The organism is Glycomyces sp. L485 (assembly GCF_022548875.1).
GTDB lineage: Bacteria > Actinomycetota > Actinomycetes > Mycobacteriales > Micromonosporaceae > Glycomyces.
The window spans coordinates 1-55892 of record NZ_JAKZEW010000031.1; the positions used below are offsets into that span (position 1 = coordinate 1).

Sequence of the window (55892 nt, forward strand, 5' to 3'; positions counted from 1 at the left end):
CCGCACCGACCCGTTCGCCATCGTCCCCGCCATCACACACCTCCTCCGTCACCGCCAGATCTTCGAACAATCTCCCTGATTCCGACTGTTCGTCCTATACTTCAATGATACGGGCCTGACCAGCAGAAATCATCACCCGACAGGGGGAGAAACCCCTCATGTTCGACCCCGGACCGCCTGCCGCCCAACACAACACGAGCAAAACTCACCCACCAACGCCGCCACACGCGCACCCGGCCACCGCAGCGAACCCCGGGAAACCCTCCACCTCCCCGTCGCCGCCGCCCTTGGCGCAGATCGACCACCCACGAGAATGAAGCCGCCAGCGCCCCCGCGACCATTTCCGGCCTCCCCGGGCGCCGCAAGGTCCATCCGCCACCGGCGTCTCGCGTTCACCAACCGACGGCCCCGTGCAGTGAGCTACCCCCCGCGCGTTCGGGTGTAGACCCCGTCCAGGAGCGCGGCCTGCGACTCCCACGTCCACTCGTGAAGCGGAACGACGTCGCTGTAGACCTTGCGGTACCGGTCTATGTCGCCGAGGACCTGCCCGACCGCGCGCGCGAAGTCGTCGGTGTCCTCGGCCCGGAAGACCTCGCCCTGGCCGGTCTCGCGGACCTTCGCGGCCATCGTCTTCACGTCCGAGACGACGATCGGCAGCTTGGCGTGCGAGTACTCGAAGAACTTCGTGATGAGCGCGATCTCGTGGTTGAGCCAGTGGTGGATCGGGATGACCCCGATGTCGGCAGCCGACAGGAACGGCACGATCTGCCAGTGCGGCACGTACGGCAGGATGTGGATCCGGTCGGTCACGCCCAGCTCCTCGGCGCGTTCGCCGAGGGCGACCACGTCCGTCCATTCCGGTCTGGACACGATGAACGCCGCATGTACATCCTCAAGAGACGGCAACGCCTCGACCATCGTCATCAGGCCGCGCCGGGCCATCGGCGCGCCGCTGTAGACCATGAGCGGGGTGTCGGGGCCGATCCCGCACAGCTCGCGCAGGTCCGGCACCGGGCCGTCGTCGTCGGGCCGATCGCCGAGGTCGGGCACGTTCATCACCACGTCCGGTCGCTCGGTGAGCCCGTGGCGCTCGATGAGCATGTCCGCCAGCGTCTCCGAGACGGTGACGACCGCGTCGGCGTAGCGCGCGTACTCGTTCTCGTGGGCGATCTGGGCCGGCTTCCACGCCGGGTGGTCGATCCATGACTTGATGCCCGGCAGGTACTCGTGGACGTCCCACACCAGCTTCACGTCGCGTCCGGCGGCGCGGGCCCTGACTGCGGCCCGGGCTCCGACGCCGAGCATCTGGAAGTCGTTGGCGTGGATCAGGTGCGGCTTCAGCTCGTCGATGACGGGCCCGAAGGCGAGTTCGAGGTCCCACAGGTTCGGGTCGAGTCGGCGCCAGGCGCGGTCGCCCATGGCGGTCTTCCAGAACCAGATGGCGAGGCGGTCGACCGGACCGGTCATGGTCTTGCGGCGTCTCCGGAGCCGCTCGGTGTGGGCGCTGCGGACCTGCGCCCACTTCCCGACGAGCTTCACGGCGACGCGCCTGGGCAGCAACGCGAGCTTCCGGGCGAAGGTGACGGCCCGACTCTGGTGGCGGGCGTCGATCGCCTGACGGGCCTTGAGGTGTCCGATCTCGGCGCGCCACGCCTGGAGCTGGCGCTTGCGGTAGGCCTCGAACGGCCCGAACGGGTAGGCGATCGGGTCGCGGAGCCAGTGGGTGCGCAGTTCGTGGCGGCGCCGACCGAGTCCCTTACGGACCTGGATGAGGCGGACCTCTGCGTCTCCGAGACGCCAGGAATGGGCCTCGCCGTCGGGCGAGCGTCCGACTAGGACTACGTTCCAGCCGGCCGCAGCGGCGGACTCCGCCTGCTTCTGGACGCGGGAGTCGCCGTTGACCCCGTTCTGCACCAGCATGACCACCGTGCCGCGATGCTGCGCTGAGCCCATGTCGGAATGGCCTCTCCTTCTCGGGTTGTCGCCTCCGAACCAACGCACTGACGCTACTCAGGCTCAGTGAATTCGCGGCGAACACCTGTCCATCGCCGCGTTAACCCGAGGAACGTCTGCAGTCTCTCGGCACTCCATCGGCCATCATGGACCATCCTGGCGAACTGGAGCGATTCGGAACCGAGCCGACGGGTGCCCGCGGGGTCGCCGATCAGCATCTCCAGTCGCTCCGAGAGCGTATCGGGCTCGATACCGACAACCGGTGGCACCACGCTCATCCGCTCGACATTGGAAGGGTGCATGTACGCCATGACGGGCTTGCCCGCGGCCATCGCTTCACAGGCGAAGGCGCTGTATGTGCCGATGCCGATCTGCTCGACGACGATGTCGGCGTCGTGGATGGATCGACGCATCTGGTCACTCGGCACGCCCTCTACGAGTCGGAACTCGATCACCCTGCGTTCATGGAGCCGCTCAAGGACAGGAACTATGTGGGCCGAGCCCTTCGTCCAGCGTTTCGAGGGCGCATGGACGACAACCGGGCGGCGCCGTTCCATGACCGGACGGTCGCAGTACCAGTAATCCACGTCGACCGTGAGCGGGAGCCACTTCGCGCCCGGCAGATCGTCCAGCAGATCGGGAGTCGTCACGAACAACGGCAGCTCGGCTTCGGCGGCGACGGCCCGGTTGCGGGCCGACTTGCGTCTCAGGATGGCCGCGACATCGTCGGGGACATAGCGGTACAGCGAGAATTCGTACTTGTCGAGATGACCGTCGGCGTCGCGGACCTCGCTGCCGTGTCCGAGCAGCGCGATCCGTAGCCCATCGCGCTTGCCGGCTCGACGTGCCGCCTTGCGGATTCGTTGCGCGCCTTCCTCGTCGGAGCAGACGACCGCCGCCGCCGCGTCGAGTTCCCGCAGTGCGGTCAGTAGCGCTGTCAGGTCGCATCGGCGCCGATCCGCCAGAACAGCCAGCAGCGGTGTATCAGCGGGCACGCCGCAGCGCCGCGGCGCTGACACCGGCCACCGCCTGCTCGCGGCGGAGCGACCGCCGAAATCGAAGAGACCCACTCGAACCTCTGCCACAATCGCAGTTCAAACGGAGAACATCGTCAACTCTGCCCGTCAAGCAGACGGCGGTAGACGCTGTGCAGCCGGTCGGCCTGGGCGCGCCAAGTCCACTCGTCGAGCAGGCCCGCCTCGTAGACCGAGCGGTATGCCTTGGGATCCCCCAGGATCGCTTTGGCGGCGCGCGCCAGATCCTCGGGATCCTCGGCCCGGCACACCTCACCCTGCCTGGTCGCGCGGACCATCCCGCCCATGGCCTCGACGTCGGTGACCACGATCGGCAGCCGTGCATGGGAGTACTCGAAGAACTTCGTGATGAGCGCGATCTCATGGTTCATATAGTGGTGCAGCGGGATCACTCCGATGTCCGCGCTCGACAGGAACGGCACCACCTGCCCGTGCGGCACGTAGGGAATCACGTGCAGACGGTCGGCGACGCCCAGTTCCTGAGCCTGGGCGACCAGTTCCTTCGGGAACTTGGACTCGGGCTTGCCGACCACGAGCGCGCAATGCACCCCGTCGAGGTAGGGAAGCGCGGCGACCATGTCGGCCAGACCACGCTGCGGGGCCGCGGCGCCGCTGTAGACCATGAGCGGCACCTCGGGCGACAAACCGCAGCTCGCCCGCAGATCGGGCACGTTCTCCTCCTCCCCTTGACAACCGTCGGCATCGGGTACGTTCATCACGACGGTCGGGAGCTCGGCGAGGCCGTGCCGCTCCCGCAGGAGTTCGGCAACCGATTCAGAGACCGTGGTCACCGCATCGGCGTAAGAGGCGTACTCCAACTCATGAGCGACCTGAGCCGGATGCCATCGGGGATTCTTGACCCACGGCTTCATCCCGGGCAGATACTCATGGGCATCCCACACGAGCTTGACGTTCCGGCCCCGAGCACGCTGCCGCATCACGGCCCGGGCTCCCACCCCGAGCATCTGGAAGTCGTTGGCGTGGATCAAGTCCGGTTCCAGAGCGTCGATGACCTTGCCGAAGGCGATCTCGAGCTCCCACAGTCCCGGGTCGAAACGCCGCCAAACTCGGTGGCCCATCGTTCGCGCCCAGAACCGGTTGGTGAACCGGTCGAGGACCGAGTCCATCTCGCTACGACCGTCCCTGAGCCGGTCGCTTTGGCGAATCCGCAGTCGAATCCACTTGCCGGCGATCTTGACCGCGACTCTCCTCGGCAGGAGCGCGAGCTTGCGAACGGCGCGGGCCAGCGCATTCTGATCACGACCCTCAAGTGCCTGTCGAGCCTTGATCTCCGCGATCGAGGCGTGCCAAGCGCGGCGCTGGCGCTCGCGTTGGTTCCGGCGCGGCCCTGGCGAGTACGCGAGCGGGGCGCGCAGCCACCCGCCGCGGACCTCGTACGGCTGGCGCGTCGCCTTCACCGGCAACAGCCGCACCTGTGCTCCGCCGAGCGCCCATCGCTCCTCGCCGCGGCGTCGGGAGCGTCCGAGCAGGACCACGTCCCATCCGGCGTCGGCTGCCGACTCGGCCTGCTTCTGGACCCGGGAGTCGCCGACCACTCCGTTCTGGACCAACATGACTATGCGTTCGCCGCGTCGCCCCCGTGCCATCTGCCCACGGCCCCTACGCGCCGATGACGATGTGTCGGCGCCCGGCCCAGGCCTCCGGCCTGGTGACGCGTCGGCCGTCGAGGAGAACCCTGACGTCGGGCAGGTCGGCGGGGCCGAGGCTCCGGTACTCGTCGTGGTCGGCCTGGACGATGGCGGCGGTGACGGTCTCGCCTCGGTGGGGCCTGAACCCTTCGGCTTGGAGTTCGGCGGCGGTGTACATGGGGTCGGCCACGTACGGGTTGGCGCCCTTGGCCCTGAGCGAATCGACGAGCCCGAAGACGCCGGAGAAGGCGGTCTCCTTGACGCCGCCGCGGTAGGCGGCGCCGAGGACGAGGACGTTCGCGCCGTCCAGGTCGCCGTAGGCGGCGGCGAGGACGTCGACGGCGTAGGCGGGCATCTCGGCGTTGGCCTCTCGGGCGGTGCGCACGATGGAGGCTTCGGGGTCGTTCCACAGGTACATCTGCGGGTAGATCGGGATGCAGTGGCCGCCGACTGCGATGCCGGGCCGGTGGATGTGACTGTACGGCTGGGTGTTGCAGGCCTCGATGACCTTCATGACGTCGATGCCCTTGGCGTCGGCGAAGCGCGCGAACTGGTTGGCGAGGCCGATGTTGACGTCGCGGTAGGTGGTCTCGGCGAGCTTGGCGAGTTCGGCGGCCTCGGCGGATCCGAGGTCCCATACGCCGTTGGGCCGGTCGAGGTCGTCGCGGTCGTCGAAGTCGAGGACCGCTGAGTAGAAGCGGACGCCGGCCTCCGCCGATGCCCGGTCGACGCCGCCGACGAGCTTGGGGTAGCGGCGCAGGTCGGCGAAGACGCGGCCGGTGAGGACGCGTTCGGGGCTGAAGACGAGGTGGAAGTCCTCGCCGACGGTGAGTCCGGAACCCTGTTCGAGCATGGGCGCCCAGCGTTCGCGGGTGGCGCCGACCGGGAGGGTCGTCTCGTAGGAGACGACCGTGCCCGGCCGGAGGCCGGCGGCGATGGATTCGGTGGCGTCGTCCATCCAGCCGAAGTCGGGGACGCCTTCGGCGTCCACGAACAGGGGCACGACGACGACTACGGCCTCGGATTCGCGCACGGCGGCGGCGGTGTCGGTGGTGGCCCGCAGGCGCCGGGCCGTGACGGCGTCTTTGAGCCGCTCGGCCAGGAGGTGCTCGCCGGGGAAGGGTTCGGCGCCGTCGTTGACGGCGTCGACGACGCGCTTGTTGACGTCGGCGCCGATGACTTCGTGGCCTTTGGAGGCGAACTGGACGGCGAGCGGCAGCCCGATCTTGCCCAGTGCGACGACACAGACTCTCATTGCATTCTCTCTCTACCGATTGGGACGGCAAGGATGTTCATCGCCGCATTCACTTCTTGCGCGACGGGCGGAGCAGTCGCGCGAGTCCGCGCCGGGTGGCCCTCTCACTCACGCGGACGGCGAGCGCCCGCTTGTCGCCCCATTCGACGGACACGCCGCGGGGGAGGCCCTGTCGCTGGACGCGGTCGTGCGGGGATTTGAGCGGCAGGTCGTAGACGAAGTCGCCGAGCTCGATGTAGCCGCGCAGCGACCACCGGCCCGGCGCCTTCGCGGCGAGCTCCGCGCATGGCATGCGCGCGATGACCACGGTCTCGTCTCCGGCGGGCTCGCACACCACATCGGCCTCGATCTGCGGGCCGGCGCCCTCGTCGGCAGGCCGGGCGGTGCGTTTGCGGGGGCTCTTGTCGCCCTTGAGGCGGACGAGGCCGACCTTGACCGCTTCGGCGTCGATGCCTTCGACGGGGAGGCTGAAGGAGTACTCGATGGCGTACTCGTCGCGTCCTGCGCCGGTCCACACGAAGCGGCGGGGCTCCACGCCGCGGGCGAAGCGGACGGTGACCTTGTCGCCCAGCAGCTCGAAGGTCTCGTCGTCGAGTTTGGCGGCGTCGTCGCGGAAGCCGGGGTAGCGGGCGAAGGCGCGGCCGGACTCGACGGTGAACCCGACGGGCTCGACGAACTCGATGGCCTCGATCAGCCGCGGGATGTCGCGGGCCTGGGCGAGGGCGAGGCGGACCCGCTTCTGGACCGGGAGGCGGCGGCGCATCTCGTCGGTGAGGTGGGCGTCGGCCAGGTCGGCGACGCCGTCGCAGATCTCGCGCCGTCCGGCCCCGTCGAGCACGACGAAGCCCTCCTGGAGGAGAATCCACTGCTCGTAGGCGAAGGTGCGGTACAGCAGAGCATCCCTTTCGGGACCCGGCTCGTACAGGCGGCAGATCGTGTCGACGATGCGCCTGATGGCGAACAGCCGCTCGCTCAGCTTGGAGCTGTAGGTGACGTTGAGGGCGTTCTCTCGCTCGACGGTGTAGTAGTACTCGTAGTCGGCGAGGTTGGAGACCTTGCGGGCGTTCGCCATCGCCTCGATGGTGAACGGCACGTCGCTGTAGACCGAGACGTCCTCGCAGAAACGCAGGTTCAGGCGTTCGACCAGGTCGCGACGGAACAGCTTCGTGTTCGACAGCGCCCACACGAGTTTCGAGCGCGGGAACGGCACGTCGGTGCCGGGCTGCTCGAACGCGGTCTTGGGGGCGCGGCGGCCGCCGACGCCCACCATGAGGCCCATGACGACATCCGAGGAGTGCTCGTCGGCGCAGTTCACCATGCGCTCCAAGGCCTCGGGGCCGAGGTGGTCGTCGGAGCCGAGGAAGAACACGTAGCGGCCGGTGGCGAGTTCGAGAGCGACGTTGCTGGGGTTGGCCGGGCCGCCGGAGTTGACCTGGTGAACGACCTTGACCGTCTCGGGGTGGGCCTCGGCGAAGCGGTCGAGTTCGGCGCCGCTGGTGTCGGTGGAGCCGTCGTCGACGGCGATGAGCTCGATCCGGTCGACCCCGAGCGTCTGTTCCAGGACCGATTCGACACAGCGGGTGACGTACGGCATCGTGTTGTAGACGGCGGTGACGACCGTGACGTCGGGCGCGTTCATGAGAGTGCTCCGGCGCCGTCGAGCTCGACGGTCTCACCGCGTTCGGCCGACCGCAGCATCATCTCCGAGATCTCGACCGTGGCACGTCCCTGGGCGAGGTCGACGATGTCGCTGTCGAGGCCGAGCATCGCGTCGCGGAATTGCTCGTGCTCGACCTGGAGGGGCTCGCGCTTGCGGATCGCGTACCGAATCATGTCCCCTTCGGACACGCCTCGGAACGCGCGCAGGGCCTCCCACTCGGTGTTCTCGACGCCGTTGGCGTAGAAGGTGAGGTCGGCGGTGAGGGTGTCGGCGATGAAGCAGCCGCGGTCGCCGGTGACGACGGCGGTGCGCTCCTTGAACGGACTCAACCAGTTCACCGAGTGGTTCGCGATCGCCCCGCCGGTGAGGCTCCCGACCGCCGAGAGCAGGTCCTCGTGGATGCGGCCCGAACGCGAGACTGTGCGAGCGGTGATCGACCGGTACGACTGGCCGGTGACCCAGCAGGTCAGGTCGATGTCGTGGGTGGCGAGGTCCTTGACGACGCCGACGTCGGCGATGCGGTGCGGGAACGGTCCCTGACGCCGCGTCACGACCTGGAGGATCTCCCCGAGCTCCCCCGCTTCGAGGCGGGAGCGGAGATTCGTGATGGCGGGGTTGAACCGTTCGATGTGGCCGACGCCGGCTACCAGGCCGCGGGAGGCGAAGGCCTCGGCGAGGCGGCGGGCGGCCCCGGAAGTGTGTGCCAGCGGCTTCTCGATGAGCGCGGAGACTCCCGCCTCGGCCAGCGCCAGGCCGACCGTCTCGTGCTCGGCGGTGGGGCAGGCGACGACCGCGTAGTCGAGCTCGAGCTCGACGAGCTGCTCGATGGTGTCGACCAGGGGGACGTCCGCTGGGACGGCCCGCTTGTCGGCGACGGGGTCGACGACCCCGACCAGTTCGACGCCGTCGAGGCCGTGGAGGACCCGGGCGTGGTTGCGGCCCATGGCTCCCAGGCCGATCAGGCCGACGCGCAACTGCTGTCGGTTCACGGCATCTGCTCCAGAGAGTTGACCGCGTCGGCGACGCGGTCGATTTCGTCGGCGGTCAGCGAGGGATGCACGGGCAGCGAGAGGACTTCGGAGGCGGCGCGGTCGGTCTCGGGCAGGTCGGCCCCGGAGCCAGCGTAGGGGGCGAGGCGGTGGATCGGCGTCGGGTAATACACGGCGGTGCCGATCCCGGCGGCTCGCAGCCGTTCTTGGGCGCGGTCGCGGTCGGGGAGGCGGACCGTGTACTGGTGGTAGACGTGGTGGGCGCCAGGCGCGACCGGCGGGGTGGCGGCGGCGGTGATCGCCTTGTCGAGGCGGGCGGCGTTGGCGCGGCGCTGCTCGGTCCATTCGCCGAGGCGGGCGAGTTGGACGCGGCCGATGGCGGCGGCGACGTCGGTCATGCGCATGTTGGCGCCGACGATCTCGTTGGCGTAGCGCTGCTCCATGCCCTGGTTGCGCAGCAGCCGGAGGGTGCGGGCCAGCTGGGCGTCGTCGGTGGAGATCATGCCGCCTTCGAGGGAGTGCATGTTCTTGGTCGGGTAGAAGCTGAAGGCGCCGACCGCGCCGAAGGAACCGACGCGCCTGCCGTCGAGCTCGGCGCCGTGGGCTTGGCAGGCGTCCTCGACGATCGCGAGGGAGTGGCGCTCGGCGAGCGGCGCGAGCCGGTGCATGTCGGCGGGGTGGCCGTACAGGTGGACGGGCATGACCGCGGCGGTGCGCGGCCCGACGAGGGCGGCGACGGCGTCGGGGTCGAGGCAGAAGCTGCCGTGTTCGATGTCGGCGAAGACCGGTTCGGCGCCGACCAGGCGGACCGCGTTCGCCGAGGCCGCGAACGAGAACGAGGGGAGGATGACCTCGTCGCCCGGCCCGATGCCGAGCGCCAGGAGCGCGAGTTGGAGTGCGGAGGTGCCGGAGTTGACGGCCACGCAGTTCGCTGTGCGCGACACCTTGCAGAACTCGTCTTCGAAGGCGGCGACTTCGGGCCCCTGGACGACCCTGCCGCCGCGGAGCACTCGAACGGCCGCCTCGATCTCCGCCTCGCCGATGTGCGGCTTGGCGGGTGGAATGAGTTCCCGCTGTTCGCCCACCGTCCGTCCCCCGAATCGGTCGTGTTTCCGCTGCAATGCGTCCTTGCCGCTATGGAAGCGAGCATAAGTTAATTTTCGGATAACACGGGCGGAAGCGACAATGATGCGAGGGCGAATCGATGAGGAGGTCGTGATGGGAGCCGGGTTCAGGCTTGGATGTCCGAGTCGAGCGAGTCGCGGGCGAACTTCAGCGACTCGGCGAGGTCGGCTGCGCGGCGGGTCCGGTTGCCGGACTTGCGGGTCGAGACCTCTACCGTGATCGAGCCGTCCCAGCCGGAGGCGGCGAGCTTGCCGAGCAGTTCGGCGCAAGGCTGCGTGCCCCGTCCGGGGACCATGTGGGCGTCGCTGCCCGGGGCGGTGCCGTCGCACAGGTGGATGTGCCGCAGCCCGTCCCCCATCCGCTCGGCCATCGCGAGGGCGTCGGCGCCCGAGGCGGCGCAGTGCGACAGGTCGAGTGTGTAGGCGTCGTAGCCGTGCCTGGTCGGGTCCCAGTGCGGGCTGTACGGGACGAGCTTCCGATTGCCGAGCTTGAGCGGGAACATGTTCTCGACGGCGATCGTGATGTCCGGATAGCGGGCCTTGAGGCTCTCGAGCACCGAGGAGAACTTGCGGGCGTAGTCGCGCTGCCAGGAGAACGGCGGGTGGATGACCACCGTGGGCGAGCCGAGGTACTCCGCTGCCTGCACGGAGCGGCGCAACCGCGTCCAGGGATCGGAACTCCAGACCCGTTGTGTCACCAGCAGGCAGGGAGCGTGGATGGCGCCGATCTTGACACCGTAGTGGCGCGAGAGGCCTGCGGCGGCCGACGGGTCTTGGGATATCCGGTCGGTGAACACCATGAGCTCGACGCCGTCGTAGCCGAGCTCGGCGGCAAGCTCGAAGCCCACCGCGGTGGGCTCCGGATAGACGGACGTAGTCGACAGCAGGACCGGGACGGACTGGGTCACACCCTTCAGGGTACGCCGGGCCGATTTCACGGCTCGCGCGCTTCGCCGGCGGTGCGCGTCCCGAGCCGCTCGCGCAGTCGCGGGTACGGTGGATTGATGACCGACGAGGTGGCGCCGAACTTCGACCGCGAATGGGTGGAGTTCTTCGATCCAGACGACCCTGAGACGCTGGTCCGGGCGGACCTGACGTGGCTGCTGTCGCGCTGGGGCTGCATCTTCGGAAAGGCGCCCGAGGCGGGCGGCTGCCCCGGCATCGACCACGACCGGCCCGCGGACGGGTGCTGCCTGCACGGCGCCTTCTACACCGACGCGGCGGACGTTCGGCGCACGCGCCAGGCCGCGGCGAAGCTCACGCCCGAGACGTGGCAGTTGCACCGGCGGTGGAAGGACACGATCGTCGACGACACGCTCGAGAACGAGGAGGGCGTCGAGGAGCCGGCGAAGAAGACCGCCGTGGTGGACGGGGCATGCGTGTTCCACAACCGCGACGGCTTCCCGACCGGGAGCGGCTGCGCGCTGCACCAGCAGGCGATGCGCGACGGGGTCCACCCGATGGCGTACAAGCCCGAGGTGTGCTGGCAGTTGCCGGTGAAGCGGGACTTCAAGACCGAGCACCGGGCCGACGGGACCGCGGTAGAGGTGACACTCATCACCGAGTTCGACCGGGCGTCGTGGGGACCGGGCGGGCATGACTTCGACTGGTGGTGCACGGGTTCACCGCTGGCGCACACGGCCGCCGAACCGGTGTACGCCTCCTACGAGACCGAGCTGACCGAGCTGCTGGGGAAGGCGGCGTACGACCGGCTGCGCGAGCTGTGCGCTGAGCGTGAGAAGCGCGGCCAGATCGCCCCCCACCCGGCGAGCGCGAGGACGCAGGAACACCTGGACGCTCCGCGTCGGCGCTGAGACCGGCCCGAATCGCGACTGCGCGCACGTAGCGAACACGAGATATCACGTGGTAATGTGACGCAACTCATTCCACACGGAGCGATTCCGTCGCCCGTGCGGATGGCCCCACCCGCCCGACCCAGCCACCCGGCCGATCGTTCCGATGCACCTCGGCACGTCCCCAGCAGCGCGTGACCGAGGCCCCGCTCCGACTAGTCGCACCCAGCCCGCTCGCCGGCCGTCGGCCGCGGGGCACGGATCGGCGCCCGGTGGACCCCGAACCGAGAGTCAGACCGATGCTCAGAGAACTCCTGCGGCGTGCGCGCCCGCGAAAGGTCTTGCCCGACGCGCTCCCGGTGCTGTGCCATGCCCTGCTCCTGTACGGCCCTGCGCCCGCGTGGCGGGCCGCGGGCCTGGCCCTCGTCGCTGCCACGCTGGCACTCCTCCTGTTCGACCCGAAGTCCGGACAGCCAGGGCGTCACGCGGTGGGGAGGGCGCTGCTCGCGCTCACTCCCTTCACCGCTGCCTTGGCCGCGGGTATCGAGGTGAGCGCGGCCTGGGGGCTCGCGGCGCTCGGCGCGGCCGGTCTGGTCGCGATCGAGCGACCGCTCGGCAGGTTCGTCTCGGCGAGCGGCGTGGCCGCGGCGAACCTCCGATCGAACATGTCCGTAGGCGACTCGACGACGCGCCGGACCCTCTTGATCCGCCTGTCGACGGTCGCGGTCCTGGCGGTGCAGGTGCCGATCGCGGTTCCAGGTGCGGCCTCGGCGGTGCCGTACGCGGTGGTCCTGGCGGCGCTGCCGGCGGCGGCACTCGCGACGGCGAGGGCCTGCGGGCTCTCCCGTCTCGTCCTGCCCTCCTCGGAGGACATCGCCTGGACGGCCGCGAACGCCCTGGACCGGCTGGACCCGGCGTTCATGGTCTACTTCGCCGGGCCTCCCGGCGGCGCCTACCAGTTGGCGACATGGCTGCCCTACCTCGAAGCCGTCGACGGCGGGTTCTTCATCATGACCAGGGAACCGCACCACCTCGCCGAACTGGCGGGCGCCACCGGTCGCCCGGTCGTGTACGTGGAGGACCAACGACGGATCGACGCGATCATCCCGGAGTCGGTGAGCACGGTCTTCTACGTCAACAACGACATGAAGAACACCAACATGGTCCGCAACGCCGACTTGCTGCACATTCAGCTGCTCCACGGCGACTCGGACAAGCCCTCCGGCGCCGACCCGGCAGCGGCCATGTACGACCGGATCTTCGTCGCCGGACAAGCCGGCGTCGACCGCTACGCGGACCGGGGCGTCGGCCTCCGGTCGGACCGGTTCGACGTCGTCGGACGCCCCCAGGTGTCGGGGCTCGACATTCCCCGGACCGAGATCAGCGACGTCAAGGTTCCGACGGTGCTGTACGCGCCGACGTGGACCGGCATCTACGTGGACGCGGACCACTGCTCGCTGCCGCTGGGGCCACAGCTGGTGCGGACACTGCTGGACCGCGGCGCGACCGTCCTCTTCCGCCCGCATCCTCGCACCGATCGCGACGACCGGGCGCGGCGAGCGCGCATCGAAGTCGAACGACTGCTGCGCGCCGACGCGGCGACGACCGGGCGCGCTCACGTCTGGGGCGCGAAGGCCCGGGAGGAGATGACCCTGTACGACTGCTTCGACGCCGCCGACGCCCTCGTGTGCGATGTCAGCTCGGTCGCGACGGACTGGCTCTACACCGAGAAGCCGTTCGCGGTCGTCGACGCCCGAAACGAGGGCCCGGACTTCCCGGAGACGTTCGGGCTCGCGCGGGTGTCCTACCGGATCGACAGCACCGGGGCGAACCTCGATCCCGTGCTCGACGAGCTGCTCAAGACCGATCCTCTGCGATTCGAACGGGCCAGGGCGAAGGTGTACCACCTCGGCGACTTCCCAGCCGAGAACTACGAGCGGGCCTTCGTCGACGTGGCGCAGAAGTACATCGACGTCGGCGTCCTCGACTGAACGGCGCCCCGGAGGTGAGAGGGGCCCTGCCGCGGTGCGGCAGGGCCCCTCCCGGGTTCGATACGGCTAGCCGGCGAGCGCCGACAGGGCCGACTCCCCCGTGGCCTCCTTGTGGACGGGATTCGCGTAGGTCGCCTTGACCTGGTCGACGAAAACACCGACGAGGTCTTCGGGGGCGATGTCGCCTAGGTAGTACTCGCGGATCTCGGCGCGGACCGAGGCCTTGGAGTCGGTCAGGAGCAACTCGTCGAGGACCTGTTCGATGTTGTGCGCCTCGGGTTCGAGCAGATAGGCGGCCTTCGCCAGCGGGAACTCCCCGAGGTAGGCGTCGCCGAAGCCCTTCGGGTCGGTCATCGCGAACGGCCGCCCGCAGTACAGCCAGTCTGAGGCGGTGCCGCTGATGTCGGAGACGGCGACGTCGGCGGCGTTGATGCAGTCGCTCAAGGTCACCTCGGACTCGGCCTGGTCGCCCCACAGGTGCGCACGCCCGGTCTCGGCCGCATCGGCCGCGATCATCGCTTTGATCTCCTCGGCGAGGGCGAGGTAGGCGGCGTTCGTGCGCGTGTAGGGATGGGTGCGGAAGATGACCGTCACGTCGCGCCGCAGGAGCGCTTCGACGATCCGCTTGCCCTGCTTGAGGGAGGAGTAGTTGACGTCTTCGGTCAGACCGGTCCACGTCGGCGTGTAGAGCACGACCTGGCGGTCGGTCTCCAGCTTCTCCCGTTGCCCCACGCGGATGTCGTGGAGCTGCGGGCGGCCGACCTTCTTGAACTTGTAGTTCGGGATGTCGACGCCGTGGCGGTGGTAGCGGTCGACTCCGGCCTGCCCGGCGACGAACACGCGGTCGTACATGAGCGAGACCGGGCTGCGGCTGATGGCCTTGTCCGAGTCGCCGTGCATGAGCTGCACGTGAATATACTTGTCCAGCTTGATGAGTTGGGCGTTCTTGACCGCGTGGTTGACGTAGAAGACCGAGCGGACGCTCTCGGGCAACAGCTTGTCGAGCACCGACTGCGCCGGGACGACCACGATCGGCGTCTCGGTGCGAGCGGCGATGCCGGCCACCAGGTAGCGGTCACGGACGATGATCATGTACGGGTCGCCGACCTGCTCGAAGTACGGCAGCCACATCGCGAGCTGGTACTCCGATTCGCGTGAGCCGGCGAAGTGGATGACGAACTGCGGCTCCAGCCGCTCGATCGCAGCCATGACCTGTGAGTCGACCGGGTGGGATTCACGGCGGCGGCGCATGTATCCCTCGGCCATCGCCGCCGTGGTCCAGCCGAACACGGCGACCGCGGCGATGAGGAGGACGATGTCGGTCGCGGCCCGGACCGGCGCGTCGGGGACGGCGGCGGCCAGGACGTATGCGATGGCCAGGCAGTTCGCGAGCATCGCAATGACCGGGGGCAGCTCCCAGCGGCGGCGACGGGAGCGTTCGACGTCGAGGTTCACGGTCTCGAGATAGCCGATGCGGAGCGCCTTGGCGACGACGTCCGCGTAGGCGCAGAAGAGGGTGAGGGCGACGCCCGCCGCGAGCAGCCCGAGCCGCTCGGTGCCGCCGGAGTACCAGACCTCGATGAGGACGGCGAGTGCGGCCAGGGTGCGGGCGATGCGCATGGAGGAGACGGCCTTGCGGCTGCGCCAGGCGTTGATGCCGAAGACGGCGAACGCGAGCGCGAGTGTGAGCAGGGGTATCCCGCGCAGCGCCACCGCGGCGATGACCGCGGCGACCGCCAGCAGGTTGAGCCTGATCGACCAGGAAGTGAGCAGTTTCTTCATCGAAGTGGTGCGAGCCCTACGTTAGGTGGTGCTACCTGTGATTGTGCGCCGACGTCGGCTGCTTGCCGCGTCGCTTACTTGAAATGCTGGTTGACGCTGTTGAGGTCCTCGGCGAAGTCGACCTCGATGACGTTGTGCTGCGAGATGTCGACCGCCTCGAACTTGAGGCCGTCCTTCTCGATGGCGGCCTCGATGCCGCCCTCGAAGTACTCCTGGTCGTCGACCTCGGCGAGCCGCTTGGCGACGATGGCTCGATCGTCGGCGGAGACGAAGTTGATGCCGACGGCCTCGCCGAGGGCTCCGTCGGAGACCTTCTTGGAGAGCTTGTTGATGTAGCCGTCCGCGCCGAGGGTGTACTTGACCTCTTCGTCGGAGACCTTGGCGGTGTTGACGGAGATGAAGGAGCGGTCCATGGCGATGTGCGGCAGCAGCACGTCGAGCACCTGCGGGTCGAAGACGACGTCGCCGTTGAGCCACAGCACGCCGCCGGGGCCGAGGATGTTGAAGGCCTTGAGGAGGCTCTTGGAGGTGTTGGTGTCGCCGTAGGCCTGGTTGTAGATGAAGCCGACGTCGGGCACCTCCTCCATGATCATCTCCTTCTTGAAGCCGACGACGAGGTGGATGGAGTGGCGACTGAATCGCGAGGTGAGCAGGCGCAGCGAGCGTCCCAGGATCGTCTCGCCCGTGTTGAGGGGGGTCAGCGGCTTCGGGTGCGGCTTGCCGAGCCGCGAGCCGACGCCGGCCGCCAGGATCACGATGTTCGTGGACATTGGTGCCACCTCGATTGGTTAGGGTGCAAGATCAGTGCAGTTTACCTAGTTGAACAGGCAATTGAGCAGAGACCAACGACCGGCGGCAGCGGCGGTCACACCCGCGTTCGGCGGTATTCTTCCGCTCAGGTCGCACCCGTCCGCCCAGTTCCCAGGAGTGCCGTCGTGCCAGGAAGCGAAACCGCCGCACCGTACGCTGCCGTCTGGCCGACCGTGGCGGTGGTCCTGGCCGGAGGCACCGGCGCCCGGATGGGCGCGCCGGTCCCGAAGCAGCTGCTCGACGTGGGCGGCAAGCCGGTGATCCGCCACACACTGGAGGCGTTCGAGGCCGCACCGGAGGTCGACGAGATCCTCGTGGTGATGGCCGACGGCTACGCCGACCGGGTCCGCGCCATCGCCGACGACGCGCGCGTCGCGAAGCTGGCCGGCGTCGTCACCGGAGGCTCCACCAGGAGCGATTCGTCGATGGCGGCCGTGGCCTGGGCGAGTTCCCGGTTCGGTCCGGGCGCGGAGTGCAAGCTGCTGCTGCACGACGCTGCCCGGATGCTCGTCTCGGGACGGATCATCGCCGAGGTGGCGTCCGCGCTCGACCACTGCAGCGCGGTCGGTGTGGCGGTGGCCTCCTCGGACACGGTGATCGAGGTCGAGACCTCCGGCGGGGAGGCGTTCATCGCCTCGGTGCCCGACAGGGCTCGGCTGCGCCGGATGCAGACCCCGCAGGGCTTTCACCTGTCGGCGATCCGGGCCGCCTACGCGGCGGCCGAGGCCGATCCCGATTTCAGGGCGACCGACGACTGCTCGGTGGTGCTGCGGTTCCTGCCGCATGTGAGGGTGCGGATCGTCGAAGGCGAGGAGCGGAACCTGAAGGTTACCGAGCCGATCGACCTGGTCGTGGCCGAAGCGCTGCTCAAGCGATGACCGGTGCCGTCACGGCCGGGCTTTGAGCAGGCGCTCGAAGAGCGCCACGTGCTGGCCGACGACCTGATCGGGCTCGAAGCGGGCGGCGGTCCGGCGCCCGGCCTCGGCGATCTTGCGGCGCAGTTCGGGGTCGCTCATGAGACGCGCGAGGGCCTCGCCCAGCTCGGCGGGGTTCTTCGGCTTGACGAGCAGGCCGTTGACCTCGTTCTCGATGATCTCCAGCGGGCCGTGCTTGACGGCGGCGCAGACCACCGGGAGCCCGGCGGCCATCGCCTCGACGATGACGAGCCCGAACGGTTCGAAGCGGGAGGGGATGGCGGCGATGGCGGCCTTGCGCCACTCGCCGTCGAGCGGGGTGACCGGGCCCATGAGCTTGACGCGGGCGCGCAGTCCGTACTCGCCGATGAGCCGCTGGAGCTTCTTGCGGTCGCGGCCGCGGCCGTAGATGTGGACCTTCCATTCGGGGAAGCGGTCGGCGATCTCGCCGAAGGCCTCGACGAGGATGTCGAAGCCCTTCATGCCGGTGAGGCGCCCGGCGGTCATGATGACCGGCTCGGTGAGGTCGGAAGGCTCGTTCGGGTTCTGCGGGATCGAGTTGGGGACGCATTCGACGAGATGGGCGTGTTCGGGCATGGCCTTGCGGTAGATCTCGGCGTCGGCCTCGGTGATGGTGACGATGGCGTCGAACCTGCCGTAGTTGTCCAGGATCCTGCGGCGCACTTCGGGCGGGTAGTTGTCGAGGTACAGGTGTTCCTGGGCGACCTTGACGCAGCCGGGCCTTCCGTACCGGGCGACATAGAGGTTGAGGCTCACCTGGGTGCTGACCAGGACGTCGGTGTCGACGTCGTGGAGGAACCGCTTCACCTTCTTATCGAGGAGCCTCGATGACTCCCCCATGTTGTTCACTTTGTCGGCATCGAGAAACGAAGGAACTCTCTTGTTCACCTTGTCTACAAGCGACAGTGTTTCGCCACCCTGCGAGGCGTTGCGGACGTCCCATAGGTTGACGACTTCGATGCGCGGGTCGATCACGAAGTCGGCGTTGTCCTTGTGGCGCACGCAGGACGCGATGGTGACGTCGTGGCCGAGCTCGACCAGGGCTTCGGCCGTGTTCAAGGTGGTCTTGATGGTGCCGCCGATACCCCAGATGTTCCGAACCAGAAACGTGATGCGCATGAGTTCGTAACCCGCTCTCCAAGAATTGTTGCGTGTTCCACATAAGACGGTCGATGCTCGACATCGAACGCCAACCCACAATTCTCTGACGCGACAGTACACCTCAAGGTTGCCTCCACGCAGAGAAAATCCATCTAGACTCCCTAAATACGCGAAGGGAAAGCCGATCGGTTGCACACCGATCGGCTTCAGGAATGTCGAACGGGCCACACGCTCAGGAGGGCCCGGGCCTCACTCGGTCCTCTTCGCCGCCCGTTTGGCGGTCTTCTTGGCGGCCTTCTTCGCCGTGGTCTTCTTGGCGGCCTTCTTCGCCGTGGTCTTCTTCGCCGTCTTCTTGGCCGCGGTCTTCTTCGCGGCGGTCTTCTTCGCCGCCTTCTTCGCGGCCTTCTTCACGCCGCCGCCCGCGGCGACCTTCTCGCGGCGCTCGGCGAGCAGCTCGGCGGCGCGGTCGACGGTCATCGCCTCGACCGTGTCGGTCCTGCGGATGCTCGCATTCGTCTCCCCGTCGGTGACGTACGGGCCGAAGCGACCGTCCTTGAGGGTGACCTCCTTGCCTGTCACCGGGTCGGGGCCGAGCTCCTTGAGCAGGGTCTGCGCGCGCTGCCTCCCGCGCGTCTTAGGCTGGGCGAGCAGCTTCTCGGCCTCTTCGAGCGTGAGCGTGAACAACTGGTCCTCGCTCTCCAGGGACCGGTAGTCGCGCTTCTTGACGACATAAGGGCCGTGCGGGCCGAGCCCGGTGCGGATCTCCTCGCCCTCGGCGTCCTTGCCGACGAGCCTGGGCAGCGTCAGCAGCTTGACCGCGTCGTCGAGCGTGATCTCCGAGAGCTTCTGGCCGGTCAGCAGCGACGAGGACTTCTCGCCGGAGGTGACGTACGGCCCGTAGCGGCCGCTCTTGGCGTGGACCGGCTCCCCGGTCTCTGGGTGCGTGCCGAGCTCGCCCTCGCCGGAGCCGAGCTCGTACAGCTCCTCGACCTTCTCGGGAGTCAGCTCGTCGGGCGCGAGCGACTCGGGGATCGAGGTGCGCTCGCCGTTCTCCCCCGCCTCGGCCTGCTCGGGCGAGGTGCGCTCCAGATAGGGGCCGTAGCGGCCGACGCGGACGACGACCTTGCGGTTCTGCTCGTCGGTGAACAGCGGGATCGAGTTGACGCCGCGGGCGTCGATCTTGCCCAGCTCCTCCTCCACCAGGCGTTGGAGGCCGCCCGAGGCGGCCACGGTGCCCTGCTTGTCGGCGCCGCCGAAATAGAAGGCGCGCAGGAAGTTCACGCGCTGCTCCTCGCCTCCGGCAACCTGGTCGAGCTCGTCCTCCATCCCGGCGGTGAAGTCGTAGTCGACCAGGCGCGGGAAGTGCTGCTCCATGAGGCCGACGACCGCGAACGCCAGAAACGACGGGATGAGGGCCTGGCCGCGCTTGAACACGTAGCCGCGGTCCTGGATGGTCTGCATGATCGACGCGTACGTCGAGGGCCGGCCGATGCCGCGCTCTTCAAGGGCCTTGACCAGGCTCGCCTCGGTGTAGCGGGCGGGCGGCTGGGTCGTGTGCCCGGAGGCCTCCAGACCCCGCTCGTTCAGGTGCTGGCGCTCGGCGAGCTCGGGCAGGCGCTTCTCGGCGTCGTCGGCGTCGCCCTCCTCGATGGACTCGACGTAGGCGAGCAGGAAGCCCGGGTTGGTGATGGTCTTGCCGGAGGCGCCGAAGTCGGCCTCCTCCCCCGCGGGGGTCGTGGCGCGGGCGCGGACCGACGTGGAGTTGCCGGTGGCGTCGACCATCTGGCAGGCGAGCGTGCGCCGCCAGATGAGTTCGTAGAGGCGGTGCTCCTCCGCGGTGAGCTGGCCCTTGAGCTGATCGGGGGTCTTGAAGCGGTCCCCGGCGGGGCGGATCGCCTCGTGAGCCTCCTGGGCGTTCTTGACCTTGCGCGCGTAGCGCCTGGCCTCGGCGGGCACGTACTGGCTGCCGTACAGCTGCGCGGCCTGGTCGCGGGCGGCGCGGACGGCGGTCTCCGAAAGGTTCGTCGAGTCGGTCCGCATATAAGTGATGTGGCCGTTTTCATACAGTCGCTGGGCGACGCGCATGACCTGCGCGCTGGAGAGCCGGAGCTTGCGGCCGGCCTCCTGCTGGAGCGTCGAGGTGATGAACGGCGCGTACGGGCGGCGGCGGTAGGGCTTCTTGTCGACCTTGAGGACGGTGAAGTCGCGGCCGGACAGGCGCTCGGCCAGGCCGCGGGCGCCGGCCTCGTCGAGGTGAACGACATTGCCCTTGACCTTGCCGGTGGCCGCGTCGAAGTCCTTGCCTCCGGCGATCCGGTCACCGTCGACGGCGACGAGCACGGCCTTGAAGACCTGCTCGTCGTCGGTGGCGAGGCGGGCGGCGACGTCCCAGTAGTCGGCGGTGCGGAAGGCCATGCGGGCCCGTTCGCGCTCGACGACGACCCTGGTGGCCACTGACTGGACGCGCCCGGCCGACAGGCGCGGCATGACCTTCTTCCACAGCACCGGGCTGACCTCGTAGCCGTAGAGGCGGTCGAGGATGCGGCGGGCCTCCTGGGCGTCGACGAGGTCCTGGTTGAGCTCGCGCGGGTTGGCGACGGCCTCGGCGATGGCCTCCGGAGTGATCTCGTGGAAGACCATGCGCTTGACCGGGATCTTCGGCTTGAGCGCCTCCAGCAGGTGCCAGGCGATGGCCTCCCCTTCGCGGTCCTCATCGGTGGCGAGGTAGAGCTCGTCGGCCTCGGCCAGGTAGCCCTTCAGCTTCTTGACGTGGGCTTGGCGGTCGGGGTTGACGATGTACAGCGGCGTGAAGTCGTTGTCGACGTCGACGCCGAGGCGCGACCACGGCTTGTCCTTGTACTTCTTCGGGATCTCCTTGGCGCTGCGGGGCAGGTCGCGGATGTGCCCGAGCGAGGAGTCGACGATGTAGCCGGGGCCGAGATAGGAGGAGATCGTCTTGGCCTTCGCCGGGGACTCGACGATGACCAGGCGCTTGAGGTCGGCCACTGCTCCCACCAATTCACTCGGATTCGCTGAAAAATACGCACTCGATTCGTTACCGTAGCTCACGCTTCGAGGCCCCGTCCCCTGAGTATGGCGGTGCCCCGGCCGCACTGGCCGGGGCACGCGCTGGGTTCGACCCGGATCCGCTAGCCGACCTTCACGGCGTCACGGTCCTCCGGGACCCTGTCTTCCCCCGCTTCCACCACCGCCGAGCGGCGCTTGGAGATGACGATCGCGGTGACGAGGACGAGCACCGCGACGCCCGCTACGATCCACCGCAGCGGGCCCGAGGCGTCGTCGCCGACCGTCGCGACCACGACCGCCGGGGCGATGATGAGGGCGACGAGGTTCATGACCTTGAGCAGCGGGTTGATGGCGGGGCCGGCGGTGTCCTTGAACGGGTCGCCGACCGTGTCGCCGATGACGGCCGCGGCGTGGGCCTCCGAGCCCTTGCCGCCGTGGGCGCCGTCCTCGATGTCCTTCTTCGCGTTGTCCCAGGCGCCGCCCGAGTTCGCCAGCATGATCGCCATGAGCACCCCGCAGGAGATCGCCCCGGCGAGGTAGGCGGCGAGCGGGCCGACGCCGAGTCCGAAGCCGACCGCGATGGGCGCGGTGATGGCGAGCAGGCCCGGCGTCGCCAGCTCGCGCTGGGCGTCGCGGGTGCAGATGTCGACCACGCGGCCGTATTCGGGGCGCTGCTCGCCGGTCATGATGCCGGGGAAGCGCGCGAACTGGTCGCGGACCTCCTGGACGACCGCGCCCGCGGAGCGGGCCACGGCGTTGATCGCCAGACCGGAGAACAGGAACACGACACTGGCGCCGATGATGAAGCCGACGATGTTCGCCGGGTCGGCGATGCTCAACCGCTCGAACAGCGCGGCGCCCGCCAGTCCTTCGGAGGCCACCGCGTCGGTGTAGGCGCCGAACAGCGCGGTCGCGGCCAGCACGGCCGTGGCGATCGCGATGCCCTTGGTGATGGCCTTCGTGGTGTTGCCGACCGCGTCGAGGTCGGTGAGCGTCTGAGCCGCGTCACCGTCGACGTCGCCGCTCATCTCCGCGATGCCCTGCGCGTTGTCGCTGATCGGTCCGAAGGTGTCCATCGCGACGATGACGCCGACGGTGGTCAAGAGGCCGCAGCCGGCGAGCGCGACGGCGAACAGGCTCACCAGCAGCACGCCGCCGCCGAGCAGGTAGGCGCCGTAGACCGCCGCGGCGATGAGCAGCGCCGAGAACACGGCGGACTCCAGGCCGAGCGAGAAGCCCGACAGGATGTTCGTGGCCGCACCGGTGCGGGTCGAGGCGGAGACGTTCCTCGTGGGCTTGTACCGGGTGTCGGTGTAGTAGCCGGTGAGCGTCATGATGGCCGCGGCGAGCGCGATGCCGATGACGACGGCGATGATGGCCAGCGCCTGCGGGTTGACGGGAATGCCGGAGGCGTCGATGTCCGTGCCGAGCTCGGCCCAGGTGGCCGGGACGTAGGCGAGCACGGCGACGGCCGTGAGCATCGCGCTGATAGCCGCCGATACGTAGAACGCCCGGTTGATCGCGGTGAGTCCGGAGGCGTCGGAGGCGCGCATGCGGGTGATGACCACGCCGATGAGGGCGCAGACGATGCCGACGGAGGCGACCAGCAGCGGCAGGACCAGGCCGGTCTCGCCGAAGGCGGCGCGGCCGAGGATGAGGCTCGCCACGAGGACGACGGCGTAGGACTCGAACAGGTCGGCGGCCATGCCGGCGCAGTCGCCCACGTTGTCGCCGACGTTGTCGGCGATCGTGGCGGCGTTGCGGGGGTCGTCTTCGGGGATGCCCTTTTCGACCTTTCCGACCAGGTCGGCGCCGACGTCGGCGGCCTTGGTGAAGATGCCGCCGCCGACGCGCATGAACATCGCCAGCAGTGCGGCGCCGAAGCCGAAGCCCTCCAGGACGATCGGCGCGTCGGAGCTGTAGACGAGGACTACGACCGAGGCGCCGAGCAGGCCCAGGCCGACGGTGAGGAAGCCGACCACGCCGCCGGTGCGGAACGCCAGGTGCATCGCTCCGGTGGCCTTGCCTTCGCGGGCTGCCGCGGCGACGCGGACGTTCGCGCGGGTCGCCAGGCCCATGCCGGCCCAGCCGATGAAGGCGCTGAACCCGGCGCCGACCACGAAGAACAGGCTCCGGCCGATCTTGACGTCGGTGCCCGCGTCGCCGACCGGCAGCAGGAACAGCAGCACCACGGCGGCGATCACGAAGAGCCCGAGCGTGCGGAATTGGCGGCGCAGGTAGGCCGAGGCCCCCTCTTGGACGGCACCGGCGATCTCGCGCATCTTGTCGGTGCCGGTGCCCGCTCCCAAAATGCTCTTGACCAGCGCGGCGGCGGAGCCCAGCGCTATCAGCGCGAGCACGGCGGCCACGACCACGAGACTCACATTGGAGCTCGTGAGTGGGCCTACGCTCTCGTCGCCATTGGCGAGCAACGTATGCATGTTGTTCCTCCATAGGAATGGCCGCGCGACTCACGCGCGTGCGGATTCAATGAGGCCGCCTGCGACGGGTCGCGGCGGCACTCGGGTGTGCACCTGTCGGTGCGATTGGCATAACGTGCGGAGTGTAACGATGTGAGCTCTTTACGAGTGGGTTCGGTCACTGCGCGGGGTCGTTCCGGTTCCGGGGCGCGACCCAGGGTCAGTGCTCTGTGGACTGGGATCCGCCGGGGAGCGGCCAGCTCATGGAGACGGTGGTGCCCTTCTCGAGGTCGGGACCGGTCACTACCAGGTCTTCCACCAGACCGCCGAGGACTATGAGGGTGATCTCCTCGGAGAGGGTGTCCTCTTCGAGCACGTCTTGATCATTCGGGCGCGTACCGCTCTGATAATGCGAGGCGGCGAGGCGGCTGTCGGATTGCGCGCGCAGATCGCGCGCATTGTCAGTGATTTTCGCAACAAAACGATCACCGATCGAAAACTCTACGCGCACGAGATCGTCGATCTCGCTGTCTCGGTGCCTGAGGACCGCTCGGGTGCACGCCTCGCCGACGGCCTGGCGCACCTCGTCGAGCAGGCCGGTCGCGACCCCCGCGTGGGAGGCGACGTCGGCGGCCACGAGACGGGCGGCACGGACGTACGCTGCGGCGGGCGTGAACGCGAACCGCACCGTCACCGGTTCCGAGCGGGGGTCGTGTCTTGCGGCGTTCACTCGCTGGGCACCGCTTCCCGGACATCGAGAACCTTGTCCAGGCCGGTCAGGTCGAGAAGCTTCCGGATGCGGGGGTTCGAGCAGACCACCACCAGCGCCCCGCCCGCGTCGCTGAGTCGGCGCCGGGCACCGATGAGCACACCGAGGCCGGTCGAGTCGCAGAACTCGGTGGGCGTCAAGTCGATCGCGACGCGCATGCGGCCTTCGGCGGCGAGCTGCCGCACAGCCTCACGTAGCTGCGGCGCCGTGTACATGTCGATCTCGCCGGTCACGGAGATCACCGCGTAGGCACCGACCGTGGACAGGCTCAGTCCCAGTTCAGGCTCGGGCGCTCCGTCGCTGGATGTTCCCCTCACGCGCACTCCCCAAGGCTTCGATGTGTCCTAGCGCATAAGCGTACTGGTTCAGGTGTCGGTGCGTGCCGGGAGCACAGCTGTGGGTGTCAGGCCACTGCGGCATCATTGATCCCGTGCCATCGGACCAGCTCATCAGCGCGCTCAGCGCCGACACGGAGGGAATGCGCCATCTGCGACGCGTCCCGCCGCGCCGGTCGGCGCACACCGACTGGCCCGAATGGGTGCCTGAAGAGGTGCGACGGGCCCTGGCGGACAACGGCATCGTGCAGCTGTGGCCGCACCAGGCCGAGGCCGCGACCCGCGCCTACGAGGGCGGCGACGTCGTCGTCGCGACGGGCACCGCCTCGGGCAAGAGCCTCGCGTACCTCCTCCCGGTGCTCACCGAGGCGGCGAACGGGAGCGAGGGCCGGAGCCTCTACCTGGCGCCGACGAAGGCGCTCGCGGCCGATCAGGCGCGCGCCGTCGGCGAATTCGACGCGCCCGGGCTGATCCCGGCGATCGTGGACGGCGACACGCCGTACGAGCACCGCCGATGGGCGCAGCGGTTCGCCAACCTGGTCTTCTCCAACCCCGACCTCGTCCACCACTCGATACTGCCGAGGCACCGGTTCTGGCGGTCGTTCCTGTCCAACCTGAAGTACGTCGTCGTCGACGAGTGCCACATCTACCGGGGCGTGTTCGGCGCCCACGTGGCGCTGACGCTGCGGCGCCTCCTGCGACTCGCCGAGCACTACGGCTCCTCGCCGACCGTCATCGCCGCATCGGCGACGGCCGCCGACCCGGCCGCGTCCCTGTCGACCCTCACAGGACGGCCCGCCGCGCAGGTCACCGTCGACGCATCGCCCTCGCCGGGGGCGAGCATCGCCCTGTGGGAACCGGAGACGTACGAGATCGAAGGCGAACCCCAGAAGGCCTCCACGCTGAGCGAGACCGCGCGGATGCTCGCGCAGCTCACCCGGCGCGGCATCCGGACACTCGCGTTCGTGCCGTCGAGGCGCGGCGCTGAGATCGTCGCGGCCGAGGCGAGATCGCGGCTCGGCGCCGACCCGAAGGCGGACCGGATCGCCGCCTACCGGGCCGGATACCTGCGCGAGCACCGCCGGGACCTCGAAGCCGACCTGCGCGAAGGCAGACTGCTCGGCGTCGCGACGACCAACGCCCTCGAACTCGGCATCGACGTGACCGGGCTCGACGCGGTGATCCTGTGCGGATACCCGGGCAGGCTCGCCTCCTTCTGGCAGCAGGTCGGGCGCGCCGGGAGGGGCGAGACGGAGGCACTGGCGATCATGCTCGCCAAGGACGACCCGCTCGACACATACCTCGTCCACCATCCGGAGGCGATCTTCGACAAGCCGGTCGAGGCGAGCGTTTGCGACCCGTCGAACCCGTACGTCTTGGCCGGGCACCTGTGCCTGGCCGCGGAGGAGCTGCCGCTGCGGGAGTCCGACCTGGACAAGATCCCGGGCAGCCGCGAGGTCGCCGAGCAGCTGTGCGAGCAGAAGCTCCTGCGCCGCAGGCCGGGAGGCCGCTACTACTGGGTCGGCTCGGAGCGCCCCGAAGTCACCTTGCGCGGCTCGGGCCCGATGGGCGTCGACATCGCCGAGACGTCCACCGGCCGCCTCATCGGGACCGTCGATGCGGCGGCGTCGCACCGGCTGGTCCACCGCGGAGCGCTGTACCTGCACCAAGGAGAGTCCTATGTGGTCGACGAGTTGGACCTGGACGACGGCATCGCACTGGTCCACGCCGCGAAGCCGCCCTGGACGACCAGCGCGCAGGAGATCACGCACCTGGAGATCCTGAGCACGCGCGAGCACCGCGAGATGGGCGAGGTGACCATGTGCCTCGGCGAAGTCGAGGTGACGTCGGCGGTCATCTCATACCAGCGCAGGCGCATACCGGGCGGCGAGGTCATCGACACCCAGGCTTTGGACCTGCCGCCCCAGACGCTGAAGACGGTCGCGGTCTGGTGGACGGTCGCGCCGGAGGCGATGCCCGGCATCTCGGATTTGCCGGGTGCGCTGCACGCGGCGGAACACGCCTCGATCGGACTCCTGCCGCTCATAGCGACCTGCGACAGGTGGGACATCGGGGGGCTGTCGACCGCGGCGCATCCGGACACGGAGCTGCCGACGGTCTTCGTCTACGACGGCCACCCGGGAGGCGCGGGCTTCGCCGAGCAGGCGTTCCGCAAGTGGACGGACTGGCTGGGCGCGACGAAGGGTGCGATCGAGGCCTGCGAGTGCAAGGCGGGATGCCCGAGCTGCATCCAGTCCCCGAAGTGCGGCAACGGCAACGAGCCGTTGGACAAGACCGGAAGCGTCCGGATCCTGGACCTGGTCCTGGCGGCCGACGACGGCGAGCCCCCGGTCGTGCTCCATGCCGCAACCCCCGTACCGGCGGCAACGGAAGCAGACGAAGACCTCTGGCCGGGCGACTTCTGACCATTGGTACTTCTCACGTTGCCTTGAGTCAGTCATTTCCCTATCTGAAGCGTCGGCAACGCCTTCGTCCGTTCAGCCTTCGATGCGGTCGAGACGGGCCGACAGGTGGGGGCTCAGCGGCTTGCCTTCGGCGGCCATCTCCACGGCGTACATCAAGGCCCCCTCCACGATGCCGTAGAGGCGCTTCGAAGCGGTCACCTCCTTGGCCTGCGGGCTGCGCACCACCGCGTCGGTCGCGATCTCGATCTTGGGGCCGTCCACATGGCCGTAGTACAGGTCGAGGATGCCCGTCGGGTGCGCCAGCATCGCCTCGACTTCGGGGCGCTTGGGGTCCTCGCCCCCCACGACGCGCCACCAGCCCGACTCCTGCGCGGCGGGCCGCACCGGCTTCCCCTCATCGTCGATGATCCACGAGCGGGCCTCGTAGCGCAGGAACGGCCGCCCGTCGTGGGTGAAGCTCACCTCTTGGGCGTACATGAAGTCCTCTGTGCCCGGGTAGCCGCCCTGGCCCCTCCCCCGCCAGCGCCCCACCAGAGGCAGCAGCGGCAGCAGGTCGTCGTGCAGGTTCGGACCGCTGCGAAGGTCGGCGGTCTCCTCGAACGGGTAGGCCTCGACCTTCTCGTAGGTCGAGGCGAACTCCGCGGGTGTCTCGCGCTCGCTCATTTGTTCCTCCCCGTTCGGATCGTCCAGTAGCCGAATACGCCCGCCAACGCGCCGGATGCGATGACGAGCACGGCGGTCAATGCCGTGTCCACGGCCCTTACTTTACGGCCGTCACTCGCCGTTTCGATTCCGCGATGGCAAGATGTTGACCATGGATACACCTGGACCCTTCGACTCGTGGCTCTCGGACATGGACGGCGTGCTCGTCCACGAGGGGGTTCCCGTCCCGGGGGCCAACAAGCTCATCGAGAAGCTGCAGACGGCGGGGAAGCGGTTCCTCGTGCTCACCAACAACTCGATCTACACCCCGCGCGACCTCCATGTGCGGCTGAAGAACTCGGGACTGACCGTTCCCGAGGGATCGATCTACACCTCAGCGATGGCGACCGCCGACTTCCTGCACTCGCAGCGCCCTGCGGGCTCGGCCTACGTCATCGGCGAGGCGGGGCTCACGACGGCGCTGCACGAGATCGACTACGTGCTGACCGACTACCGGCCGGACTACGTGGTGCTCGGCGAGACCCGCCGCTACGACTTCGGGGCGATCACCACGGCGGTGCGGCTGATCAAGAGCGGGGCGCGGTTCATCGCCACCAACCCGGACGCCACCGGGCCTTCGCTGGAGGGGATCCTTCCGGCTACGGGCGCGGTCGCGGCCATGATCTCGGAGGCGACCGGCTCGGATCCGTACTTCGTGGGCAAGCCGAACCCGCTGATGATGCGCAACGCCTTGCGCCGCATCGATGCCCACTCGGAGTCGACGGTCATGATCGGCGACCGCATGGACACCGACATGCTGTCGGGCCTGGAGGCCGGGCTTGAGACGGTGCTCGTTCTGTCGGGGGTGACTGACAGTATGGAGGAAGTGGAGAAGTACCCCTTCCGGCCGAACCACGTGAAGGATTCGGTCGCGGATCTCATCGACTGGATCGAATGAGGAGCCCCGTCGAGTTAGGAGCGAGCATGCCTCCCGGCAGCACCCCCGTACATTCCGCGGCGAGCGCGCGTGCGGCAGAGGACGAGTGCGTTCCGACGCCGCGCGGCCCGATGACGACGGGCGCCGCCGCGCGGGTCGCCACCGAATCGCCGGTCGGCCCCTCGCAGGCACCGCGTGAGCCGGAGACCAAGCTCACCGGCCTGGAGCAGCGGATCCTGGCGTTCGAGGCGCGCTGGTGGCGCGCCTCGGGCGCGAAGACGCAGGCGATCGCCGACGAGCTCGATCTGACGCCGGAGCGGTACTACCAGTATCTGGCGCGGCTGGTCGACCATCCGGAGGCGGCCGGGGAGCAGCCTGCGGTCATCCGCCGGCTCCGGGCCGCCCGCGATCACCGTAGGCGCGCTCGCTGACCGCGTACCAGACGGCGCCGACGGCGAAGACCGCCAGGCCGCCGACTACGGAGGCGACAGGGAGGCTCGCGGCGACGACGACGCACCCGGCGACGCCGATCCACGGCAGCGGCGCGCGCAGGTCGAGCGTGATCGCCGAGGTGTTGGCGATCGCGTAGTAGACGAGCACGCAGAAGCTGGAGAAGCCGATCGCGCCCGCGAGGTCGAGGGTCGCGACGATGGCGAGCACGACGCTGCTCGCGGCGAGCTCGGCTGCCCAGGGGACGCCGAAGCGCTCGGAGACGGCGGTGAGGCCGCCGGGCAGGCGGCGGTCGCGCGCCATGGCCAGGGCGGTGCGCCCGATCCCCGCAAGGAGGCTCAACAGGACTCCGGCGACGGCGATGCCGGCGCCGATGGCGACGAGCGGTTCGAGGGCCGGGGCGCCGGCGGCCGCGAGGTCTGCCAGGGGCGCCGACGACCCGGTGAGGGTCCCGACGCCGAGGACGCTGATCACGGTGAAGGCCACGACGGCGTAGATCACCAAGGTGACCGCGAGGGCGATCCCGATCGCCCTCGGGATCGTCCATTCAGGACGTTTCACCTCCTCGCCGAGGGTGGCGATGCGGGCGTACCCGGCGAAGGCGAAGAAGATGAAACCTGCGGCGGTGAGCACGCCCCACGGGTCCGCCTCGCCCGGGCTCTGGACGGCGGCGGGCCCGGTGAGTCCGGCGATGACCACGGCGATGAGCACCGCGATGGTGATGCTCGTGAAGCCCGCCGAGGCGACGACGGTCTTCTTGACACCGAGGAGGTTGATGGCGCAGAAGGCGACGACGGCGGCGACACCGAGGGCTCTGGGGTGGTCGGGCATGAGGTAGTGGCCTAGGGTCAGCGCCATGGCGGCGGCCGAGGCGGTCTTGCCGACGAGGAATCCCCAGCCTGCGGCGAATCCGGCCGTTGGGTGGAGCCGCTCGGTGCCGTAGACGTAGGTGCCGCCGGCCTGCGGGTAGATCGCGGCGAGTCGCGCCGAGGAGCGGGCGTTGCAGTAGGCGATGAGTCCGGCGACGGCGAGAGCGGTCAGCAGCGCCGGAGCGGAGCCGGCGGCTTCGGCGGCCGGCCCCCAGACGGAGAAGACGCCCGCGCCGAGCATGGAGGCGAGTCCGATGACGATCGCCGAGGGCAGTCCGAGGTGGCGCTGGAGGGCGTGGGGAGGCCGGTTTTGCGACGGCTGAGCGGGCATGTCCTAAAGATATCGTTTCTCTGGTTCGAGCCAAACGGGCAGTTCCACTGTCTCCCAGCGGACTCGCTTCACAATGCGGATGATGAGGAAACCGATGAACAGTCCCGCGGGGGTGTCGGTGAACCAGTGGAAGCCGAGGTAGGTCGTCGAGAGGGTGACGACGATCGGCGGGACGATCAGGAACAGTCTCCGCTGCCAGGGTTTGAAGTGCGCGCCGACCAGCAGCACGATGAAGCCGTACCAGACGATCGTGTTGAGCACGTGCCCGGACGGGTAGGCTCCGGCCGGCTCAAGAGTGGTGAAGAGCGTCGCCTGCTCAGCCGTGGCGTACGGCGGGTTCTCCACCGTCGGCCAGTGCGGGTAGACCCGGAGCAGGCCGAACTTGAGCAGCAGCACCGAGCCGGCCATGGCATAGGTCGTGAGGAAGGCGATGAGCGGCCGCACCGTGTGCCGGCGCCAGGCGATGATCGCGGCCAGGGCGAGCGCGATGCTGCCGAGAGCGCCGCCCTGGCCGAGCATGTTGGTGTAGATCACGACCTGTTCGGCCCAGTCGGGCCTGTGGGTGTCGGACAGGTCGCGGATCCAGATGTCGAGTTCGACGAGGGGACTGGTCCAGGCCAGCGGGATCGTGCACGCGACCAGCGCGCACACCATGGCCGCCTCGAATCCCCACGAGCGCGGGCGCTTCGGAACGAAGGGCTTCCAGGCGCTCGTGGGGTCTCGAGTATGACGATGGTCTACAACGATCACGGCCGTAAGCCTAGCGATATCGCGGATCGCTGCCAATTCGATACGGCATAGCCGCCCGGAATATACGGACGGCCACTAAGCCGTGGCCGGGAGGTCCGAGCTGATTTCCCGGCCGCGGCCGAGCCCTGTCGGAACTAGAGGTCCGCGACGTCGGCCTGCTTGGCGCGGACGGCCTCGGAGGCGGCCTTGAGGTTCGCCAGTTCCTCGTCGGTCAGGGGGGTCTCGACGACCTCCTTGACGCCCTCGGCGCCGATCTTCGCGTTGACGCCCAGGTAGACGCCCTCGATGCCGTACTGGCCGTCGACCCATGCGCACACGGGCATGACCGCGCCGGAATCCTCGGCGACCGCCTTGGCCATGCGGGCCGCGGCAGCCGACGGGGCGTAGTAGGCCGAGCCGGTCTTGAGCAGCGCGACGATCTCGGCGCCGCCGCCGCGGGTCTTGGCGACGAGCTCCTCGATCTTCTCGGCGGGGAGCAGGTCCGCGAGCGGCTTGCCGTCGACCGAGGACTGGCTCGGCACGGGCACCATGGTGTCGCCGTGGGAGCCGAGGGTCAGGGTCGTGACCGAGCCGACCGGGACGCCGAGCTCGACGGCGACGAAGTTGGTGAAGCGGGCGGTGTCGAGCATGCCGGCCTGGCCGAGGACCCGGTTCTTGGGGAAACCGGACGCGAGCTGGGCGAGCGCGGTCATCTCGTCGAGCGGGTTCGAGACGACGATGATGACGGCCTCAGGGGACTTGGCGACGAGGTTCTCGGTGACGCCGCGGACGATCCTCGCGTTGACCTCCAGCAGGTCCATGCGGCTCATGCCGGGTTTGCGGGGCAGGCCGGCGGTGATCACGATGATGTCGGAGTTCGCGGTCGCCTCGTAGCCGCCTCCCTCGTTGTCGGTGGTGGTGCCGACGACCTTGGTCTCGAAGCCCTCGATGGAGCGGGACTGGTTCATGTCGAGCGCCAGGCCCTCGGGCTTGCCCTCGACGATGTCGGTGAGGACGACCTCGTCGAAGATGTCGAACTCGGCGAGACGCTGAGCGGTGGTGGAGCCGTAGAACCCGGCGCCTACGACCGTGACTTTCTTACCCATGGTGATGCTCCTCTGCATAGGGACTACGGTTTCACGCTATGACTCGGGTCATGGGATGCTCACGCGGCCCCTGGTCGCGTGGCTCACGCCTCCTAAGGGAGGGTGCCGCGTCCCGCCGACTGGACCGTACTTGACAAGTCCTACTAGATTAGTGGACTATTGCCCGAACGCAGGAGACGTAGGGAGTCCCCCAGTGCTGACCATGGCCATGATCTCGAGCCTCGCCGGGTTCGTCGCCCAGCTGGTGAACGGCAGTCTCGGCATGGGCTACGGCACGATCACCATGACGTTCCTGCTGGGACTGGGCATCGCCCCGGCCGTCGCCTCGGCGTCGGTCAACGTCGCCACCGCCGCCTCCGACCTCGTCAGCGGCTTCTCGCACTGGCGGCTCGGCAACGTCCACTGGCCCACCGTGCTCAAGCTCGGCATCCCCGGCGCTGTGGGCGGCTTCGCCGGGGCGTGGGCGCTGGCGTCGCTGACGTCGCTGGACGCCGCCACGCCGGTCACCAGCACCATCCTTATCGGCCTCGGCGTCATCATCGTCTGGCGGTTCGCGAAGGGCCGCAAGTCCCATCACAGCGAGAAGGCCCGCACCGGCTTCGCCGCCCCGACCGGCCTGGTGGCCGGGTTCCTCAACGCCGTGGGCGGCGGCGGGTGGGGCCCGGTGACGATGCCGGTCATGCTCACCACCTCGCGGCTCGCCCCGCACAAGGTCGTCGGCTCGGTCTCGGCGGCCGAGTTCGCCGCCGCGACGGCCGCCGTAGTCGGCTTCTGGCTCGCCCTCCCGAACGGCCTGACCGTGCTGTGGCCGCTGGTCGTCGGCATGGCCGTCGGCGGCATGATCGCCGCCCCGGCAGCCGCCTGGCTGACCCGCAAGATCCCCACGCTCAAGCTCGGCACCACCATCGGCATGCTGGTGATCGCGCTGAACCTCAAGACGTTCCTCGGGAACTTCTCGGTCCCGTGGCAGGTCGTCGCCTTCACGTACCTCGCGCTCGCGGCCGTGTGGGTCGCGGCCCTGGTCGGCCGCCGCACCACCCCGGAGCCGGCCAAGGCCGAGGCCTGACCAGCCCGGGGATTACCGCGCCTCTCCCGCGGGTACCTGCCCTGCTACTGGCGTCTTCCACCGGGGCGGGTGAGGTTCATGGGCGAGCACTTCGACACGGTCGTGATCGGCATGGGGCCGGGCGGGGAGGTCGCCGCCTCCCGCCTGCTGAAGGCGGGCCGACGCGTGGCCGTCGTCGAGCAGGAGCTCATCGGCGGCGAATGCGCCTACTGGGCGTGCATCCCCTCCAAGACGCTGCTGCGGTCCGCCGAGATCAACGAGCACGCGCGGCGAACCCCGGGCGTCAGGTCCGCCCAGGTCGACTGGGCCGAGGCGGCGCAGTGGCGCGACACCATGATCCGCGGCCTCGACGACCGCAAGCAGCGCGAAGACTATGAGCGGCGGGGCGCCGCGGTGCTCCGCGGCAGGGCCCGTATCGCCGGAAGTGGCAGGGTCGTCGTCGGCGACCGGGAGCTCGACTGCGACCACATCGTCGTCGCCACCGGCTCGGAGCCGATGGTCCCGCCGATCGAGGGCCTGGAGGAGGCCGAGGTGTGGACCAACCGCGAGGCCACCTCGACCACCGAGCTCCCCGGCCGGGCGGTGGTCATCGGCGGCGGCCCGGTCGGCTGCGAGATCGCGCAGTACCTGCGCCGATTCGGCGCCGACGTCACCGTCGTCGAACTGGCCGACGCGCTCGTCGCGCGCGAGGACCCGCGCGTCGGCGCCCTCCTCGCACGCGGCCTCGCCGAGGAGGGCGTCAAGATCCACCTCAAGACCGAGATCAAATGTGTCTACCGCGACGGCGACGCACACGTGGTCAGCCTCGACGACGGCACCACCGTCGGCTGCGACGTCGTCATCGCCGCCTCGGGCCGCCGCCCGCGCACCGCCGGGATCGGACTGGAGACCGTCGGGCTGGACGCGACGCCGGGCCACCCGATCGAAGTCGACCGGCACTGCCGGGCCGCCGACGGAGTGTGGGCCGTCGGCGACGTCACCGGTGCCATGCCGTTCACGCACGTCGCCAAGTACCAGGGCCGCGTCGCCGCCGACACGATCCTCGGCAAGCACCGCACCGCGCGCTACGACGGCATCCCGCGGGTGGTGTTCACCGACCCGGAGATCGCCGCGGTCGGGCTGACCGAGGAGCAGGCGCGAGAGCGCGGGGTCAAGACCGTCACGACCGAGATCGACCTCGCCGAGACCCTCGCGCGGCCCTGGACGCTCCAGAAGAAGCCGGGCGGGGCGCTCGGGCTCATCGCCGACGCCGACCGCCGAGTCCTGCTGGGCGCGTGGGCGGTCGCGCCGTTCGCCGCCGAATGGATCCACCAGGCCGCGCTCGGCGTGCGGGCGGCGATCCCCGTCGAGGTGCTGCACGACCAGATCGCCCAGTTCCCGACCTACGCGGAGGGTTTCCAGGTCGCCCTCGCTTCCCTCGACTTCAAGTGAGCGCGGCTCGCGAAATCCCGAATCGGCGGGCGTGCGCGGGCGTAGCGTGAAATCGACGGAGCCGCCGCAGAGGTGATGTGATGAGCGGGAAGCTGACCGAGGCCGAAGCCGAGACCTACCTGATCGAGCGCTGTTTCACCGTCCACCGACCGCGCCGGATCGGCGTGGAGCTCGAATGGCTCGTGCGCCGCGCCGGCGACCGGGCCGCTCCCGTGAGCCGGGAGCTGTCCCGATCCGCCGTCGCCCCGCTGGAAGCGGCCAGTCCGCTGCGCGGCGGCGGCCTGGTCACCAGGGAACCGGGCGGGCAGATCGAACTGAGCTCGCGCCCCGCCGACAGCCTCGGGGCGCTCCTGGCCGACGTCGAGACCGACCTGGCCGTCCTCGCCGGCGCACTCGCCGCCCGCGGCCTGGTCATCGACGGCAACGGCCTCGACTCCTGCCGTGAGTCCCACCGCGTCCTCGACGACCGCCGCTACCGCGCCATGGAGGCCTACTTCAGCGACCAGCCGTCCGGCCGGACCGTGATGTGCTCGACCGCGTCCGTGCAGGTCAACCTCGACGCCGGAACCGAACACGGGATCTTCGGCCACAGGCGGCGCTGGCACCTCGCGCACCGCCTCGGTCCGGTCCTGGTCGCCTCGTTCGCCAACTCCCCCTTGAGGGACGGGCGCCCGACCGGCTGGAAGTCCACTCGGCAGGCCCTGTGGTTCCAGATCGACCCCGGCCGCACCTTCCCCGTCCCCGACGAGCACGACGTGCGGGCCGCGTGGGCCCGATACGCCCTCGACGCGCGGCTGCTGTGCCTCAAGCGCGACGCCGCCGACCACTGGAACGCCCCGCCAGGGCTGACGTTCCGGGCCTGGCTGCGCGGCGAAGGCGGCGAAAGACATCCCACAGTGGACGACCTCGACTACCATCTCGGCACGCTCTTCCCGCCCGTCCGCCCGCGCGGCTGGCTGGAACTGCGCATGATCGACGCCCAGAACGGCGACGACTGGATCGTCCCCGTGGCGCTGTGCGCGGCCCTGTTCGACCACCCGGGAGCCACCGTCACGGCCTGGGAGGCCACCGAGCCGCTCGCCGCCGGGCGCCTCCACCCCCCCTGGGAGACCTGGAGGCTCGCCGCCCGGGAAGGCCTCGACGCCCCCGCCGTCCGCGAAGCCGCGCAGGCCTGCTTCACCGCCGCCGAGAGCGCCCTCGCCCGAAGCGGCGCACCCGCGAAGGCCCAGACCTCGCTGCGCGACTTCGCCTCCCGCTACATCGACCGCGGACGCACCCCTGCCGACGACCAACTCCCCACGCACCAGGAGTTCTCGTCATGACCGACTTCAAGACCCGCGCCGCCGGCTCCCTCGACGCCGCGCGGCGCCGCACCCGCGCCCTCACCGACTGCCTCGACGACGCCGAGCTGCTCGCGCAGCACTCGCCGCTGATGTCCCCGCTGGTGTGGGACCTGGCGCACGTCGGCAACGTCGAGGAGGTCCACCTCGTGCGCCGACTCGGCCACCGGCCCGCGATCCGGCCGGACCTGGACGAGGTCTACGACGCCTTCGAGCACCCGAGGGCCGAGCGGCCCGCCCTGCCACTGCTGTCGCCCACCGAGGCCAGGGACTACATCGACACCGTCCGCGCCCAGGCCTTCGACGTGCTCGACTCGCTGGAGGGCGACGCCGAGGAGCGCCGGACGGTCCTGTTCCTCGCCCAGCACGAGCACCAGCACGGCGAGACCATGCTCGCCACCCACCAGCTCCGCGAGGGCGAAGCCGTCCTGACCGCGCCCCGCCCACAGGCGTCCGCCCCGCCCGGACCGCCCGTCGAAGTCCTCGTCGAACACGGAGCCTTCATGATGGGCGCCGCCACCGACGAATGGGCCCTCGACAACGAGCGCCCGGCGCACGTCGTCGACATCCCGGCGTTCTGGATCGACACCTCACCGGTCACCGCCGCCGAATACGGGCGGTTCATCGACGACGGCGGCTACGAGGACCAGCGCTGGTGGACCGCCGAAGGTCGCAAGCACCGGACGGAGGCGCGGCTCGAAGCACCCCTGTTCTGGCGCAAGGAAGGCGGCCTGTGGGCCCGGCGCCGCTTCGGGCGCACCGAGCCCGTGCCCGGCGACCAGCCGGTGATGCACGTCAGCTGGTACGAGGCCGACGCCTACGCCCGCTGGGCCGGGCGGCGGCTGCCGACAGAAGCCGAATGGGAGAAGGCCGCCCGATGGGACCGGTCGGCCGGACTCACGCGGCGCAACCCCTGGGGTGAGGAGGACGCCGACACCGACCACGCGGGGCTGGGGCGACACCTGGAACCGGCGCCGTCGGGCTCGTTCCCGGCAGGGGAGTCGCCGTGCGGGGCCCGGCAGATGATCGGCGACGTCTGGGAGTGGACCTCGAGCGACTTCGACGGCTACCCCGGTTTCCGCCCGTACCCGGGCCCCGACTACTCGGAGGTGTTCTTCGACGGGCGGTACAAGGTGCTTCGGGGCGGCTCGTTCGGCACCCACCCCGACAACGCCCGCGCCACCTTCCGCAACTGGGACTTCCCGGTCCGGCGCCAGATCTTCGCCGGATTCCGCACCGCGCGAGACGCCGGCTGATGTGCCGCCACCTGGCCTACCTGGGCCCGCCGCGAACGCTCGCCGAGCTGCTCACCGACCCGCCGCACGGCCTGTGCGAGCAGTCGTTCGAACCGCGTTGCCAGGAGCACGGCCGCGTGAACGCCGACGGCTTCGGCTTCGGCTGGTGGGACGGCGACGAGGGCCCGTACCGGTACCGGCGCGCCGTCCCGATCTGGTCCGACGCGAACCTGGCGGAACTGGCCCCTCGCGTCCGCAGCGGCGCAGCGCTTGGCACGGTCAGGGACGCGACCACCGGGTCCGTCCTCGACGAGGCCTCGGTCGCACCGTTCCGGAGCGGCCGGTACCTGTTCAGCCACAACGGAGTCGTCCCGAACTGGCGACTGCTGCCGGAGGACGTCGACACGAGCCTGAGCGGCTCGGAGCTCCTGGACCTGGAATCGCTGAGCGACTCGGCGCTGCTGTGGGCGATGATCGTCGCGCGGATCCATGACGGGCAGCGTGTGGACAAGGCTGTGGAGACCGTGATCGCCCTGGTCGCGACCGTACGGCCGCAGGCGCGGCTGAACCTCCTCGTCATGGACTCGGGCGAGATCGTCGCGACGCGCCTGGGCGATAGTCTGATGTGCCGCCGAGGCGACGGCTGGATCCGCATCGCCTCGGAGCCCAGCGACGACGACGAGGGGTGGCGAGAGGTCCCGCAACGGCATCTGGTCCGGGCGACGGCGACGACCGTCGAGGTGCGGGCGCTGGCGCTCGCCGACGAACTAGGGACATAGGAGGCGGGAGTGAAGGACCGAATCAGCGTCGAGGATCTGCTGAGCGCCGACCACTTCGAGCGGGAGCTCCGCGCCGACGTGGTGAAGGGTTTCGGCTCGGCCCAGAAGTCGCTGCCGCCCAAGTGGTTCTACGACGACGAGGGCAGCCTGCTGTTCGAGCGGATCACCGGGCTGCCGGAGTACTACCCGTCCAGGGCCGAACGGGAGATCCTCGGCGACCGGGCGGCCCGGATCGCCGAGACGGGCGCGCGGAGCCTGATCGAGCTCGGCTCGGGCTCCTCGGAGAAGACAAGGATCCTGCTCGACGCCCTGCACCCCGAGGTGTACGTCCCGGTCGACGTGAGCCGCGGCGCTCTGGAAGCGGCGGCCCGCGGACTGAGCAGCGCCTACCCGGGCCTCGCGGTCCGAGCCGTGGTCGGCGACTTCCAGCACGACCTGCGCCTCCCCCGCTTCCAGGCTCCTCGCCTGCTGGCGTTCCTCGGCGGCACGATCGGGAATCTGCTTCCGGAGCAGCGCGAGCGGTTCCTCTCCGACGTTCGTGGGTTGCTGGAGCCCGGGGACGCGCTGCTGGTGGGCGCCGACCTGGTCAAGGACGTGCCGACGCTCGTGGCCGCCTACGACGACGCGGAGGGGGTGACCGCGGCCTTCAACAAGAACGTCCTCAAGGTGCTGAACCGGCGGCTCCGCGCCGACTTCGACCCCGAGGACTTCGAACACGTCGCCCGCTGGGACGAGGACGGCGAGCGGATCGAGATGCGGCTGCGGGCGGTCCGCGAGGTGACCGCCGAGTTCGCCGAGCTCGGTCTCGCCGTGAGATTCGAGAAGGGCGAAGAGCTGCTGACCGAGACCTCGGCGAAGTTCCGTCCCGACGGCCTGCGAGGCGAGCTCGTGCGCGCCGGCTTCGAACCGCGGCACTGGTGGACCGATGCCGGGGCGCGCTACGGGCTCTGCCTCGCGGCCGTACCGCCTTCCTAGAAGGCCTTGCCTCTGAGCAGCTCGCGGGCCATGACGATCCGTTGGATCTGGTTGGTGCCCTCGTAGATCTGGGTGATCTTGGCGTCGCGCATCATGCGTTCGACCGGGAAGTCCTTGGTGTAGCCGTAGCCGCCGAGGACCTGGACCATGTCGGTGGTGATCTCCATGGCCGCGTCGGAGGCGAAGCACTTGGCGGCCGCGCCGATGTACGTCAGGTCGGCGTCGCCGCGCTCGGACTTGGCCGCGGCGGCGTAGGTGAGCTCGCGTGCGGCGCTGATCTTCATGGCGGCGTCGGCCAGCATGAACTGCACGCCTTGGAACCCGGCGATCGGCTTGCCGAACTGCTCGCGCTCGGCCGCGTAGCCCGCGGCGGCGTCGAGCGCGCCCTGGGCGATGCCGAGGGCCTGGGCGGCGATGGTCACGCGGGTGTGGTCGAGCGTCCGCATGGCCAGGGAGAAGCCCTGGCCCTCCTCACCGACGATCCGGCCGGCCGGGATGCGCACCGAGTCGAAGTAGACCTCGGCGGTGGGCGAGCCCTTGATGCCGAGCTTCTTCTCGGGGGCGCCGAAGGAGACGCCGTGGTCGGCCTTCTCCACGACGAACGCCGATATGCCCCTCGAGCCGGCCTCGGGGTCGGTCACGGCGAAGACCGTGTAGTACTCGCTGACCCCGGCGTTGGTGATCCAGCGTTTGACGCCGTCGAGGACCCACTCGTCACCGTCGCGCACGGCGCGGGTCTTCATCGACGCGGCGTCGGATCCGGCCTCGGGCTCGGACAGGCAGTAGGAGAACATCGCCTCGCCGGAGGCGACCGGCGGCAGGTAGCGCTGCTTGATCTCCTCGGAGGCGTCCAGCAGCAGCGGCAGCGTGCCCAGCTTGTTGACCGCCGGGATCAGCGAGGAGGAGGCGCAGGCGCGGGCGACCTCTTCGATGACGATGGCCGTGCCCAGCGCGTCGATGCCGGCACCGCCGTACTTGACGGGGATGTGGGGCGCGTGGAGGTCGGCGGACCGCAACGCCGCATAGGAGGCCGAGGGGAAGGCGGCATCGGCGTCGGCCTCGGCGGCGTGAGGTGCGACTCCCGCATCGCAAACATCGCGTGTGGCAGTCCGGATTTCGGAGTATTCTGCTGGCAGCTGGTAGGGGCTGAACCCGGTGGACATCGATGGCTCCCGGTCGTTGTTACTCGCGAGTAAGGTAAGTCGAGTCTAACGCATCCTCGGAGAACCCGGTGACACGGAACACCGGGAATTCGACGCCGCTTTCCTGCAACGTCACCGCCGGTTCAACCGTGGAGCAGAATATACGATGGCGCATACCGAGGGCCCAAAGACGACGCAGCCACGCGAACCGGCCCAGGACTTAGACGACGAGACAGACAGGGCACGTATTAGATGGGCAACCCGACTCAGAACCCCGAGACCCCGCAGAACACCACCACCCGGCCCCGCATCTCCTTCCTCGGGTGCGGCTACCTGGGCATCACCAACGCGATCTGCTTCGCCGAGCTCGGCTACGAGGTCATCGGGTACGACGTCGACGCCGCCAAGATCGAGGCGTTCTCCTCCGGGACCTTGCCCATCCACGAACCCGGACTGCCGGAACTGCTCAAGAAGAACCTCGAATCCGGGCGCCTGCGCTTCACCACCGACATCCAGACCGTGGCCGACTTCGCCGACGTCCACTTCATCTGCGTGGGCACCCCGCAGCGCCAGGGGGAGCACTCCGCCGACCTGTCCTACATCGAGGCCGCCGTCACCGACCTCTCGCGCCACCTGAGCCGCAAGTGCCTCATCGTCGGCAAGTCCACCGTCCCGGTCGGCACCGCCTCCTGGGTCCAGGAGCTGGTCGACCGCCACGCGCCCGAAGGACTCGGCGTCGAGGTCGGCTGGTCCCCCGAGTTCCTGCAGGAGTCGAACGCGATGCACGACGTCCTGCGCCCCAACCGCATCGTCTACGCCGCTCAGAGCGAATGGGCCTCCAAGCTCCTCAGGGACGTCCACAAGGGCATCCTGGAGCTCGCCGCGGTCGAGGACCGCGAGGTCCCGATCGTCGAGACCGACCTGGCCACCGCCGAGCTCGTCAAGGTCGCGGCGAACGCGTTCCTGTCGACCAAGATCTCCTTCATCAACGCCATGGCCGACCTGTGCGAGGTCACCGGCGGCGACGTCACCGACCTTGCCCGCGCCATCGGCTACGACGCCCGCATCGGCAACAAGTTCCTACGCGCCGGCATCGGCTTCGGAGGCGGCTGCCTGCCGAAGGACATCCGCGCCCTCACCGCCCGCGCCGGCGAGCTCGGAGTGGGCGAGTCCTTCCGCTTCCTGGGCGAGGTCGACCAGCTCAACTCGCGGCGCCGCAGCCACACCGTGCGCGCCGTGGCCGACCTCGTCGGCCGGCCCTCCGGCCCGGCGGGGCCGAACCTGTCGGGCCTGCGCGTCGCCTACCTCGGCGCCACCTTCAAGCCGGACACCGACGACATCCGCGACTCCCCGGCGCTCGCGATCGCGCGCAAGCTCCGCCAGGCCCGCGCCGACGTCGTCGTCTACGACCCCGAGGGCATCGAGAACGCCAAGGCGGCGGCTCCCGAACTCAGCTTCGTGAAGACTCTCCCCGAGGCCGTCGCTGAGGCTGACGTGGTGTGCGCGATGGTGCCGTGGGAGGAGTTCCGCACGCTCGACCCCGAGGCGCTGGGCCGCCAGGTCGCCGAACGGCGCATCCTCGACGGCATGAACGCCTTCGATCCCGAGCAGTGGAGCGCACACGGCTGGGACTACCGAGGCATCGGCCGCTGAGGAGAGATCCTATATCCTATAGGAAATAGGGGTCATACGTTCGGGTAGCTCGCGCTGGTCGTGATCCTCGTGAACGGCCAGGCGTGGGGCGGCCGTTCGACCAGGTCTTCCGGAGGGTCGGGCAGCGTCCTCGGGGCGTCGTGGCCGACCACGATGACCACGACCCGGCCCGATGCGGTGAACACCTCGGTCCGGACCGACTCGCCGAGTCCCGCCACACCCTGGGTCAGCACCCATTCGAGCAGCTCGCCTCCGAGCCCGGAGCGGGCCTTGGCCTCCCACATCAACGTGTCCATGAGGTCTACTCTCTTTCGGGGTCAGGCCCTTCCGAACCTAGTCCGTTCCAGCGCCTGGCCTTCGGGCCGGGCAGGTCGAACTGGTCGAGGGCCCGCACCACGACGTGGTCCACGATGTCGTCGACCGTCTCGGGGAGGTTGTAGAACGCCGGGACCGGCGGCATGACGACTGCGCCCATGCGCGAGAGCGCCAGCAGATTCTCCAGGTGGATGTCCGATAGCGGACTCTCGCGGGCGACGAGGACGAGCCTGCGCTTCTCCTTGAGCACCACGTCGGCGGCCCGTCCGATGAGGCCCTCGGTGTAGCCGGTGCGGATGCCCGCCACGGTCTTCATGCTGCACGGCGCGATGATCATGCCGTCGGTGCGGAAGGAGCCCGAGGAGATCGGTGCGGCCTGGTCCCCGTGCCCCCAGGTGTGGTCGGCGAGCCGCGCGAGTTCGGCCACCGTGCGGCCGGTCTCCAGTTTCAGGGTGGTGCGCGCCCACTTCGAGACGACCAGATGCGTCTCGACGTCCTCGATCCCGTGCAACGCTTCGAGCAGCCGGACCCCGAACACGGCTCCGGTGGCCCCGGTCATGCCGACGATCAATCTCATGCGAGACCTCCAGACTCCCGACGACTGCACCGTAGAGCGCCGCCGACGCACCGCGGCGGCGAGACCGCCGCGAAGCGAGGTCACTCACGGCCTCGCCCACGCTGTCCCATCCCGGCTTATTACCCCGAATCACGGCATCTGAGCCATAAACTCACGGCATGAGGCGATTCAAGATCGGGATCGGCGTCGCGGCCACACTATTCATTCTGCTCGCCTGGGCCTGGCCGAACGGTCCCGATGCCGAACAGGACCGCTCGGGCGCGGAGACCTCGGCGACGGAGTCCCCGTCGCCGGACCGCAGAGCCGCCGCCGAGCCGGAACCGGAGCAGACGTCCCCGAGCGAGGAGGAACCCTCCCCCACCGAGGCCGAGCCGAGCGGCGAGCCCGAGACCGGGCCGGTCGGCGAGCGGCACCGGGGGCCGCTCGGCACCCGCGACCGCACAGGCGCCGACACCATAGCCCTGACCTTCGACGACGGACCCGACCCGAAGTGGACGCCGAGGGTCCTCGACAGGCTCCGCGAAGACGGCGTCAAGGCCACGTTCTGCGTCATCGGCGCCTACGCCGAGGCCAACCCCGACCTCATCGCCGATATCGTCCACGACGGACACACGCTGTGCAGCCACACCTGGTTTCACGAGTTCGACCTGGGCAGATGGAGCGACCGGGAGATCCGGGCGAATCTACAGCGCACGAACGACGCCATCCAGAAGGCCGCCCCCGGCACCGAAGTGAGGTACTTCCGCCACCCGGGCGGGAGATGGACCCAGCGCGCCATCGCCGTCGCCGCCGACATGGGCATGGAGTCGCTCCACTGGGCCGTGGACCCCTCCGACTGGGACGCCGGTAAGACCGAGGCCCAGATCCGCAACCACGTCCTCAACCGGACGAAGCCGGGCTCGATCGTCCTGCTGCACGACGGCGCGTCGAACCAGAGGCACATGTACGGCGCCCTGGGCTCCATCCTGGACGAGTTCGGGCGCCGCGGGTACGCCATGGTGGCCTTGTAAGGGCCGCGAAAAGATCAGCGCAGGTTCTCGGGCATCCTGCGACCCGGCAGGAGCGCGAGGAACGCGAGGCCGAGGAGCCCGACGGACAGGGCCGCCTGCACCGGGGCCGAGAGGCCGAGCCGGCCGCGGCCGGCTCCGCCGTCGCCGGCCTCGCCGCCGGGTTCGCGGACCTCCGGCTCGGGAGGACCGCCGCCGCCGGGGGTGGAGCCGGTCGTGTCGTCGCCGTTCCCTTCGCCACCGTCGTCACCGTCCTCCGCGTCGGGCGTGCCGTCGCCGTCGTAGTCGGGGACGGGGGTCTCCGGTGGGAAGACCGGGTTGGTCTCGTCGACGTAGCTCCAGTCCACCTGGGGCGCTTCGCCATCGTGCGGAGGGAATGACAGAGCGCCCACCGCGCCGACGAAGGTCGCGGCGAGCACCAGACGCAGCAGCCGGTTCTTGCGCACAGGTACACCTTAGTTCCAATGCACCAGAGCCGCTCGCCTGTTGCCCCCTATAACCCGTTCGAGTTTTGTTGAAGGACTTGGAAGGCGGCGAGCTAGGCGCGGGCGGCTCGGCGGGCGCCGACGATGATCGCCCCGACGAAGGTGGCGGCGACGTAGACGGCGAGCGCGGCGAACGTCGCGGTGGCGACGATCGGCTCGGTCACGAGCGAGGCCGCGGAGGCGGCGACGGCGATGAGGCCGCGCGCGGGCCAGCCGAGTCCGAGGTCGCGGCGGCTCACGGGCGAGGCGGCCTTGTCGAGCCCGGCGGCGAGGTCGTAGAAGTACAGGGAGACGACGCCGAGCAGCGCGAACAGGACCGGCCAGGAGACCCCGGCGACGAGTCCGGCGGCGGTGATGACGCCGAGTTCGATCGCGCGGAGCCCCGCGGGGATGAGCCAGTCGAAGATGCCGTCGTGGTCGCTTCTGGCCGAGGCGATCCCGGCCAGGACCGCGACGCATGCGAGGACGAGCGGTGTCCACGTGAGGCCTTCGGCGGCGCGCCACACCGCGACGCCCGTCACTGCGGCGGCCAACGCGGTCGAGACCACCGGGAGGTTCGAGAAGCGGTGCCGGTTGGCGGGCATGGCCCGCGCGAGGACGCCGTCGTCGCGGTGGGCCGCCCGGTCGGGGCGGCGCAGTGCGGCGGTGCGCGCCGCGAGGGTGCGCAGGAGGCGTCCGGCGCTGGTGTACGCGAGGGCGAGCAGCTGCCAGCACAGGAGCGCTGTGATCGCGATCCTCGGGCCGAAGGCCACGGCGGCGACGGCCAGCAGAAGCCAGCGCTCGCCGACGCCGGCGACGATGGTGCGCTTGGCCCAGTACAGGAAGGACCGGTGGGCGCCCATGACGTGCTCGGAGGCCGAGCCGAGGCGCTGCCCGAGGTGGGCGGCGCGTCCGACGGGCGGGGCGGTTTCGCGTTTGCGGGCCTGGCGGACGACGGCGGTGTCGAGCAGGACGGCGTACCAGGTGTCGGCGGTGTGCCTGACGGTCTGCGTGACCATGGCTGCGACGGCGATGCCCCAGGCGGCGGCGGTGGAGCCGTCGAGAGCGGCACCGGCGGCGAGGCCGGCGTAGATCGCGTACTCCTTGCCGCGGTCGGCCATCATGTCGAGCCAGCCGCCGAAGGACGAGAAGTTCTGGGTGTAGCGCGCGAGCTGGCCGTCGACGCAGTCGAACACGAAGCTGAAGTACATCAGGGCGGCGGCGAGGAGGTACCACCAGCTGAAGCCGGAGGCGAAGATCGCGGCCGCTCCGAGCGCGAGGGCGATGGAGACCCAGGTGATGGGGGTGGGGGTCCATCCCAGTCGCGCTCCGAACTTGACGAGTCTCGGGGACCACGAGGAGACGGCGTAGGTGGCGAAGAGGTCGTCGTCGTATTTGACGGCGTTGCGCAGCCGCCAGGCGTCCATGTCGACCGAGGTGAACTCGGCGATGGTCTCGGCGGCCTCGTCGGCGTCGCCGGCCTGCCGGTGCGCGAGTCCGCTCGTCCGGTAGGCGTTGACGGGGATCGCGCGGGCGTGCAGGGCGGCGAGGACGGCCTCGAACGCGTCGCCGGGGGATTCGGCGGGCCAGTGGCGGCGCAGGCGCGCCAGGTGCGCGGCCGAGACCTTCGCGAGCCCGCCGAGGCGGGCCGGGCCGGGGCCGGGGCCGGTGACCAGGCCGCGTTCGACGCTCACCGGTTCGGCGGCCGCGTCGTCGGTGCCGACGAGCACGCCGGAGCGGCGCGAGGAGTCGGATAGGACGGCGGCGACGGTGGTCTGAGAGGCGACCAGGTCGGCGTAGGCGAGGAACAGGGCGCCGGTTCCCGAGAAGGCGATCTCGCGGAGGTGTTCGAGGTCGCTCGCGGCGTCGGCCGACTCGATCTGCGCGGCTTTGACGGTCAAGTCCGCTCCGGGCCTGATGAGCACGGTCACATCGTCGCATCCGGCCTCTCGGACCTGGGCGATGAGCCGGTCGAGGACCGTGCCGTCTTCGGGTGTTTCGATGGAGCCGCCTGGCGCCGGCAGGATGACGGCTCGGCTCACGAAGCCGCCTCGACAGGCCGGCGGGCGGCCTCCTCGGCTGCCCTCTTCTCAGCGGCCTTCTTCTCGGCCTTGCGCTTCGCGTTGGCGTCGCTGGACTCGTTGTAGGAGTCGAGGGCCTCCTCGACGGTGCCGTCGGTGACGACGCGCCCGGCGTCGAGGAAGATGCCGCGCTTGCAGTAGCGCTTGAGCTCGCCGGCCGAGTGGGAGACGAACACGAGCGTGCGGCCCTCTTTGAGAAGGCCGGCGATGACGCCGTGGCACTTCTTCTTGAAGGCCTTGTCGCCGACGGCGAGCGCCTCATCGACCAGGAGGATCGGGTGCGGCAGCTGGGTGATGACACCGAAGCCGAGGCGCACCTTCATGCCCGAGGAGTAGTGCTTGACGGGCGTGTCGATGAAGTCCTCGAGCTCGGAGAAGTCGACGATCTCGTCGAACTTCGACTTGATCTCCTTGGTGGTCATGCCGTGGAGCGCGCCGACGAGGTTGACGTTCTCGCGCCCGGTGAGGTCGCCGGAGAATCCGGCCGACAGGGCGATGAGCGGGGCGACGCGGCCCTCACGGCGCACGTAGCCCTCGTCGGGGATGAGGACGCCGGTGATCAGGCGCAGCAGCGTCGACTTCCCGGTGCCGTTCGATCCGATGATGCCGACCGAGTCGCCGGGGAAGATGTCGAAGTCGACGTGGCGCAGCGGCCAGAAGTCCTCGCTGGCGGCACCCTTCTTGTTGGCGGATCGCCGGACGAACAGGTCCTTGACTCGGCCCTTCTTCTGCTTGCCTTTGGCGAAGCGGATTCCGAGGTCGCGAGCCTGGATGATCGGCTCCTCCATAGGGGCGGCCCTCCCAGAACAGGTGGTTGACACGGCGCGCCAATACTACCGCTCGCCCCGCATGCGGGCACCCCGGCCGAGGACGACGGTCACGAACGCCCGATCTCAGCGGTTCTGTTCTTGTATGCGAGCCTTGCCGCGGGCGTGCCTGCGCTCGGCGGCCAGGCGCTCGACCTCGATGGCGGCGAGTATGCGGCGGTAGGTGACCTCGGTCCGCTCGCTCGTGGCGCGCATTTCAGCGCGGGCCTTGCGGGACTCGTTCCACACCAGGGCCAGGGCGCCTATCGTGACCAGGCTCATCAGCAGTGACAGCGACGACACCAGGCGGGCGTCGCCGAAGTACGCGACGGCGACGAGCGCCGCTGCGGCGAGCATGCCGAGGACGGCGGCGAGGCGCCGCGGAGCCGGGCGGCCCAGGCGGTTGTAGAGGGCCTTGAGTATCGATTTCAATGGAGGAACCTTCAGGAAAGCAGGTCGGTGACGAGTTTGCGGTAGGAGTCGTGGCTGAAGCGCTCGCGCACGCGCTGCTGGGCGAGGGCGCTGCGCGCCAGGAAGCGCTCTGGGTCGCCGTAGTGGGCGTCGACGAGGTCGGCGACTTCGGCGGGTTCGCAGTACAGCGCGGCGTCGCCGAACGTCGGTTCGAATCGGGGAGGCAGGAGGACGACGCAGCCGGCGGCGAGCGCTTCGAGGACGGCGCGTCCGAAGGCCTCGTACTGCCTCGGGTGGGGGAAGTAGATCCAGAAGTCGAGCTGGAAGAGGAAGGAGTCGACGTCGGTCTCGTTGAAGCCGTAGCAGGTCCACTCTGCGGGCACGTCCCCTGTGAGGCGCCGGATGGTCTTGACCCCGCCCATGACGCGGACGTCCCAGCGGCCGTCGCCGGGGTAGACCTTGTAGACGTCCTCGGGGACCGGCCATTTGGACCAGTCGTCGCGGGAGTGGCGGCCGACGACCGGCAGCACCGAGCGGAAGCCGCTGCGGGCCGGGGCGAGAGCATCGGCGTCCAGGATTCCGGGCATGTCGAAGTCGGCGAGGCGCCCGGCGGTGAGGTCGCCGAGGGCCTCGCGCACCTGCGGCCCCTGGGGCACCCACAGCGGCGCGACGCCGAACAACTCGGTGGCGTTGGCGTGGCAGGCGTCGGGGATGTAGCGGATGTCGGAGCCGTCGCGCTCGGTCGGGGCCTGGTTCGCGAGGACGATCATCCGCTCCGGGCGCACGTTCGAGCGCTCGCTGGAGCGGAACTGGAGGATCGGCGGGTAGCGCAGGACGAGCAGGTCGCATTCGACCTCGTCGGTCGGCAGGACCTGGTCGACGGTGCCGTCGTTGACCATCTGCTGTATCGCGTCGCACAGGGGACGGTCCTCGGTGGTCATGTGCCGCCACGATTCGAGGTGCATGACCGCTACGCGGCGGCCCTCGGATCGGAGGGCCCTGATCTCCTCCATCGTGGACTTCTGAGGCCCGCCGAACGGCCGCCAGTCGAGGACGAATACGACGTCGAAGTGGCGTTTGCGCTGGTCGCGAGCGGCGACGGCAGTGTGGTACGGAGCCCAGAACGGCCGCTCCCGGGTTCCTCTCGACAGGTACGGATCGGCTTTTCCATCCTCGATCTCGCGGTGCCAAAGGGGGTAGGCGGACTGGTAGGCACGCCGGGACGGGTGCTTCCAACCGGGCCCGAACTCGTCGCGGGAGAGCGAGCCGGGCGCCTGGCGCATGAGCGTGTCCCATGTTCCCTGGAGGCGCAGCACCGCCGGCTTGCCGAAGGCGGCGGCGACGCGGTTGAGGAATTCGGTGTCGGCGCCCTTGCGAACCTCGTCGTAGTAGCCGATCCGGTCGATCACGCCGCGGCGGAACATCATCGAGGCGGTGGAGGCGGTGGTGAGGACGCGCCCGGGGCGGGTGACGGTGAGGTCCTCGCCGAACAGGAACGCCTCGGAGTAGGTCAGCTGGAGCTCGGGGTCGGCCAGCAGCGGCGCGATGGAGTTCGCGAGGCGGTCCGGGGCGGCCCAGTCGTCGGAGTCGAGGCCGGTGAGGAAGTCGCCGGTGGCGGTGTCGAAGGCGGCGTTCCGGGCGGCGAAGGTGCCTCCGTTGGTCTCCGTCCTGACCACGCGGACCCGGTCGTCGAGGGCGGCGACCTCGTCGAGGACCGCGTCGTACTCCTCGCCGGAGGCGTCGTCGACGACGAGGACCTCCAGGTTGGACCAGGTGCCGTTCAGCAGGGACTCGACGGCGGTGCGCAGGGCCCGGTCGGGCCGGTAGGCGGTCATGACCACCGAGATCTTGGGGCCCCGGACGATGGCCGGGCCCGCGTCGGCGCGGAGCCGATCGAACCAGGGCAGGCTCGTGTCGGGGTCGAGCCGCAACTCCCGGTGGCGGCACAGCCGCCCGAGGCGCTTGATCCAGGCACGCTCGTCGCCACCGCGGTCGGGGTGGGCCAGGTCGGCCTGGAGGCCGCCGAATTCGAGCGCGGGCATGTGCCGGTAGCGACGCAGCAGCGCGCGCACCCGGTCGGCCTCGCCGAGCGACCAGGCGAGCTGGGCGTGCACGGCCTGGTGGCGGGGTTCGACGCGCTTCGGTCCGCCGAGCTTCAGCGCCAGCTCGTAGAGGGCGAGCGCGTCGCGGCGGTCGTCCTCGCCTCCGAATTGGAGGCCGACGACGCGGGCGAGTTCACATAGCGCCGCAGGGTCGATGTCGGTGCCGCGCGAGTCACCCGAACGGGCGGTTTCGAGCAGCCGCGGGAACGTCAGGGTCCGGCAGGCCGCTCGGGCGAGCAGGTACCGGGCGCCGGGCGAGCGGGTCCTCAAAGCGGTGACGCCCATCGTGCCGGGCCGGCGCCTCGCCGCCCGCTCCAGATGGTCGTCGGTCAACCGAGGCGGGTAGAGCCCGGTCGCATCCTCAACGTTCATGGATTTCGTCGTCTCCTGGTCCGAGTCCGCCCGATCGTCGCGTCCCAATTCGCAAGAAGCATGAATACAATTCAAACAATTACCTTCACCTGCGTAAACAAATATTAAACAGGCAAGCCGGTCTATGCCTTGGGGAGAGAGCGGGATATCGTGAGCACGAAATGAACGACTCACCGAAACGCCCACGCATCGTCCGCAATGACTATAGGGCTCTGCATCCACCGACCGCTACAGACTGGCAGCCGAGTCTGGCGGTGACCGTGGTCATTCCAGCTTACGGGAATCAGGAGAAACTCGACCTGACTCTCGCCGCCCTTGCCGCCCAAACGTACCCGACCGAACTCATGGAAGTCGTCGTCGTAGACGACAGCTCCAGTCCGGCCCTGCGCCTGCCAGAATTGCGACCCGAGCACACTCGCCTGGTCGTCACCACACAGGAGTCCTGGGGTTCGGCCCACGCCGTCAACACCGGCGTCGACCACGCCGAAGGCCAGGTCATCCTGCGCCTCGACTCGGACATGGTCGCGTGGCGGGACCACGTCGAGGCGCAGATGCGCTGGCACCACGCCGCCGACTACCTCGCCGTCCTCGGCCACAAGCGCTTCGTCGAGTGGCAGGACGGCGCTCGCACCCCGGAACAGGTCTACGAGAAGATCGTCTGCGGTGAGGGCCACTCGCTGTACGAGATCGAGTCCTCCAGGCCGCACTGGATCGAGACGGTCATCGACGACACCGACGGCCTCACCGTCCACAACCCCGGCATCTACCGGGTGTTCATCGGCGCGACCGGCTCGCTCCACCGCGACCTGTTCAAGACCGTCGGCGGACTCTCCACCGACCTGCGCCTCGGCAGCGACTCGGAGTTCGCCTACCGCCTCGCCCAAGCCGGCGCCGTCTTCGTGCCCGAGCAGACCTCCTCCTCCTGGCACCTCGGCATCCCGCAGATGCAGCAGAAGGAGGCCGAGGGCCGAGCGCAGCGGCTCCCCTACATCGCCCAGCGCGTCCCGCTGCACGGCATGCGCCGCACCGCCCCGCTCCGCGCCTGGCGCGTCCCGCACGTCGACATCGTCATCGACGTCGGCGACCACACCGTCGCCGATGTGGACGCCGCGCTCGCCCCGGTCCTGGCCGGCACCGACTCGGACGTGCGGATCACCCTCGTCACCGGCCAGGCCCCACCCCGGCACGACCGCGAGGCCATCCTCTCCGGCGAGGGCGCCCAACTGCGCCTCATAGAAGAGATGTACGACACCGAATCACGCGTGCGCATCACCACGGACGAACCCGAGGCCGACCCCGCCGTCCCCTTCCGGCTCGTCCTGCCCAAACCGGTCCCGCTGCGGCCCGGAAGCATCACGGGGATCCTCGCCACCGCCGGTCGAGAGGACGCCGGACTCGTCCTCGCCGAACTGCCGGGCTCGGCCCCGGCCCGCTTCGAGCGCACCGCCGCCTTCTCGCGCGCCCGCCACATCGCCCCCGGCGAGGACCTCGACCGGGTCGTCGCCGGCATCTGGGGCGCTGTCACCCACAAGGGATTGGCCGCGCCCGAGCCCGGCAACACCGCCTTCACGCCGAACCGGGCAGGCGCGGCCCGCCGCCTCGCCCGCCGGTTCCTGAACGCCCGCCAGCGCGCTCGCCTGCGCAGCCTGCTGCGGCGATAGCGACAGTCAGAGGAGACCGAGATGGCAAGCAGCCCGAGCATTCGCCGCAACGACTACGGCCCGCTGCGACGGCCGGTCGGGGAGTGGACGCCGAGCCTGAGCGCCAGTGTCGTCATCCCCGCGCACGGCCAGCAGGAGAAGCTGGACGTGGTGCTGGCGGCGCTCGCCGCGCAGACCTATCCCGAGGAGCTGCTGGAGGTCGTCGTCGTCGACGACTGCTCCGACCCGGCGCTCCGGCTGCCGGACCTGTGCCCGAAGCACGCGAAGATCGTGCGGCCGCTTCCCGGCGGCTGGGCGTCGGCGCACGCGACGAACTCCGGTGTGGAGCGCAGCGACGGCGACGTGATCCTGCGCCTCGACTCGGACATGCTGGCCTTCGCCGACCACGTCGAGTCGCAGATGCGCTGGCACCACGCCGCCGACTACCTGACCGTGCTGGGGCACAAGCGCTTCGTCGACTACCAGGCCGGGGACCTCGACCCGCGCGAGGTCTACGAGCGGGTCGGCGCGGGAGGCGCGGCGGAGCTGTTCGACCTCGACTCCTCGGAGCCGCAGTGGATCGAGGCGATCATCGACCGCACCGACGGGCTGAAGGACGCCGACCACCGGGCCTTCAGGGTGCTGGTCGGCGCCTCGTTCTCGGTGCCTCGGGGCCTGTACAAGGCGTCCGGCGGGATGGACGCGGACGTGATACTCGGTTCGGACACGATCTTCGGGTACCGGCTGCACCAGGCCGGGGCGGTGTTCGTGCCGGATGTCGACTCGTCGTCGTGGCACCTGGGGCCGCGCCAGATCAGTGCGCGCGGTGACCTCGCCAAGCGGTACCGCAGGCCGCACATCGCGAACCGGGTGCCGGAGTTGGACACGAAGCGGCCGAGGGCGAGGCGGTCGTGGGTCACGCCGCTGGCCGAGGTGGTCGTGGGGGCCGGGCCCGGGACGGAGTCCTGTGTCGACAAGGTCCTCGCCGGTTCGGTCCCGGACGTGCGGGTGACGCTGCTGGGCGAGTGGCCGAAGCCGCTGCCGGAGCGCCATGCGCCGCTGGACGACCCGGATCTGGACGCGCGACTGCAGGTCGAGTCGTTCCGTGGCGAGCCGAGGGTGCGGACGGCTTCGGAGGTCGAGGACGACCCGACGGTGCCGTACCGGATCTGGCTGCCCGAGGGCGCGAAGCCGCACCGCGACGCGGTCGCCTCGCTCATCGGGTACGCGAACGAGCACCGCCTCGGCCTGCTCGAAGTGGTGCTTCCCGAGGGCGTCGCGCGCTTGGAGCGCACGGCGGCGGCGGCGAGGGCCGCGCATCTCGGATCGGACATCGCCGAGGTGTGGGGAGCCGAGCGTGTCACCGAGGGCGCGCTGGTGGACGCGCTGCTCGGAGTGAAGCGGTCAGGAGTTGGAGATGTGGGCCGAGCTCCCGACGGACTGGGCCGGCGGTCGCGTCGAATCCTGCGACGGGTCCTCGGCCGGCGCTGACGGGTCGCTTCGCTTGAGCTTGCGCTTCGCTGACTGCGATAGGCGCCAGGCCTTGCGCAGCGCCTCGTATCCGAGGTAGGCGCGGGCGGCGAGCAGCCGCTGCTTGAGGCCGTCGGCGCCCCTGGCGGGGCGCCATGCGTCCGGGCCTGGGTGGTAGCGGCGGTACAGATCGGAGGTGCGGCGGAAGAACTCGCGGCGCTTCTTGGGGTCGACGCGCTCGGTGTTGCCGATGACGAGCAGCAGGTGCCACACCATGTGGTTGAACAGGGCGACGCGGACGCCGGGGTCCTCTACGGACTCGAAGTCGTCCCAGACTCGCTGCCATTGGGTGAACACGTCGAAGTGGCGGTCGTCGCGGGTGCGGGTGATCGAGGAGCCGGCCCGCTGGATCCACTGGTAGCAGCATTCGGTGACGAGGGCCATGCGCTTCGCGCGGCGGAACAGCCCGTAGGTCCAGGGGATGTCGGTGTACCAGCCGGAGGGGAAGTCGAGGTCGATCGAGGTGAGGAACTCGCGGCGGGAGACCTTCGTCCACGGCGTGTGCGTGTAGTCGATGATCCGGGGCCATTCCTCCAGTGTGAATCCGGCCGGGTCGACGGGGCTGCGTCCCGCGAGGTCGGCGAGTTCGCCGGCTTCGACGGCGCCGGTGTCGCGCACCTTCTCGTGCTGGACGAGCACGACGTCGGGTTTTTCTCCGTCGGCGGTGACTGCGGCGATGACGCGATCGACCGCACCGGGTTTGAGCTCGTCGTCGGCGTCGACGAACCACACGTAGTCGCCTGTGGCGTGTGTGAGTCCGTGGTTGCGGGCGGGGCCAGAACCGGCGTTCTCGGGTGTGGACACGACGCGGATGCGCGGATCGCCTTCGGCGTAGCGATCCGCTATGGCGCGCGAGGCATCGGGCGAGCAGTCGTCTGAGATGACGACTTCGAGCTGGTCTCCTCCGCCGACGATGGTGTCGAGGCATCCCGCGAGGTATTCCTCGGCCTGATAGACGGGGATGACAATGCTCAATGAGGGCATGAATAGATTCTAACCCTGCGGTGACCGTCTCAGTGCACCCCGAATACGCGCGAAATCACAGTCCTGCAAACGCGTTCTGGCATGTGAACGGCAGATTCTGGGATGCGATTCATGGGATTGGCGCGACACGCCGATCAAATCGGACGACGGGTGAACTCTTGTGGAGCGTCCGGTGAACAATCCATTCGGTCGACTATTGCCTTGCCTACACATGTACCAAACGTGAACCATTCGCGAACAACCATTTACGTTCGCCCTGGTCAGATAATCAAGTTTCGTTGTTGCTAATCTCTGAATCAGGACCTTCGACCGCACCCCGCACAGATTCGCAAAGGATTCTACTGTGGCACCGAATGAAAACGCGAGTGAGACACCGATCGACCTCGTCGTGGTCGGTCAGGGCTATGTCGGGCTCCCGCTCGCTCAGGCCGCGACCGCCAAGGGGCTCAACGTGGTCGGACTCGACCGCTCGAAGCGCGTCGTCGCCGCCCTGAACGGCGGCACCAGCCACATCGACGACATCACCGACGATGAGCTCGGCAACATGCTCCGAAAGGGATACACCGCCTCGACCGACGCCTCGGTCCAGGCGCGTGCCAAGGCGATCGTCATCTGCGTGCCGACGCCGCTTTCCGAGGTCGGCGGCCCGGACCTGACCGCCGTCACCTCCGCGGCGCGGTCGGCCGGCGACCACCTGATGAGCGGCACGCTCGTGGTTTTGGAGTCCACCACCTACCCGGGCACCACAGAGGAGGTCGTCGCCCCGATCCTGGAGAAGAACGGCCTCAAGGCCGGCGAGGACTTCCATCTCGCCTTCTCGCCCGAGCGCGTCGATCCGGGCAACCCGATCTACGGGATCGTCAACACCCCCAAGGTCGTCGGCGGCCTCACCCCGGACTGCACCGCGGCGGCCGCGGCGCTCTACAGCCAGTTCATCGACACCGTCGTCGAGGCGAAGGGCACCCGCGAGGCGGAGATGGCGAAGCTGCTGGAGAACACCTACCGGCACGTGAACATCGCTCTGGTCAACGAGATGGCGGTCTTCTGCCGCGAGCTCGGCGTCGACCTGTGGGACGCGATCGGCCTGGCCAAGACCAAGCCGTTCGGCTACCAGGCCTTCTACCCCGGGCCCGGCGTCGGCGGGCACTGCATCCCGATCGACCCGAACTATCTGTCCTACAAGGTCCGCACGCTCGGCTACCCATTCCGATTCGTCGAGCTGGCCCAGGAGATCAACAACCGGATGCCCGAGTACGTGGTCAGCCGGGCGATGGCGAGTCTGAACAAGAACCGCCTGGCGCTGTCGCGCTCGCGCGTGCTGCTACTGGGCGTCACCTACAAGCCCGACATCGCCGACCAGCGCGAATCGCCCTCCGAGCCGGTTGCGAAGAAGCTCATCGATGCCGGTGCCGAGGTGGCCTACCACGACCCGCATGTCGAGACGTGGTCCGTGAACGGTCGCGAGGTGGAGCGGGTCACCGAGCTCTCCTCGGCGAAGGCGGACCTGGCGATCGTGCTGACGAACCACAGCGAGTACACCGCCGAGTCGCTTCCCGACGGTGTGGCGGTCCTCGATACGCGCGGAGCCCTGCGCGGTGTCGAAGGCGTCGAGCTGCTCTGAAGGAACGAACAGACGACATCCGCCGCGGGCCCACGTGAGGCCCGCGGCGGTTTTTGTTGCCCGACTGCTGTCGCGGCGCCTGGGGAGGCCTGAAATGGCCCTTGTTCGGTAGGCGGCGTCTTTCTCGTGGGTGGTTGTTGTGCGCCAAGGGCAGCAGCGACGAAGGCGTGAGTGGATGGGCGGGCTCGGTCTCGGGCCGCCTGGCCGAGTGAGGTCGGACGAGACTTCCTCGTGTTGTGTTGGG

The 55892-nt window shown here is 69.4% G+C and carries 45 protein-coding genes; 17 read left to right on the plus strand and 28 right to left on the minus strand.

Annotated features, from left to right (window positions below; translation table 11 throughout):
- Window positions 1-420 precede the first annotated feature (420 nt).
- From L0U85_RS14735 to L0U85_RS14770, 8 genes are all read right to left on the minus strand, one after another.
- Entirely contained in the window at window positions 421-1953 is a 1533-nt protein-coding gene (locus L0U85_RS14735) for a glycosyltransferase (protein ID WP_241378522.1), read from the minus strand.
- Between the two features lie 53 nt (window positions 1954-2006).
- Entirely contained in the window at window positions 2007-2972 is a 966-nt protein-coding gene (locus L0U85_RS14740) for a hypothetical protein (RefSeq protein ID WP_241378523.1), read from the minus strand.
- A 92-nt stretch (window positions 2973-3064) separates the two neighbouring features.
- Complete coding sequence (locus L0U85_RS14745) at window positions 3065-4561, minus strand: glycosyltransferase family 4 protein (RefSeq protein WP_241378524.1); 1497 nt, start codon at window positions 4559-4561, stop codon at window positions 3065-3067.
- A gap of 46 nt (window positions 4562-4607) precedes the next feature.
- On the minus strand, window positions 4608-5891 hold the full coding sequence (locus tag L0U85_RS14750) for a nucleotide sugar dehydrogenase (protein WP_241378525.1): 1284 nt from the start codon (window positions 5889-5891) through the stop codon (window positions 4608-4610).
- A 49-nt stretch (window positions 5892-5940) separates the two neighbouring features.
- Entirely contained in the window at window positions 5941-7530 is a 1590-nt protein-coding gene (locus tag L0U85_RS14755) for a glycosyltransferase (protein ID WP_241378526.1), read from the minus strand.
- Window positions 7527-8540, minus strand: a complete 1014-nt coding sequence (locus L0U85_RS14760; RefSeq protein ID WP_241378527.1) for a Gfo/Idh/MocA family oxidoreductase — start codon at window positions 8538-8540, stop codon at window positions 7527-7529. The genes L0U85_RS14755 and L0U85_RS14760 overlap by 4 nt, the downstream gene beginning before the upstream one ends.
- Window positions 8537-9625, minus strand: coding sequence for a DegT/DnrJ/EryC1/StrS family aminotransferase (locus L0U85_RS14765; RefSeq protein WP_241378528.1), 1089 nt, complete (start codon window positions 9623-9625; stop codon window positions 8537-8539). Before L0U85_RS14765 ends, L0U85_RS14760 begins: the two co-directional genes overlap by 4 nt.
- A 146-nt stretch (window positions 9626-9771) precedes the next feature.
- Window positions 9772-10572 (minus strand): sugar phosphate isomerase/epimerase, encoded by an 801-nt coding sequence (locus L0U85_RS14770; protein ID WP_241378529.1) that lies wholly within the window; start codon window positions 10570-10572, stop codon window positions 9772-9774.
- 96 nt (window positions 10573-10668) lie between these two features.
- Here L0U85_RS14770 and L0U85_RS14775 point away from each other — a divergent pair, with 96 nt between their 5' ends.
- Together L0U85_RS14775 and L0U85_RS14780 are read left to right on the plus strand one after the other, a co-directional pair.
- Window positions 10669-11478, plus strand: a complete 810-nt coding sequence (locus tag L0U85_RS14775; RefSeq protein ID WP_241378530.1) for a hypothetical protein — start codon at window positions 10669-10671, stop codon at window positions 11476-11478.
- A gap of 278 nt (window positions 11479-11756) precedes the next feature.
- Window positions 11757-13448 carry a CDP-glycerol glycerophosphotransferase family protein gene (locus tag L0U85_RS14780; RefSeq protein WP_241378531.1) on the plus strand — a complete coding sequence of 564 codons (1692 nt, stop codon included), beginning with the start codon at window positions 11757-11759 and terminating at the stop codon, window positions 13446-13448.
- A gap of 66 nt (window positions 13449-13514) precedes the next feature.
- Here L0U85_RS14780 and L0U85_RS14785 read toward each other — a convergent pair whose 3' ends face one another.
- Window positions 13515-15230 carry a CDP-glycerol glycerophosphotransferase family protein gene (locus tag L0U85_RS14785; protein ID WP_241378532.1) on the minus strand — a complete coding sequence of 572 codons (1716 nt, stop codon included), beginning with the start codon at window positions 15228-15230 and terminating at the stop codon, window positions 13515-13517.
- 74 nt (window positions 15231-15304) lie between these two features.
- Window positions 15305-16000, minus strand: a complete 696-nt coding sequence (locus tag L0U85_RS14790) for a phosphocholine cytidylyltransferase family protein (protein ID WP_241378533.1) — start codon at window positions 15998-16000, stop codon at window positions 15305-15307.
- Window positions 16001-16165: 165 nt separating this feature from the next.
- On the opposite strand from L0U85_RS14790, the gene L0U85_RS14795 reads away from it, so the two are divergent.
- Complete coding sequence (locus tag L0U85_RS14795; protein ID WP_241378534.1) at window positions 16166-16918, plus strand: IspD/TarI family cytidylyltransferase; 753 nt, start codon at window positions 16166-16168, stop codon at window positions 16916-16918.
- Between the two features lie 9 nt (window positions 16919-16927).
- On the opposite strand, the gene L0U85_RS14800 is transcribed toward L0U85_RS14795, so the two are convergent.
- The 5 genes from L0U85_RS14800 to L0U85_RS14820 all read right to left on the minus strand — a co-directional run bounded on the left by L0U85_RS14800 (window position 16928) and on the right by L0U85_RS14820 (window position 24609).
- Window positions 16928-18094: a glycosyltransferase family 4 protein gene (locus L0U85_RS14800; protein ID WP_241378535.1), complete on the minus strand. Its 1167-nt coding sequence runs from the start codon at window positions 18092-18094 to the stop codon at window positions 16928-16930.
- A gap of 231 nt (window positions 18095-18325) precedes the next feature.
- A complete protein-coding gene (gene topA, locus L0U85_RS14805; protein ID WP_241378536.1) occupies window positions 18326-21082 on the minus strand; it encodes a type I DNA topoisomerase in 2757 nt (918 codons plus the stop codon).
- A 143-nt stretch (window positions 21083-21225) separates the two neighbouring features.
- Window positions 21226-23544 (minus strand): sodium-translocating pyrophosphatase, encoded by a 2319-nt coding sequence (locus L0U85_RS14810; protein WP_241378537.1) that lies wholly within the window; start codon window positions 23542-23544, stop codon window positions 21226-21228.
- A gap of 199 nt (window positions 23545-23743) precedes the next feature.
- The gene (locus L0U85_RS14815; RefSeq protein ID WP_241378538.1) at window positions 23744-24253 is read right to left on the minus strand and encodes an ATP-binding protein; all 510 of its coding nucleotides are present in this window, start codon (window positions 24251-24253) and stop codon (window positions 23744-23746) included.
- A complete protein-coding gene (locus L0U85_RS14820; RefSeq protein ID WP_241378539.1) occupies window positions 24250-24609 on the minus strand; it encodes an STAS domain-containing protein in 360 nt (119 codons plus the stop codon). The genes L0U85_RS14815 and L0U85_RS14820 overlap by 4 nt, the downstream gene beginning before the upstream one ends.
- Window positions 24610-24722: 113 nt before the next feature.
- Between L0U85_RS14820 and L0U85_RS14825 the strand changes: the two genes are divergently transcribed.
- Entirely contained in the window at window positions 24723-27053 is a 2331-nt protein-coding gene (locus tag L0U85_RS14825) for a DEAD/DEAH box helicase (RefSeq protein ID WP_241378540.1), read from the plus strand.
- Between the two features lie 72 nt (window positions 27054-27125).
- Here L0U85_RS14825 and L0U85_RS14830 read toward each other — a convergent pair whose 3' ends face one another.
- Window positions 27126-27716: an FABP family protein gene (locus tag L0U85_RS14830; protein WP_241378541.1), complete on the minus strand. Its 591-nt coding sequence runs from the start codon at window positions 27714-27716 to the stop codon at window positions 27126-27128.
- A gap of 151 nt (window positions 27717-27867) precedes the next feature.
- Here L0U85_RS14830 and L0U85_RS14835 point away from each other — a divergent pair, with 151 nt between their 5' ends.
- The gene (locus L0U85_RS14835; RefSeq protein WP_241378542.1) at window positions 27868-28653 is read left to right on the plus strand and encodes an HAD-IIA family hydrolase; all 786 of its coding nucleotides are present in this window, start codon (window positions 27868-27870) and stop codon (window positions 28651-28653) included.
- 26 nt (window positions 28654-28679) lie between these two features.
- On the plus strand, window positions 28680-29063 hold the full coding sequence (locus tag L0U85_RS14840; RefSeq protein WP_241378543.1) for a DUF3263 domain-containing protein: 384 nt from the start codon (window positions 28680-28682) through the stop codon (window positions 29061-29063).
- Here L0U85_RS14840 and L0U85_RS14845 read toward each other — a convergent pair.
- The 3 genes from L0U85_RS14845 to mdh form a co-directional block, all read right to left on the minus strand.
- Window positions 29014-30282, minus strand: a complete 1269-nt coding sequence (locus tag L0U85_RS14845) for an APC family permease (protein ID WP_241378544.1) — start codon at window positions 30280-30282, stop codon at window positions 29014-29016. The two genes, L0U85_RS14840 and L0U85_RS14845, sit on opposite strands and share 50 nt — an antisense overlap.
- 3 nt (window positions 30283-30285) lie before the next feature.
- A complete protein-coding gene (locus L0U85_RS14850; RefSeq protein ID WP_241378545.1) occupies window positions 30286-31032 on the minus strand; it encodes a phosphatase PAP2 family protein in 747 nt (248 codons plus the stop codon).
- A gap of 134 nt (window positions 31033-31166) precedes the next feature.
- A complete protein-coding gene (mdh, locus tag L0U85_RS14855; RefSeq protein WP_241378546.1) occupies window positions 31167-32117 on the minus strand; it encodes a malate dehydrogenase in 951 nt (316 codons plus the stop codon).
- Between the two features lie 202 nt (window positions 32118-32319).
- Between mdh and L0U85_RS14860 the strand changes: the two genes are divergently transcribed.
- The 6 genes from L0U85_RS14860 (at window position 32320) to egtD (ending at window position 38943) form a co-directional block, all read left to right on the plus strand.
- A complete protein-coding gene (locus L0U85_RS14860; protein ID WP_241378566.1) occupies window positions 32320-33183 on the plus strand; it encodes a sulfite exporter TauE/SafE family protein in 864 nt (287 codons plus the stop codon).
- Between the two features lie 78 nt (window positions 33184-33261).
- Window positions 33262-34614, plus strand: coding sequence for an NAD(P)/FAD-dependent oxidoreductase (locus L0U85_RS14865; protein WP_241378547.1), 1353 nt, complete (start codon window positions 33262-33264; stop codon window positions 34612-34614).
- An 80-nt stretch (window positions 34615-34694) separates the two neighbouring features.
- On the plus strand, window positions 34695-35936 hold the full coding sequence (egtA, locus tag L0U85_RS14870) for an ergothioneine biosynthesis glutamate--cysteine ligase EgtA (RefSeq protein ID WP_241378548.1): 1242 nt from the start codon (window positions 34695-34697) through the stop codon (window positions 35934-35936).
- Window positions 35933-37210: an ergothioneine biosynthesis protein EgtB gene (egtB, locus tag L0U85_RS14875; RefSeq protein ID WP_241378549.1), complete on the plus strand. Its 1278-nt coding sequence runs from the start codon at window positions 35933-35935 to the stop codon at window positions 37208-37210. The genes egtA and egtB overlap by 4 nt, the downstream gene beginning before the upstream one ends.
- Window positions 37210-37968, plus strand: a complete 759-nt coding sequence (gene egtC / locus L0U85_RS14880; protein ID WP_241378550.1) for an ergothioneine biosynthesis protein EgtC — start codon at window positions 37210-37212, stop codon at window positions 37966-37968. Before egtB ends, egtC begins: the two co-directional genes overlap by 1 nt.
- A gap of 9 nt (window positions 37969-37977) precedes the next feature.
- Window positions 37978-38943, plus strand: coding sequence for an L-histidine N(alpha)-methyltransferase (egtD, locus tag L0U85_RS14885; protein WP_241378551.1), 966 nt, complete (start codon window positions 37978-37980; stop codon window positions 38941-38943).
- Here egtD and L0U85_RS14890 read toward each other — a convergent pair.
- Window positions 38940-40106: an acyl-CoA dehydrogenase family protein gene (locus tag L0U85_RS14890; RefSeq protein WP_241378552.1), complete on the minus strand. Its 1167-nt coding sequence runs from the start codon at window positions 40104-40106 to the stop codon at window positions 38940-38942. The genes egtD and L0U85_RS14890 overlap by 4 nt on opposite strands.
- A gap of 231 nt (window positions 40107-40337) precedes the next feature.
- Between L0U85_RS14890 and L0U85_RS14895 the strand changes: the two genes are divergently transcribed.
- Window positions 40338-41738 carry a UDP-glucose/GDP-mannose dehydrogenase family protein gene (locus tag L0U85_RS14895; RefSeq protein ID WP_241378553.1) on the plus strand — a complete coding sequence of 467 codons (1401 nt, stop codon included), beginning with the start codon at window positions 40338-40340 and terminating at the stop codon, window positions 41736-41738.
- Between the two features lie 32 nt (window positions 41739-41770).
- Here the strand turns inward: L0U85_RS14895 and L0U85_RS14900 are convergent, their stop codons facing one another.
- Together L0U85_RS14900 and L0U85_RS14905 are read right to left on the minus strand one after the other, a co-directional pair.
- Complete coding sequence (locus tag L0U85_RS14900) at window positions 41771-42034, minus strand: hypothetical protein (RefSeq protein ID WP_241378554.1); 264 nt, start codon at window positions 42032-42034, stop codon at window positions 41771-41773.
- Between the two features lie 5 nt (window positions 42035-42039).
- Window positions 42040-42630, minus strand: a complete 591-nt coding sequence (locus tag L0U85_RS14905; protein ID WP_241378555.1) for a non-oxidative hydroxyarylic acid decarboxylases subunit B — start codon at window positions 42628-42630, stop codon at window positions 42040-42042.
- Window positions 42631-42788: 158 nt separating this feature from the next.
- Between L0U85_RS14905 and L0U85_RS14910 the strand changes: the two genes are divergently transcribed.
- Window positions 42789-43640: a polysaccharide deacetylase family protein gene (locus tag L0U85_RS14910; RefSeq protein ID WP_241378556.1), complete on the plus strand. Its 852-nt coding sequence runs from the start codon at window positions 42789-42791 to the stop codon at window positions 43638-43640.
- Between the two features lie 14 nt (window positions 43641-43654).
- On the opposite strand, the gene L0U85_RS14915 is transcribed toward L0U85_RS14910, so the two are convergent.
- From L0U85_RS14915 to L0U85_RS14935, 5 genes are all read right to left on the minus strand, one after another.
- Window positions 43655-44083 carry a hypothetical protein gene (locus L0U85_RS14915; RefSeq protein ID WP_241378557.1) on the minus strand — a complete coding sequence of 143 codons (429 nt, stop codon included), beginning with the start codon at window positions 44081-44083 and terminating at the stop codon, window positions 43655-43657.
- 92 nt (window positions 44084-44175) lie between these two features.
- Window positions 44176-46143: a CDP-alcohol phosphatidyltransferase family protein gene (locus L0U85_RS14920; protein WP_241378558.1), complete on the minus strand. Its 1968-nt coding sequence runs from the start codon at window positions 46141-46143 to the stop codon at window positions 44176-44178.
- Window positions 46140-46970: an ABC transporter ATP-binding protein gene (locus L0U85_RS14925; protein WP_241378559.1), complete on the minus strand. Its 831-nt coding sequence runs from the start codon at window positions 46968-46970 to the stop codon at window positions 46140-46142. Before L0U85_RS14925 ends, L0U85_RS14920 begins: the two co-directional genes overlap by 4 nt.
- Window positions 46971-47075: 105 nt before the next feature.
- Entirely contained in the window at window positions 47076-47420 is a 345-nt protein-coding gene (locus tag L0U85_RS14930) for a hypothetical protein (RefSeq protein WP_241378560.1), read from the minus strand.
- An 11-nt stretch (window positions 47421-47431) separates the two neighbouring features.
- Window positions 47432-49873 (minus strand): glycosyltransferase, encoded by a 2442-nt coding sequence (locus tag L0U85_RS14935; protein ID WP_241378561.1) that lies wholly within the window; start codon window positions 49871-49873, stop codon window positions 47432-47434.
- 260 nt (window positions 49874-50133) lie between these two features.
- On the opposite strand from L0U85_RS14935, the gene L0U85_RS14940 reads away from it, so the two are divergent.
- A complete protein-coding gene (locus L0U85_RS14940) occupies window positions 50134-51534 on the plus strand; it encodes a glycosyltransferase (protein WP_241378562.1) in 1401 nt (466 codons plus the stop codon).
- Between the two features lie 21 nt (window positions 51535-51555).
- Window positions 51556-53004, plus strand: a complete 1449-nt coding sequence (locus tag L0U85_RS14945; RefSeq protein ID WP_241378563.1) for a glycosyltransferase family 2 protein — start codon at window positions 51556-51558, stop codon at window positions 53002-53004.
- Here L0U85_RS14945 and L0U85_RS14950 read toward each other — a convergent pair.
- Window positions 52918-54027 carry a glycosyltransferase family 2 protein gene (locus tag L0U85_RS14950; RefSeq protein WP_241378564.1) on the minus strand — a complete coding sequence of 370 codons (1110 nt, stop codon included), beginning with the start codon at window positions 54025-54027 and terminating at the stop codon, window positions 52918-52920. The genes L0U85_RS14945 and L0U85_RS14950 overlap by 87 nt on opposite strands.
- A gap of 343 nt (window positions 54028-54370) precedes the next feature.
- Here L0U85_RS14950 and L0U85_RS14955 point away from each other — a divergent pair, with 343 nt between their 5' ends.
- On the plus strand, window positions 54371-55648 hold the full coding sequence (locus L0U85_RS14955; RefSeq protein ID WP_241378565.1) for a nucleotide sugar dehydrogenase: 1278 nt from the start codon (window positions 54371-54373) through the stop codon (window positions 55646-55648).
- Window positions 55649-55892: the final 244 nt, after the last annotated feature.

Coding starts and splice junctions, on each gene's coding strand:
- L0U85_RS14890 (WP_241378552.1), bottom strand. CDS start 40,106: ATGTCCACCGGGTTCAGCCCCTACCAGCTGCCAGCAGAATACTCCGAA.
- L0U85_RS14895 (WP_241378553.1), top strand. CDS start 40,338: ATGGGCAACCCGACTCAGAACCCCGAGACCCCGCAGAACACCACCACC.
- L0U85_RS14755 (WP_241378526.1), bottom strand. CDS start 7,530: ATGAACGCGCCCGACGTCACGGTCGTCACCGCCGTCTACAACACGATG.
- L0U85_RS14935 (WP_241378561.1), bottom strand. CDS start 49,873: ATGAACGTTGAGGATGCGACCGGGCTCTACCCGCCTCGGTTGACCGAC.
- egtA (WP_241378548.1), top strand. CDS start 34,695: ATGAGCGGGAAGCTGACCGAGGCCGAAGCCGAGACCTACCTGATCGAG.
- L0U85_RS14775 (WP_241378530.1), top strand. CDS start 10,669: ATGACCGACGAGGTGGCGCCGAACTTCGACCGCGAATGGGTGGAGTTC.
- L0U85_RS14745 (WP_241378524.1), bottom strand. CDS start 4,561: ATGTTGGTCCAGAACGGAGTGGTCGGCGACTCCCGGGTCCAGAAGCAG.
- L0U85_RS14780 (WP_241378531.1), top strand. CDS start 11,757: ATGCTCAGAGAACTCCTGCGGCGTGCGCGCCCGCGAAAGGTCTTGCCC.
- L0U85_RS14860 (WP_241378566.1), top strand. CDS start 32,320: ATGGCCATGATCTCGAGCCTCGCCGGGTTCGTCGCCCAGCTGGTGAAC.
- L0U85_RS14840 (WP_241378543.1), top strand. CDS start 28,680: ATGCCTCCCGGCAGCACCCCCGTACATTCCGCGGCGAGCGCGCGTGCG.
- L0U85_RS14845 (WP_241378544.1), bottom strand. CDS start 30,282: ATGCCCGCTCAGCCGTCGCAAAACCGGCCTCCCCACGCCCTCCAGCGC.
- L0U85_RS14905 (WP_241378555.1), bottom strand. CDS start 42,630: ATGAGATTGATCGTCGGCATGACCGGGGCCACCGGAGCCGTGTTCGGG.
- L0U85_RS14800 (WP_241378535.1), bottom strand. CDS start 18,094: ATGCGCATCACGTTTCTGGTTCGGAACATCTGGGGTATCGGCGGCACC.
- L0U85_RS14945 (WP_241378563.1), top strand. CDS start 51,556: ATGGCAAGCAGCCCGAGCATTCGCCGCAACGACTACGGCCCGCTGCGA.
- L0U85_RS14785 (WP_241378532.1), bottom strand. CDS start 15,230: ATGAAGAAACTGCTCACTTCCTGGTCGATCAGGCTCAACCTGCTGGCG.
- L0U85_RS14910 (WP_241378556.1), top strand. CDS start 42,789: ATGAGGCGATTCAAGATCGGGATCGGCGTCGCGGCCACACTATTCATT.
- L0U85_RS14735 (WP_241378522.1), bottom strand. CDS start 1,953: ATGGGCTCAGCGCAGCATCGCGGCACGGTGGTCATGCTGGTGCAGAAC.
- L0U85_RS14865 (WP_241378547.1), top strand. CDS start 33,262: ATGGGCGAGCACTTCGACACGGTCGTGATCGGCATGGGGCCGGGCGGG.
- L0U85_RS14750 (WP_241378525.1), bottom strand. CDS start 5,891: ATGAGAGTCTGTGTCGTCGCACTGGGCAAGATCGGGCTGCCGCTCGCC.
- L0U85_RS14830 (WP_241378541.1), bottom strand. CDS start 27,716: ATGAGCGAGCGCGAGACACCCGCGGAGTTCGCCTCGACCTACGAGAAG.
- L0U85_RS14900 (WP_241378554.1), bottom strand. CDS start 42,034: ATGGACACGTTGATGTGGGAGGCCAAGGCCCGCTCCGGGCTCGGAGGC.
- L0U85_RS14810 (WP_241378537.1), bottom strand. CDS start 23,544: ATGCATACGTTGCTCGCCAATGGCGACGAGAGCGTAGGCCCACTCACG.
- L0U85_RS14950 (WP_241378564.1), bottom strand. CDS start 54,027: ATGCCCTCATTGAGCATTGTCATCCCCGTCTATCAGGCCGAGGAATAC.
- egtB (WP_241378549.1), top strand. CDS start 35,933: ATGACCGACTTCAAGACCCGCGCCGCCGGCTCCCTCGACGCCGCGCGG.
- egtC (WP_241378550.1), top strand. CDS start 37,210: ATGTGCCGCCACCTGGCCTACCTGGGCCCGCCGCGAACGCTCGCCGAG.
- L0U85_RS14790 (WP_241378533.1), bottom strand. CDS start 16,000: ATGTCCACGAACATCGTGATCCTGGCGGCCGGCGTCGGCTCGCGGCTC.
- L0U85_RS14835 (WP_241378542.1), top strand. CDS start 27,868: ATGGATACACCTGGACCCTTCGACTCGTGGCTCTCGGACATGGACGGC.
- mdh (WP_241378546.1), bottom strand. CDS start 32,117: ATGGGTAAGAAAGTCACGGTCGTAGGCGCCGGGTTCTACGGCTCCACC.
- L0U85_RS14925 (WP_241378559.1), bottom strand. CDS start 46,970: ATGGAGGAGCCGATCATCCAGGCTCGCGACCTCGGAATCCGCTTCGCC.